45 protein-coding genes and 1 tRNA gene (2 of these 46 running past the window's edge) are annotated in these 57,671 nt (G+C 52.0%); 15 read left to right on the top strand and 31 right to left on the bottom strand.

From position 1 onward, the window contains the following. A protein-coding gene (ppsR, locus tag CWI71_RS08000; RefSeq protein ID WP_126754739.1) for a posphoenolpyruvate synthetase regulatory kinase/phosphorylase PpsR crosses the window boundary here: on the bottom strand, positions 1 to 265 show its start. The gene continues 560 nt to the left of window position 1, outside the view; the window shows 265 of its 825 coding nt (coding positions 1-265); its start codon is at positions 263 to 265; its stop codon lies beyond the left edge, outside the window. Positions 266 to 372: 107 nt separating this feature from the next. Here ppsR and ppsA point away from each other — a divergent pair, with 107 nt between their 5' ends. Beyond that, a complete protein-coding gene (gene ppsA / locus CWI71_RS07995; protein WP_275069839.1) occupies positions 373 to 2,757 on the top strand; it encodes a phosphoenolpyruvate synthase in 2,385 nt (794 codons plus the stop codon). A gap of 38 nt (positions 2,758 to 2,795) precedes the next feature. Further along, positions 2,796 to 5,876: a D-2-hydroxyglutarate dehydrogenase YdiJ gene (gene ydiJ / locus CWI71_RS07990; RefSeq protein ID WP_126754775.1), complete on the top strand. Its 3,081-nt coding sequence runs from the start codon at positions 2,796 to 2,798 to the stop codon at positions 5,874 to 5,876. A gap of 8 nt (positions 5,877 to 5,884) precedes the next feature. Here the strand turns inward: ydiJ and CWI71_RS07985 are convergent, their stop codons facing one another. After that, positions 5,885 to 6,937: a Glu/Leu/Phe/Val dehydrogenase dimerization domain-containing protein gene (locus tag CWI71_RS07985; protein ID WP_126754738.1), complete on the bottom strand. Its 1,053-nt coding sequence runs from the start codon at positions 6,935 to 6,937 to the stop codon at positions 5,885 to 5,887. 208 nt (positions 6,938 to 7,145) lie between these two features. On the opposite strand from CWI71_RS07985, the gene CWI71_RS07980 reads away from it, so the two are divergent. Continuing rightward, a complete protein-coding gene (locus tag CWI71_RS07980; RefSeq protein WP_126754737.1) occupies positions 7,146 to 7,601 on the top strand; it encodes a DUF4826 family protein in 456 nt (151 codons plus the stop codon). Positions 7,602 to 7,615: 14 nt separating this feature from the next. Here CWI71_RS07980 and CWI71_RS07975 read toward each other — a convergent pair whose 3' ends face one another. From CWI71_RS07975 to CWI71_RS07955, 5 genes are read right to left on the bottom strand one after another with little or no spacing between them, the layout of a single operon-like run. Continuing rightward, positions 7,616 to 8,770, bottom strand: a complete 1,155-nt coding sequence (locus CWI71_RS07975) for a cupin domain-containing protein (RefSeq protein WP_126754736.1) — start codon at positions 8,768 to 8,770, stop codon at positions 7,616 to 7,618. Positions 8,771 to 8,773: 3 nt separating this feature from the next. After that, positions 8,774 to 10,147: an adenylosuccinate lyase gene (gene purB / locus CWI71_RS07970; protein WP_126754735.1), complete on the bottom strand. Its 1,374-nt coding sequence runs from the start codon at positions 10,145 to 10,147 to the stop codon at positions 8,774 to 8,776. Beyond that, a complete protein-coding gene (hflD, locus tag CWI71_RS07965) occupies positions 10,144 to 10,797 on the bottom strand; it encodes a high frequency lysogenization protein HflD (RefSeq protein ID WP_157981080.1) in 654 nt (217 codons plus the stop codon). Before hflD ends, purB begins: the two co-directional genes overlap by 4 nt. After that, positions 10,794 to 11,927 (bottom strand): tRNA 2-thiouridine(34) synthase MnmA, encoded by a 1,134-nt coding sequence (gene mnmA / locus CWI71_RS07960; RefSeq protein WP_275069843.1) that lies wholly within the window; start codon positions 11,925 to 11,927, stop codon positions 10,794 to 10,796. Before mnmA ends, hflD begins: the two co-directional genes overlap by 4 nt. A gap of 16 nt (positions 11,928 to 11,943) precedes the next feature. Further along, complete coding sequence (locus CWI71_RS07955; protein ID WP_126754732.1) at positions 11,944 to 12,576, bottom strand: pseudouridine synthase; 633 nt, start codon at positions 12,574 to 12,576, stop codon at positions 11,944 to 11,946. A 92-nt stretch (positions 12,577 to 12,668) separates the two neighbouring features. Here CWI71_RS07955 and CWI71_RS07950 point away from each other — a divergent pair, with 92 nt between their 5' ends. Further along, entirely contained in the window at positions 12,669 to 13,460 is a 792-nt protein-coding gene (locus CWI71_RS07950) for a DUF2189 domain-containing protein (RefSeq protein WP_126754731.1), read from the top strand. An 8-nt stretch (positions 13,461 to 13,468) separates the two neighbouring features. After that, a complete protein-coding gene (locus tag CWI71_RS07945; RefSeq protein ID WP_126754730.1) occupies positions 13,469 to 14,383 on the top strand; it encodes a glucosaminidase domain-containing protein in 915 nt (304 codons plus the stop codon). On the opposite strand, the gene ttcA is transcribed toward CWI71_RS07945, so the two are convergent. The 10 genes from ttcA to ccoN all read right to left on the bottom strand — a co-directional run bounded on the left by ttcA (position 14,355) and on the right by ccoN (position 23,508). Beyond that, complete coding sequence (gene ttcA / locus CWI71_RS07940) at positions 14,355 to 15,314, bottom strand: tRNA 2-thiocytidine(32) synthetase TtcA (RefSeq protein WP_126754729.1); 960 nt, start codon at positions 15,312 to 15,314, stop codon at positions 14,355 to 14,357. The genes CWI71_RS07945 and ttcA overlap by 29 nt on opposite strands. A 60-nt stretch (positions 15,315 to 15,374) precedes the next feature. After that, on the bottom strand, positions 15,375 to 16,304 hold the full coding sequence (gene uspE / locus CWI71_RS07935; protein WP_126754728.1) for a universal stress protein UspE: 930 nt from the start codon (positions 16,302 to 16,304) through the stop codon (positions 15,375 to 15,377). 64 nt (positions 16,305 to 16,368) lie between these two features. Beyond that, entirely contained in the window at positions 16,369 to 17,040 is a 672-nt protein-coding gene (locus CWI71_RS07930) for a sulfite exporter TauE/SafE family protein (RefSeq protein WP_126754727.1), read from the bottom strand. Further along, positions 17,030 to 17,242, bottom strand: coding sequence for a cbb3-type cytochrome oxidase assembly protein CcoS (gene ccoS, locus CWI71_RS07925; protein WP_420849287.1), 213 nt, complete (start codon positions 17,240 to 17,242; stop codon positions 17,030 to 17,032). The genes CWI71_RS07930 and ccoS overlap by 11 nt, the downstream gene beginning before the upstream one ends. A gap of 11 nt (positions 17,243 to 17,253) precedes the next feature. Beyond that, a complete protein-coding gene (locus tag CWI71_RS07920) occupies positions 17,254 to 19,710 on the bottom strand; it encodes a heavy metal translocating P-type ATPase (protein WP_126754725.1) in 2,457 nt (818 codons plus the stop codon). A 1-nt stretch (position 19,711) separates the two neighbouring features. Continuing rightward, positions 19,712 to 20,218, bottom strand: a complete 507-nt coding sequence (locus CWI71_RS07915; RefSeq protein ID WP_126754724.1) for a FixH family protein — start codon at positions 20,216 to 20,218, stop codon at positions 19,712 to 19,714. A gap of 63 nt (positions 20,219 to 20,281) precedes the next feature. After that, positions 20,282 to 21,232 carry a cytochrome-c oxidase, cbb3-type subunit III gene (gene ccoP / locus CWI71_RS07910; RefSeq protein ID WP_126754723.1) on the bottom strand — a complete coding sequence of 317 codons (951 nt, stop codon included), beginning with the start codon at positions 21,230 to 21,232 and terminating at the stop codon, positions 20,282 to 20,284. Further along, entirely contained in the window at positions 21,225 to 21,416 is a 192-nt protein-coding gene (locus CWI71_RS07905) for a cbb3-type cytochrome oxidase subunit 3 (protein ID WP_126754722.1), read from the bottom strand. The genes ccoP and CWI71_RS07905 overlap by 8 nt, the downstream gene beginning before the upstream one ends. A gap of 1 nt (position 21,417) precedes the next feature. Then, complete coding sequence (gene ccoO / locus CWI71_RS07900; RefSeq protein WP_126754721.1) at positions 21,418 to 22,041, bottom strand: cytochrome-c oxidase, cbb3-type subunit II; 624 nt, start codon at positions 22,039 to 22,041, stop codon at positions 21,418 to 21,420. Positions 22,042 to 22,053: 12 nt separating this feature from the next. Next, entirely contained in the window at positions 22,054 to 23,508 is a 1,455-nt protein-coding gene (ccoN, locus tag CWI71_RS07895; RefSeq protein ID WP_126754720.1) for a cytochrome-c oxidase, cbb3-type subunit I, read from the bottom strand. 175 nt (positions 23,509 to 23,683) lie between these two features. On the opposite strand from ccoN, the gene CWI71_RS07890 reads away from it, so the two are divergent. The 9 genes from CWI71_RS07890 to fabA all read left to right on the top strand — a co-directional run bounded on the left by CWI71_RS07890 (position 23,684) and on the right by fabA (position 34,137). Further along, complete coding sequence (locus tag CWI71_RS07890) at positions 23,684 to 24,130, top strand: hypothetical protein (protein ID WP_126754719.1); 447 nt, start codon at positions 23,684 to 23,686, stop codon at positions 24,128 to 24,130. Positions 24,131 to 24,207: 77 nt separating this feature from the next. Continuing rightward, on the top strand, positions 24,208 to 24,675 hold the full coding sequence (locus CWI71_RS07885; RefSeq protein ID WP_126754718.1) for an NfeD family protein: 468 nt from the start codon (positions 24,208 to 24,210) through the stop codon (positions 24,673 to 24,675). Positions 24,676 to 24,678: 3 nt separating this feature from the next. After that, positions 24,679 to 25,611: an SPFH domain-containing protein gene (locus tag CWI71_RS07880; protein ID WP_126754717.1), complete on the top strand. Its 933-nt coding sequence runs from the start codon at positions 24,679 to 24,681 to the stop codon at positions 25,609 to 25,611. A gap of 122 nt (positions 25,612 to 25,733) precedes the next feature. Next, the gene (locus CWI71_RS07875) at positions 25,734 to 26,795 is read left to right on the top strand and encodes an efflux RND transporter periplasmic adaptor subunit (RefSeq protein ID WP_126754716.1); all 1,062 of its coding nucleotides are present in this window, start codon (positions 25,734 to 25,736) and stop codon (positions 26,793 to 26,795) included. Continuing rightward, a complete protein-coding gene (locus tag CWI71_RS07870) occupies positions 26,795 to 29,881 on the top strand; it encodes an efflux RND transporter permease subunit (RefSeq protein ID WP_126754715.1) in 3,087 nt (1,028 codons plus the stop codon). The genes CWI71_RS07875 and CWI71_RS07870 overlap by 1 nt, the downstream gene beginning before the upstream one ends. Continuing rightward, positions 29,878 to 30,426 carry an SRPBCC family protein gene (locus CWI71_RS07865; protein ID WP_126754714.1) on the top strand — a complete coding sequence of 183 codons (549 nt, stop codon included), beginning with the start codon at positions 29,878 to 29,880 and terminating at the stop codon, positions 30,424 to 30,426. Before CWI71_RS07870 ends, CWI71_RS07865 begins: the two co-directional genes overlap by 4 nt. Before the next feature lie 326 nt (positions 30,427 to 30,752). After that, a complete protein-coding gene (locus tag CWI71_RS07860) occupies positions 30,753 to 31,625 on the top strand; it encodes a TraB/GumN family protein (protein ID WP_126754713.1) in 873 nt (290 codons plus the stop codon). A 9-nt stretch (positions 31,626 to 31,634) separates the two neighbouring features. Next, complete coding sequence (locus CWI71_RS07855; RefSeq protein WP_126754712.1) at positions 31,635 to 33,548, top strand: Lon protease family protein; 1,914 nt, start codon at positions 31,635 to 31,637, stop codon at positions 33,546 to 33,548. Between the two features lie 76 nt (positions 33,549 to 33,624). Continuing rightward, positions 33,625 to 34,137: a 3-hydroxyacyl-[acyl-carrier-protein] dehydratase FabA gene (fabA, locus tag CWI71_RS07850; protein ID WP_126754711.1), complete on the top strand. Its 513-nt coding sequence runs from the start codon at positions 33,625 to 33,627 to the stop codon at positions 34,135 to 34,137. Between the two features lie 107 nt (positions 34,138 to 34,244). Here fabA and rmf read toward each other — a convergent pair whose 3' ends face one another. The 5 genes from rmf to rlmKL form a co-directional block, all read right to left on the bottom strand. Then, positions 34,245 to 34,418, bottom strand: a complete 174-nt coding sequence (rmf, locus tag CWI71_RS07845) for a ribosome modulation factor (RefSeq protein ID WP_026862194.1) — start codon at positions 34,416 to 34,418, stop codon at positions 34,245 to 34,247. Between the two features lie 191 nt (positions 34,419 to 34,609). Beyond that, positions 34,610 to 36,358, bottom strand: coding sequence for a DUF3466 family protein (locus tag CWI71_RS07840; protein ID WP_126754710.1), 1,749 nt, complete (start codon positions 36,356 to 36,358; stop codon positions 34,610 to 34,612). A gap of 7 nt (positions 36,359 to 36,365) precedes the next feature. Continuing rightward, complete coding sequence (uup, locus tag CWI71_RS07835) at positions 36,366 to 38,273, bottom strand: ATP-binding cassette ATPase Uup (RefSeq protein ID WP_126754709.1); 1,908 nt, start codon at positions 38,271 to 38,273, stop codon at positions 36,366 to 36,368. Beyond that, positions 38,270 to 38,506 carry a glutaredoxin family protein gene (locus tag CWI71_RS07830; RefSeq protein WP_126754708.1) on the bottom strand — a complete coding sequence of 79 codons (237 nt, stop codon included), beginning with the start codon at positions 38,504 to 38,506 and terminating at the stop codon, positions 38,270 to 38,272. The genes uup and CWI71_RS07830 overlap by 4 nt, the downstream gene beginning before the upstream one ends. Further along, positions 38,499 to 40,631 carry a bifunctional 23S rRNA (guanine(2069)-N(7))-methyltransferase RlmK/23S rRNA (guanine(2445)-N(2))-methyltransferase RlmL gene (gene rlmKL, locus CWI71_RS07825; RefSeq protein ID WP_126754707.1) on the bottom strand — a complete coding sequence of 711 codons (2,133 nt, stop codon included), beginning with the start codon at positions 40,629 to 40,631 and terminating at the stop codon, positions 38,499 to 38,501. The genes CWI71_RS07830 and rlmKL overlap by 8 nt, the downstream gene beginning before the upstream one ends. A gap of 175 nt (positions 40,632 to 40,806) precedes the next feature. Between rlmKL and CWI71_RS07820 the strand changes: the two genes are divergently transcribed. Next, a tRNA-Met gene (locus CWI71_RS07820) sits at positions 40,807 to 40,883 on the top strand. Here the strand turns inward: CWI71_RS07820 and CWI71_RS07815 are convergent. The 9 genes from CWI71_RS07815 to proQ all read right to left on the bottom strand — a co-directional run. Then, positions 40,862 to 42,586 (bottom strand): bifunctional 2',3'-cyclic-nucleotide 2'-phosphodiesterase/3'-nucleotidase, encoded by a 1,725-nt coding sequence (locus CWI71_RS07815; protein WP_157981079.1) that lies wholly within the window; start codon positions 42,584 to 42,586, stop codon positions 40,862 to 40,864. The two genes, CWI71_RS07820 and CWI71_RS07815, sit on opposite strands and share 22 nt — an antisense overlap. Before the next feature lie 75 nt (positions 42,587 to 42,661). Further along, entirely contained in the window at positions 42,662 to 43,213 is a 552-nt protein-coding gene (locus CWI71_RS07810) for a cell division protein ZapC domain-containing protein (protein WP_157981078.1), read from the bottom strand. A 77-nt stretch (positions 43,214 to 43,290) separates the two neighbouring features. Then, positions 43,291 to 44,304 (bottom strand): quinone-dependent dihydroorotate dehydrogenase, encoded by a 1,014-nt coding sequence (gene pyrD / locus CWI71_RS07805; RefSeq protein ID WP_275069833.1) that lies wholly within the window; start codon positions 44,302 to 44,304, stop codon positions 43,291 to 43,293. After that, the gene (locus CWI71_RS07800) at positions 44,301 to 49,142 is read right to left on the bottom strand and encodes an NAD-glutamate dehydrogenase (protein WP_126754704.1); all 4,842 of its coding nucleotides are present in this window, start codon (positions 49,140 to 49,142) and stop codon (positions 44,301 to 44,303) included. The genes pyrD and CWI71_RS07800 overlap by 4 nt, the downstream gene beginning before the upstream one ends. A gap of 196 nt (positions 49,143 to 49,338) precedes the next feature. Further along, on the bottom strand, positions 49,339 to 51,951 hold the full coding sequence (gene pepN / locus CWI71_RS07795) for an aminopeptidase N (protein WP_126754703.1): 2,613 nt from the start codon (positions 51,949 to 51,951) through the stop codon (positions 49,339 to 49,341). A gap of 17 nt (positions 51,952 to 51,968) precedes the next feature. Further along, positions 51,969 to 53,453, bottom strand: coding sequence for a Na+/H+ antiporter NhaC (gene nhaC / locus CWI71_RS07790; RefSeq protein ID WP_126754702.1), 1,485 nt, complete (start codon positions 53,451 to 53,453; stop codon positions 51,969 to 51,971). A 46-nt stretch (positions 53,454 to 53,499) separates the two neighbouring features. Continuing rightward, positions 53,500 to 54,882, bottom strand: coding sequence for a sodium-dependent transporter (locus CWI71_RS07785; protein ID WP_126754701.1), 1,383 nt, complete (start codon positions 54,880 to 54,882; stop codon positions 53,500 to 53,502). A gap of 91 nt (positions 54,883 to 54,973) precedes the next feature. Continuing rightward, positions 54,974 to 57,037 carry a carboxy terminal-processing peptidase gene (gene prc / locus CWI71_RS07780; protein WP_126754700.1) on the bottom strand — a complete coding sequence of 688 codons (2,064 nt, stop codon included), beginning with the start codon at positions 57,035 to 57,037 and terminating at the stop codon, positions 54,974 to 54,976. 4 nt (positions 57,038 to 57,041) lie between these two features. Beyond that, positions 57,042 to 57,671, bottom strand: the 3' portion of a protein-coding gene (gene proQ / locus CWI71_RS07775) for an RNA chaperone ProQ (protein ID WP_126754699.1). The gene runs 24 nt beyond the window's last position; only the last 630 of its 654 coding nucleotides appear in the window; its start codon lies off the right edge, out of view; it ends in the stop codon at positions 57,042 to 57,044.

Below are 57,671 nucleotides of genomic sequence, written 5' to 3'. Positions count from 1 at the left end.
CGAGAAAGTCGTAGCAACTGCCGGTACACGAGGTAATCACGCGTTTCAGCTCCAGACTGACAAAGGTATGAAAAATGACCGGCCGCTCGCCGGTCGCTTCGTGGGCGGCGTTGATTTTCGCCACTGCCTGCTGGGCTTTGCTCTCGGTATCAATAAAGGCAAGGGTTTTGTGCTCAACCTTAAGTGGAAACATTGACAACATGGCGCGGCCAAATGCCTCAGCCGTCAGTGCCGTGCCGTCGGATATATAGAAAATAGTTCGCATGAATGGGTTCTCTGGCTAGAAATGCTTGATGAATCTTAACCTTTTCGTCGCTAATGTGTAAAATGATGAGCCATGCTTAAGCCCCCCAAAACGACGAGGAACTTGACGTGCAACAAAACGTAACCGATTACGTACTTTGGTATGATCAATTAGGGATGAATGATGTAGGGCGCGTGGGAGGAAAAAACGCGTCGCTCGGTGAAATGATTAGCAATCTGGCCGGCGCTGGCGTTGAGGTGCCCAATGGCTTTGCCACAACGGCCGAAGCTTTCAACGAGTTTCTTGAGCAGTCGGGGGTGAATGACCGTATTTACGCACTTCTCGATGACCTTGATACCAATGACGTTAAAGCGCTGGCTGAGGCCGGGCAGCAGATCCGTCAGTGGATTATCGATACACCTTTCCAGGATGCGTTAGACCAGTCGATTCGTGCAGCCTACCAGGAATTAGGCGGCGGCAACAACGAAGTCAGTTTCGCGGTGCGTAGCTCGGCGACCGCTGAAGATATGCCTGACGCTTCCTTTGCCGGACAACAGGAAACCTTCCTGAACGTCCGTGGTATTGACCAGATTATGGAAGCGATCAAGCACGTTTTTGCGTCACTATTTAATGATCGTGCCATTTCTTACCGGGTACACCAGGGCTATGACCATCGCGGTGTAGCGCTGTCGGCAGGTATTCAGCGCATGGTGCGCAGTGATATTGCCTCGTCAGGTGTTATGTTCACCATCGATACTGAGTCGGGTTTCAACGACGTGGTATTTATTACCTCAAGCTTTGGCCTGGGTGAGATGGTCGTACAGGGCGCGGTGAATCCGGACGAGTTCTACGTCCATAAGCCGACGCTGAAAGCTGAGCGACCCGCAGTATTGCGTCGCAATCTGGGCAGTAAAAAGATCCAGATGGTGTACTCAACAAGCGCTGAGCATGGAAAGCAAACCGACATTGTTGATATTCCTGCAGCGCAATCCGCCACCTTCTCAATTAGTGATGCCGAAGTTGAAGCACTGGCGCGTCAGGCGGTGATTATTGAACAGCATTACGGTCGCCCGATGGATATTGAGTGGGCCAAAGACGGTATTGACGGCAAACTGTATATTGTTCAGGCCCGTCCTGAGACGGTGCAGTCGAATAAAAATAGTCAGTCGGTGGAACGTTTCAGTTTGTCGCAGAAAAGCTCGGTGGTTGCCACCGGACGGGCGATTGGCCAGCGCATTGGTAGTGGTGTAGCGCGGGTATTGAACGATATTTCAGAGATGGATCAGGTACAAGCGGGCGACGTTCTGGTGACCGACATGACGGACCCGGATTGGGAGCCGATTATGAAACGTGCCGCAGCGATTGTGACCAATCGTGGTGGCCGTACCTGCCACGCGGCGATTATTGCCCGTGAACTGGGTATCCCGGCAGTGGTTGGCTGTGGTGACGCCACTGATCGCATCAGTGCCGGGCAGGCGGTGACGGTTTCCTGCGCCGAGGGTGATACCGGTTATATCTATGAAGGCGAGCTGGACTATGAAGTGAATCGCTCTGATATCGGTGACATGCCCAATCTGCCGTTAAAGATTATGATGAATGTGGGCAACCCTGATCGCGCTTTTGATTTTGCCGGCTTACCCCATGCCGGTGTCGGTCTGGCACGGCTCGAGTTTATTATCAATCGCATGATTGGCGTACACCCGAAAGCGTTGCTGAATTTTGACAAACAAAGCAGTGACCTGCAGGCACAAATTAATGAGTTTATTGCTGGTTATGAGTCACCGCGCGAGTATTATGTGGCGAAATTAACCGAAGGTATCGCGACCCTGGGTGCGGCCTTTGCGCCGGAACGCGTGATCGTGCGGATGTCGGATTTTAAATCGAACGAATACGCCAATCTGCTTGGTGGCCGCCAGTATGAGCCACACGAGGAAAACCCGATGCTTGGGTTCCGTGGTGCCTCACGCTATATCTCGGAAGATTTCCGCGATTGTTTTGCCCTGGAGTGCGAAGCGATTAAGCGCGTGCGCAATGACATGGGCCTGGCCAACGTCGAGATCATGATTCCTTTTGTTCGTACCCTTGAAGAAGGGCGCAAGGTGATTGAGCTGTTGGCTGAACAGGGCCTGGTACAGGGCGAAAATGGGTTACGCGTGATCATGATGTGTGAATTGCCGTCCAACGCCTTACTGGCAGAGCAGTTCCTCGACATTTTTGATGGCTTCTCAATCGGCTCTAACGACCTGACCCAGCTGACACTGGGACTGGATCGTGACTCCGGGGTGATCGCCCACCTGTTTGACGAACGTAATGAAGCAGTGAAAGCCATGCTGGCCATGGCAATTTCGGCAGCGAAGAAAAAAGGTAAGTACGTGGGTATCTGCGGCCAGGGACCATCGGACCATGCCGATTTTGCGCAGTGGCTGGTGGAGCAGGGAATTGACTCCGTATCATTAAACCCTGACACCGTTGTTGATACCTGGCTTTATCTGGCAAAACAGACACAGGCTTAACGACAAAGGAGTATTACTTGGCAAACTCAGCTGTCCAGGTGCTTGGCGCACTTGATAACTATTCTGCTTCCGAGCCAGTGTATGGCCGTTATATACATGCGCTCGGGCAGGCTGGGTTTGCCGGTGATGTTGATCTTAGTTACAGCGGTCGGTTAATCGCCGCAACGGACAATAGCGTCTATCAACAGTTACCGCAGGCGGTCATCTATCCACGTCATGTCACAGATCTGCAGTTAGCCTTACGGCTGGGCCAGCAGGCCGAATACCGCGCGCTGCGTTTTAGTCCCCGTGGCGGTGGCACCGGCACCAACGGCCAGAGTTTAAGTCATGGCATCATTGTCGATCTGAGCCGTTATTTTAAAGACATCGAAGCCGGGCCGCCGGCGCAGGACTGGGTGCGCTGTCAGACCGGGGTCGTAAAAGATGCCCTCAACGACGCGGTACGCAGCGCGGGTTGGTTTTTCTCGCCCGATCTATCTACCAGCAACCGTGCCACCATTGGTGGCATGATTAACACCGACGCCTCGGGCCAGGGCTCGCTGGTGTATGGCAAAACCAGTGACCATATTCTTGGGTTGCAGGCAGTACTGATTAATGGTGATCTGATTGAAACCGGGCCACTGCCACTGGCTGAAGCGCAGGCGCGGGCCGAGGGCTCAAGTCTGGAAGCCAGTTTGTACCGGCAGGTCATTGCCAGTTGCGTGGCAAAGCGTGACGCAATTGAAGCGCGCTTTCCGCCCCTGAATCGCTTTCTCACCGGCTATGATCTGAAACATTGTTATGATCCGCAAAGCGAAACTTTGGATCTTTCCCGGTTGCTTGCCGGCTCTGAGGGAACGCTGGCATTTATCACCGCCGCCAAACTGAATTTGACTGCGATTCCGAAACATAAGGTGCTGGTCAATATTTCCTACCGTAATTTTGACGCGGCACTGCGTCATGCGCCGATATTGGTGCGCGCGCAGGCAACCTCGGTGGAAACCGTTGACAGTACGGTACTTGATCTGGCCCGTAACGACATCATCTGGCACAGTGTGCGCGATGATGTGGCAGAAGGGAAAAGCGGCCAATCTATGGCTGGCATTAACATGGTGGAATACACCGCGGTCGATGCCGACGCGCTGGAAGCCAAACTCGACAAACTGGTAACAACACTCGATGACGAGCTGACGCAGGAGCAGGGCGGGCATGGTGTGATTGGATATAAGATCTGCCGTGAGGCACAGAGTATCCAAACCATTTATGCCATGCGGAAAAAGTCAGTCGGCCTGCTTGGCGCGGTGAAAGGCGAACGTAAACCTATCGCCTTTGCCGAAGATACGGCCGTACCGCCGGAGTCACTGGCTGATTTTATCGCCGAGTTTCGCCAACTGCTCGATAAGCATGAGTTGCAGTACGGTATGTTTGGTCACGTCGACGCCGGCGTCTTACATGTGCGGCCGGCGTTGGATATGAAAGACCCTGCCGACGAGAAATTATTGCGCACCATTAGTGATAAAGTTGCAGCATTAACTGCGAAATATGGCGGCTTGATGTGGGGCGAACACGGCAAAGGCTATCGCTCCGAATATGCGCCTGACTTTTTTGGGCCTGAGCTTTATACCGAGCTGCAAAAAATCAAAGCAGCGTTCGATCCTGATAACCGCCTGAATCCGGGCAAACTGGCAACCCCCTACGGCCTGCAAAACGCCGAACTGGTGTCGGTAGATGCGCGCAAGCGCGGTTACTATGACCGCCAGATTCCGGTGGCGGTACGCGATACCTACGCCGCGGCGATGAACTGTAACGGCAATGGCCTGTGCTTTAACTATGCTGAAGACTCGCCCATGTGTCCGTCGTTTAAGGTCAGCGGTGATCGGCGCATGTCACCGAAAGGCCGCGCGACCCTTATTCGGGAATGGTTACGTCTGACCAGCGCCGATGGTCTGAATGTTGCCGCTGCCCCGCACGCCCGCAACTACTTCACGAAAGAGAAAAAAAACCGTTTTTCGCGTGATTTTAACCATCAGGTGAAAGCATCGATGGATAACTGTCTTGCCTGTAAAGCCTGTGCCAGCCAGTGTCCAGTCAAGGTCGATGTGCCCAGCTTCCGGGCGCGATTTTTGCAGTGGTACTATCAGCTTTACCGTCGTCCGTTAAGAGACTATCTGGTCGCCGGTATTGAGCGCACCGCACCGCTGATGGCCAGATTGCCGCGGCTTAGCAATCTAATGACGCATAACCTGGCCAGTCAGTGGTTGCTGAAAAAAACGCTGGGTTATGTTGATACCCCGCGCTTATCCGTGCCCACGCTGGCGCACCGCTGGCGTCATCAGAATTGGCGGCAGCTTACGGTCGATCAGCTTACCGCCCTGAGCGAACAGGAGCGGGCACAGACCGTAGTGATTGTGCAAGATCCTTTCACCAGCTTTTATCAGGCCGAGGTAGTAGAAGCTATGGGCCAGGTCATTACCGGGCTTGGCTATCAACCGGTCTTACTTGCGTTTATTGGTAATGGTAAAGCGCAACATGTGAAAGGTTTTCTGGAGCAGTTTCGCGTCACGGCGACCCGCGTCACCGGCCAACTCAATCAACTGGCAGACGCGCAGTTAACCATGGTTGGCGTGGATGCGTCGACGGTACTCTGTCTGCGCGATGAATACCTTGAGTACGCCGGGCAGGAGGTACGGTTTAAGGTGCTGTTGGCACAGGAATGGCTGGCCGATCAAACCGGACAATTGCAGCAACAGTTGCCTGCAACGACCGACAATTCAGCAGCGGACGCGGACCAGGCCGATTTGTTTTTGCATTGTACGGAACAGACCGCAGTCCCGGCCAGTGCCCGTATGTGGGAACAGATTTTAGCTGCGGTGGGGGTCAATGCTACGACCGTGGCGACCGGATGTTGCGGTATGGCTGGCACCTATGGTCATGAAGCAGAACAGCAACGAAAAAGTGCCGCATTATTTGATATGAGCTGGCGGGAGCCACTGGCGCGCAGCGACAATGCACTGATCACGGGTTTTTCCTGTCGCTGTCAGACAAAACGCTTCGCTAGCAACACTGATGAGCCACAAAAAGAAAAGCTGCAACAGGTGCAACACCCGTTACAGCTCCTTGCGCAACGCCTGCAGGCCTGAGCTGTCGCTTAGGCTTGCTGCTTCGCTGCTTTGGCTTTAGCGATCACTTCACGAGCCAGCTCGTCAGCGATTTCGCCCGTCGGGCGCTGCTCTGCGGCTGAGCGGGTGAAAATGGTATCCAGCGTACCGTAGATATCACGCACACGCTTGTCAGTCTCTTCGCGGCTCATGTGTGCCGCTTCACTGCATACGTGAATTACGCCACCGGCATTAATGACATAATCCGGAGCATACAGAATGCCCATCTCCATGACTTTTTTGTCATGCGCCGGCGTCGCTAGCTGGTTATTGGCACTGCCAGCAATGATTTGGGCTTTCATTTGCGCCAGGGTATCATCGTTGACGGTCGCACCCAGTGCACATGGCGCATAAACGTCTACGTCCAGCCCGTAAATATCATCCAGACCGACCACTGTCGCGTTCAGCTCCTGAGCAGCACGTTGGCAGGCGGCTTCATTGATATCAGTCACCCACAGCTGCGCACCTTCTTTGGCACAATAAGCAGCAAAGTCATAACCCACTGCACCAAGCCCCTGAATCGCAATTTTAACGCCATTCAGGTCTTCTGAGCCAAGCTTGTGTTTGGCCGCGGCTTTCAGGCCCAGATAAGTGCCTAATGCGGTATGTGGAGACGGGTCACCCGCTTTGCCCTCTGTACCGGCAACGAAAGAGGTTTCTTCGGCAACCAGCGCGATATCACTGGTGCGAATATTGACGTCTTCAGCGGTAATATAACGACCGCTCAATGACTCAACAAAGCGACCGTAAGCGCGGAACAGTTCCGGTGACTTAATCGTTTTTGCATCACCAATAATAACCGCCTTACCACCGCCAAGTGGCAGACCGGCAAGGGCGCTTTTATAAGTCATACCACGCGACAAGCGTAATACGTCGGTTAATGCGTCAGCAGAGGTTGCATAATTCCATAAACGGGTACCGCCTAAGGATGGCCCAAGGGTGGTGTCATGGATAGCAATGATTGCTTTTAAACCGGTTTCTTTATCGTGACAGAACACGACCTGTTCGTGTTGGTCGAACTCTTTATGCTCAAATAGAGACATGTGCGTGGTTTCCTCGTTCATCCCAAAATTGCGCGCACATTACCATTTTACTTTTGCCTGCGCTAGTGAATGACGGAAAATAATACGTTTACGTTAACGTAAACTATTGAAAGCTAAGTTTACAGCAAATCCGACTTTGCCGGACTCGTCTTTCGCGGTACTATGAAGGCATCCAGTTGATTAGGTTTATATAGGAAGTTGTAAAATTATGGCGCAAGAACAGGCACAAAACGCCCAGCCACAAATGACTGAAGAACAAGCTTCAGCATGGGTTCGTGAGCAATTTCAGGCTGCGAATAAGTACTTAGCGGAGCAGGGGATTATTACTGATCGGGTATTAACCAAAGAATCGCGCTATTTAGTGCCTTATGTCGCCATCTGGAAATTCACCACGCAGGATCGCAAAGAGCTCTGGCTGGTGAATGGTGATGTCCCTACCGACGTTGTCGGCGCGAAGGCGGCAAAGGATGCGCGTGAGGCAATGCGCCATATTTCAATGCAATGGCAATTGAAAGCGCAGGCGATCATTGATGATCCCAAAGCAAGTCAGGATCCGGAGCAACAAAAGTATGCGAATTATCTGATCAGTCGTGCTGAGGGTATCTATGAAGCGGTTGCCAATGACGCACTGTGGCAATCGCCAGAAGAAAAAGGCAACAGCTAAGCTGTTGCCCTGACTCAGTCATCGTCTTGCTCTGGCTCCACTTCCTGTACCAGGTAAAATACGCCCTGATTCAGCAGTTCACAGAGCACGCGACTGCCAGCTTCGCTGGCGAAAGTTGCTGCGTAGTTAGCTAACGGTTGTTCCTGTACCAGATTCAGTAGTTCCAGTGCCGCATCATCGTCGCGGCACAAACCCTCGACTAACTCACCATTGGCGAACAGCTGACCGGCTTCATTCGTTAAAACCCGTGCGCCCGGCGTGCGACCAATCATCATGTCGGTCGCGGCAAAACTTAATAGCTGCGCTGGCGTGATCGGATCTTCCGCTTGGGGCAGGGGCCGCTTCGACTGCGACATCACTTGCGCAATAGCCTGCGCGCCAGCCGTTGATGCCAGCTGTTGTAGCAGCAGATCGCGTACTTGCTGAACTTCTGCGTTGCTGATTTGAAACGGTCGCGTGGCAAGCCCATCATCGGGGTCGGTATAGCGGGGGAAATTCTGTTCGCTGGCCAGTAGCTGGTCGGCTAATTGTGCTAACCACTCCGCGCTATTGGGCGCCCGAAATCCCACCGAATAATTCAGACTGGGTTCAATTGCCACGCCGTGATGCGGACAACCTGCGGGTATGTAAAGCACGTCTCCCGGCGCCAGTACTGCGTCGATAACAGCGGCAAAATTGCTATTTTGAAGCTGCTTCAAATCAGGGTGTGGGCAATATTCAGCGGCATTATGAAGGCGCTCACCAACGCGCCAGTGACGGCTGCCGGCGCCCTGAATAATAAATACGTCGTACTGATCAAGATGCGCACCGACACCGCCGTTTTCAGTGGCGAAACTGACCATCACATCGTCGACCCGCCAGTCCGGCAAAAAGCGGAATGCCGAGAGCAGGCTCTGTACTTCGGGAAACCACTCGTTGACGGCCTGTACCAGCAAGGTCCAGTCCTGCTCACCAAAAGCTTCGTAGTCGCTAAAGGGGCCATGTTCAACGTGCCAGCCAGACGCGGTCTGCTGAATGATCCGGGCATCGACACCATCCTCCATGGCCAGGCCAGCCAGCAGCTCGGGTTCAATGAGATCAACGAAGTCAGCCAAGCCGTTACGGATAAGTAACGGCTGCTTTTGCCAGTAGTCGCGTAGAAACGCTGCGGTGTCGAGGTTAAGTTGCATCAGTTAAGCCAGATCATCGACAAATTGAACCGCACGGCCAATGTAAGAGGCCGGCGTCAGTCGTTTTAGTTCGGCTTTAACGGTTTCCGGTAATTCCAGGCTATCAATAAAATCTGCCATTGCAGTTTGATTGACACGTTTACCGCGGGTCAGCTCCTTAAGCTTCTCGTAGGGTTTTTCAATATTGTAGCGGCGCATCACGGTTTGAATCGGTTCGGCCAACAGTTCCCAGTTCTGATCCAGTTCGCGCAGCAGGTTATCGGCGTTGACTTCAAGCTTGCTGATACCTTTTAAGGTTGCCTGATAGGCGATCAGCGCGTAGGCAAAACCAACGCCAAGGTTACGTAATACCGTAGAGTCAGTAAGATCACGCTGCCAGCGGCTGACGGGCAACTTGCTCGCCAGGTGCTGCATCAGCGCATTAGCGATACCCAGGTTACCTTCGGAGTTTTCAAAATCAATCGGGTTTACCTTGTGCGGCATAGTCGATGAGCCGACCTCACCGGCAATGGTACGCTGCTTGAAATGGTTCAGCGCTATGTAGCCCCATACATCCCGGTTAAAGTCGATAACGATGGTATTGAAACGGGCCACCGCATCGTACAGTTCAGCGATGTAATCATGGGGTTCGATTTGCGTGGTGTAGGCATTCCAGGTGAGTCCTAAAGAGGTCACGAACTCCTCTGAAACCTGATGCCAGTTGACGTCAGGGTAGGCCACCATATGCGCATTATAGTTGCCCACCGCGCCGTTAATTTTACCTAGTAATGGCACCGCAGAAATTTGTTCCAACTGCCGTTGCAGACGCACATAGACGTTGGCCATTTCTTTGCCGAGGGTCGTCGGCGTGGCCGGTTGGCCATGGGTCCGCGCCATCATCGGTACAGTCTTATTCGCCACAGCGAGCTGCTTCACGGCGCTGGTTAAATCCTGCATGACCGGCAGCATGACCTCGCTTAACGCTTCGCGTAACATCAGCGCGTGCGACAGGTTGTTGATGTCCTCAGAAGTACAGGCGAAATGAATAAACTCAGTGACCGCGGCCAGCTCGGATAACTCGCTGACGCGTTCTTTGAGAAAGTATTCAACTGCTTTCACGTCATGGTTGGTGGTGGCTTCAATTTGTTTGACCCGCTCTGCATCAGTTTCGCTGAAGTTATCCAGCAAAGCATCTAAGAATTGGTTAGCTTCGTCCGAAAAAGCCGGTACTTCACTGATTTCATTAATTTTGGCCAGTTGCTGTAACCAGCGAACTTCAACGATAACGCGCTGACGGATGAGGCCGTATTCACTGAACATCGGGCGTAGTGCAGCGGCTTTACTGCCGTAGCGGCCATCAACGGGTGAAAGTGCGGTAAGAGCTGATAACTGGGTCATACTGAAGACTCCGAATCTGGACTTGAAGGGTGAGCATTACGTAACAGTTCGAGTGCAGTGGCAACCATACGCCGCCGCGAGAAAAGAAAATGGCGGCGCTTTCCACCGACCTGGCGCCATAAAATAGCGCTGCGAATAGCAACGAGCAGTAGCGCCCGAATTTGGTTCTGAATGGTTTGTTGCTGTAGCAACGCAGGCTTGCCGTGGATCTGTAACGGCCGGCCGAGCGGCGAGATAAAATCGCTATAGGCACCGGCCATGCCACTGATGACAGTGCCTTGTTCAAACATAAACTGGCTCTGCTGACGTTCAAGCTGGGTAATGCGTTCGCCGAGCTTTTGCAGTGCCTGCGGTTTACGTTCAAGACGACGTGCCAGCGCCAGAGCGCCGACCATGTAACGGGTGATCTCGACATCTTTTTCACGGGTTGCGCCGATTTGCGCCAATAGCACTTTGAGCCCGAACTGCAGGTTGGCGGTGCCGCCGTAAATAGCTGTAAACGATTCCGGTTGTTGCTGCAGCACGCTGTTTAACAGCGCGTCGCGGTTGAACTCTTCGCTTAACTGACCGTGACGGGCAAGCTGTTTGACCGCAGCGCAGGCTTGGGCAAGCGCTGCCAGGGCAAGTACCGGTTGTTGCCAATTGCTCACAATAAAACCTCGTGATCAGCAATACGCGATTCGATAATGCCGCCACCCAGGCAGACTTCATCGGCGTAGAAAACCGCCGATTGTCCCGGCGTCACGGCGGCAACAGGGGAGGCGAACTCAACCTGAACTTTGCCGTGAGGCAGCGGTTTGAGCTGGCAGGGAATGTCCTGCTGGCGATACCGGGTTTTCACCACGCAGTTAAACGCCTGGTCCGGTCCACTACGATCGACCCAATGCAGCTGTCCTGCAATCAGCCCTTTCGAGAACAGACGCGGGTGATCTTTGCCCTGCGCGACAATCAGCACATTACGCGCTACGTCTTTATCGACGACATACCAGGGTTCATCTGAGGCATTCGCCAGGCCGCCAATATGCAAGCCTTTACGCTGGCCGAGTGTGTGGTACATCAAGCCTTCGTGTTGACCGAGTTCTTCGCCGTCTACGCTTTCGATAACACCGGGCCGTGCCGGTAAATAAGTTTGCAGGAAGTCCTTGAACTTGCGCTCACCAATAAAACAAATGCCGGTGGAGTCTTTCTTGTCTGCCGTGACCAGTCCTTGCTCTTCGGCAATGCGGCGCACTTCTGGTTTCTCCAGTTCGCCCACCGGAAACAAGGTTTGCGCAACGTGTTCGTGCGATAAGGTATACAAAAAGTAGCTTTGGTCTTTGTTGTTATCAAGACCACGCAGTAACTGGAATTTGCCATCTTTTTCACGCCGGCGCACATAGTGTCCGGTGGCGATATAGTCTGCATTTAAAGCCTCGGCCGCAAACTCCAGGAATGCTTTAAATTTAATCTCTTTATTGCACATGATATCGGGGTTGGGGGTGCGGCCGGCACGATATTCCTCGAGGAAATACTCAAACACGTTATCCCAGTATTCGGCAGCAAAGTTGACCGTGTGCAGTTCAATTCCCAGCTTTGCACAGACCGCTTGGGCGTCGGCAAGATCAGTTGCTGCGGCACAGTATTCGTCAGTGTCGTCTTCTTCCCAGTTCTTCATGAACAGGCCTTCAACCTGGTAACCCTGCTGTAACAACAGGTAAGCCGACACCGAAGAATCGACGCCGCCTGACATTCCGACAATGACTTTTTTATCTGCGTTTGCCATAACAACCTTTAGCTCCAGAAATTTCGCGCGGATTCTACCACACCGGAGGCACTTCGCGCCACTGACCAGGCTGCAAACCAGCCAGCCGCCAGGGGCCGATAGCTGCGCGGATGAGTCGCAGGGTAGGGTAGCCGACGGCTGCTGTCATACGCCGCACCTGACGGTTGCGACCTTCGTGAATAATTAAACATAACCATTGGTCGGGCACTGACTGGCGCTCGCGTATGGGCGGCTGACGCGGCCACAGGTCGGTAGGCGGCTCCATCAACATCGCCTGCGCCGGCAAGGTCAGGCCGTCGTTTAGCTCCACCCCGCTGCGCAATTTCGCTAAGGATGCCGCGTCAGGTACTCCTTCTACCTGCACCCAATAGGTTTTTGGCAGCTTATGTTTCGGGTGGCTTATTTTGTGCTGCAGGCCGCCATCATTGGTCAGTAGCAACAGCCCTTCGCTGTCTTTGTCGAGCCGTCCGGCTGGATAAACATCATTAAACGGGATGTAGGGCTTTAGGGTGGCTTCATCGGCACCACCGGAAAACTGCGTCAGCACGCCGTAGGGCTTATTGAAAACAACCAGTTTAGGATTCGCAGGTCGGCTTGCCGCACCATGCGCTGATGGCTTCCCGCGGGGGCGAAAAGGCCGCTTTGAAGTTGAGGTTTTGCTAGGCATAAAGGTGTCAGTATCGCTGTTACGAATAAAAATGGTAGAATGGCAAATGTATCTGCCGACACAATAAGTTAAGTATAAAGGAAAAAGTACTCATGCAGGACTCAAAACCGAACCCACCGCAAAAAGAAGCCACGCAAACGGATCAGTTTGCGGCCGCATTGCGGGGCGAAGCGTCATTATCAGTAGGTGATGTGATTCAACGCAGCTGGGACATTACCTTACGTGCATTGCCAATGATGCTGTTCGCATTTGTCGTCGTAATGGTTGTGAATGGTTTTGTTTCGGTGCTTGCGGCGCAGTTATTTCCAGTCTCGGAGGAACAACCAAGCCTGACCAATACTGCTGCTCAGTCTTTTTTGAGCATGCTGCTGGTGGCTCCGTTTAGCGCGGTAGTGACGCTGATGGGTCTGAAGAATGCGCGTGATGCTAAGCCCGGTTTGAGTACTTTTGCCGAGGCGCTCCGGCACGCACCACAAGTTCTAGCCATTACCTTTATTTTAAGTTTTATCGTGATGGCACTGAGCGGTCTTTATTTTGCTATTTTGGGTGAAAGCGCTGTAGCCTTTGCGCTGATGCTGGCCACCGCGCTTTATTTCCAATTTGCGTTTCTGCTGGCGATTCCTCTGGTCCTTGAGCGTGGGTTGAGCGTCAGTCGGGCGATTATTGCTTCATTTATTGTAGTGAATAAGAAAATGTTCGTGGTGTTAGGCATCTACATCATTCTTTTTATTATTGTTTTTATTAGTGCGTTGCCCTTGTTCTTAGGTTTGTTGTTTACCTTCCCCATGACATTTAATGTGATTGGAGTCATCTATAATCGCCTCATTGGCGTACCAGAGTCTGAATCCAAAACTACCGATGTTACCGAAGGTGATCATTCATAGGAGAGTCAATGTTACGAGCATTAACCATCATGTTAGCTATTTTGGCTGTCGCTGCGGCGATAGTTGCGCCCAATGTTTTGCACCTGGCCAATCCCCACCGACTGTACGACAATGAGGTCACGCTAGGCGAGATGGCCGCGGCTGCGCCACGGGTTACAACTTTGCCGGACTTTTCACAGTACCAGCAGACAGCGGATAAGAAGCAGGCTTTTTTTGGTTTTCTGGCCCCCCTGGTTGAGGCTGAAAACGCGCATATCGCTGAGCAGCGGCACGGTCTGGAGGCTTTGTATTACAAGTGGCAGTTTCGACCTGAGTCATTGACCCATGAACAGAAGAGCTGGCTTGCTTATCTGGCCAAACAGTACCGGGTGGAATTCACCTTAGACGGTACCTCTGAAGCAGCACAGGAAATGTTCGACTTACTGTTCCGTCGCGTTGATCAGGTGCCGGAAACCCTGGTATTGGTGCAGGCCGCAAATGAATCAGCCTGGGGCACCTCACGTTTTGCGGTGCAGGCACTGAACCTGTTCGGGCAGTGGTGTTTTAGCGAAGGCTGCGGTCTGGTGCCCGAAGCGCGGGGCGCTGACGCCAGACATGAAGTACGAAGTTTTGATTCGGTAAACGCCTCTATTGCCAGCTATATGCGTAACCTGAATACCCATCCGGCGTATTTTGAGCTGCGCACCTTGCGCGCAGAGCAGCGCGAGCGGGGGCGTGATATTCGCGCGCTTGATTTAACCCCGGGTCTGCTGAGTTATTCGGAGCGTGGTGAAGATTACGTTGAAGAGCTAAATGCGATGATTCGCGTTAATCGCCCGATGATTCTCGATGCGCTTGAGCAACCTATTCCTGAGGAAGGGCCCATTGCTGAGCCCGGCTTCCCTGATCAGGATGCTAGGAGTTCAGATTCCGCACCTGAATAACACCGTTAGCTGAGCGGTCGCCATGCGCGGCCGCTTCTTCATCACTATCGTCCCGGTAATTCAAAAACGTATCCGGCACCGAGTGATCAAAGGCGGTATCGCCATCGACATTTGCCACGCCATCGGCAGCGATGTTTTTGAAGTCAAACAACGAGGTGTCGGCTAAATGTGACGGCACGACATTTTGCATGGCAGTAAACATACTTTCGATACGGCCGGGGAACTGTCGATCCCACTGCCGCAACATATCTTTAATGACTTTGCGCTGTAAATTCTCCTGCGAGCCACAAAGGTTACAGGGGATAATCGGGAATTGCTGATACTGCGCGTATTTCTCAATGTCTTTCTCACGCACGTAGGCCAATGGGCGAATGACCACATGTTCACCGTTGTCACTGACTAGCTTGGCTGGCATGGATTTCATTTTGCCGCCGTAAAACATATTCAGCATTAAGGTTTCGATCATATCATCACGATGGTGGCCCAAAGCGATTTTAGTTGCGCCAAGCTCTTTGGCGACGCGATAGAGAATACCACGGCGCAGACGTGAGCATAGTGAGCAGGTTGTTTTACCGGCGGGGATCTTCTCTTTAACAATACTGTAGGTGTCTTCTTCAATAATGCGATAGTCCACACCTTCGCGCTCGAGATAGGCTGGCAGCACATGCTCAGGGAAGCCGGGTTGTTTTTGATCAAGATTAACGGCGACCAGTGAGAATTTCACCGGGGCGATTTTCTGCAGGAAACGCAAAATAGCCAGCAGGGTATAGCTGTCTTTGCCGCCTGATAAACACACCATAACTTTGTCGCCATCTTCGATCATGTTGAAGTCTTCGATGGCGCGGCCCACATTTCGCCGTAGGCGTTTTTCTAACTTGTTGAAATTATAGCGTTGCTTCTTTTCTTGCTCGACTGAACTCGCTGCACTCATTACCGTTTTTCACCCAAAATTCGATTGCGATTGCTATTAGCAAACAAAATAACGGGCGGATTATACCTTAACCGGCGACTCAAATCCCGCAGGTTTTACTGCCAGTAAGTCACAGTTGATCTGTTCGATCACATGTTCGGCGGTATTACCAAGTAGCGCAGCGCTGAAGCCGGTGCGGCCAATGGTACCCAGTACCACCAGCTCAGCATCAAGCTCCTTCGCAAGCTCAGGAATGACCTGTTCCGGCAGTCCTTCACGAACATGTTGCTGAGCTGCAGAAATACCAAAACGCTCAGCATGTTCAGCGAGAGCTTTTTGATGATTTTCGGCAATGACCTCGCGGTAACTGGCGGTGTCAAATTCAGGAATTTCGGCAGCAATCGTAACCGGGGCGCCGGGATAGGCATTGACGAGGTGAACTTCGCTGTGCAAGCAGTTGGCAAAACGTTGTGCCGCCTCGGTAATCCGAGCGTTCAGGCTATCATGATGCTCACTCTCACCGGTGGTATGAATAGCTGCAAGTATTTTGCCGTGCTCCGGCCATTCGTGTTCTTTGACTAACAGAACCTGACAGGGCGCTTTACGCAGTAAATGCCAGTCGGTGGGAGTAAAAATAAGATGGGCAAGGCCTTCATGGGGATGCGTGGCTTTCACGATAATGTCATGTTTACCCGTGATCGCAGTCTCAATAATGGCTTCATAAGGTCGATTATGCCAGAGCACTTTAATATCGATATTCAGTTCGCGCGTATTGTAATCTTCAAGCAGATCTTCGATCCAGACTTTGCGGTCGTTAATCAGGCTATCGCGCATGGTATTGCGCTCTTCTGCGGCAAGCATGGTGGTCATTTCATAGGAGAAGTCATAAATGGACAGCATGATGGTCACTGCTGCCTGACTGATACGGGCGAGATGCAACGCCCGGTTGAGCGCTTTTTGCTGCTGTTTGTCAGCATCCAGAACCACTAAAATATTGTTCACGCAAGACATGATCTACCTCATTGCCAGCCATTCATTAATCCACAGTTTAGTCAGGATTTTGCAGTGAGGCCAATTAGTTGATAGCAAGTACCTGACGCAGGGCGATGACTGCCACCCAAAGACCATAGATAATCATGAGCACGCCCATGGCCTGACGAAAGCCCCGGCCTTTCAGAATGCTCTGCAGCGCGCCACTGAACCAGCCAAACGCGAGCATCGCCGGCAAGGTGCCAAGACCAAAAAACAGCATGTAAATAGCGCCACTGGTGGCGGAGGCGCTAAGCGCCGCCCAACTGAGGGCACTGTATACCAGACCACAGGGCAACCAGCCCCAGACCATACCAGCAATATAACGCGCCGAAATCGAGTGGTGTTGGCGTAGCCGTGCGGCAAGGGGGGCGAGGTGACGCCAGAGCGGTCGCCCGAGTTGCTCTAAACGTTGCAGCCCCAGCCACCAGCCGCCCAGATAGCAGCCCAAAGCGATGAGAAAAAAGGCAGCGAGAAAGCGCAGGGCCAACAAAGCAGGAGTGACGCCACCGAGCGCGGCCTGACTAATAGCGCCGACCAGGGCACCGGCCAGCATATACGAGCTTATCCGGCCGAGGTTATAACTAATGAGCATTAGCAGGGCCGGGCGTTGACCCTGACCGCCGGGGAGGGCGCCCGCAAGTCCTCCGCACATCATCAGGCAGTGCCCGGCACCGGCCAGGCCCATCAACAGAGCGGCGAACAGGTCAAGATTCATCGCGTGGTTTTACGTCTGCGTTGTCAGCCTGTTTGGCTGCTGGCTGTGAGGTCGACTTGCTGGCCGGAGGATCATCGTCATCAAGCAATACGTTCATGCCTTGCCGTTCAAGATCTTCAAACTGGTCACTACGTACCGCCCAAAAAAAGATGGCGACGGCAATGATGACAAAAAAGATCGCGATGGGAATTAAAATATACAAGCTTTCCAAAATCACCTCGTCGTTGCTGAAGTTTCTTTAGGTTGCCGATAAAGTCTAAGCGAGTTGGCCAAAACTAACAACGAGCTGAGCGACATGCCAATAGCGGCAATATAAGGTGTGACCCAGCCCAGCACAGCGATTGGAATAATGCCCAGGTTGTAGAGCAGGGCCCAACTGATATTTTGTTTTAAAATACGACGGCTTTTGGCGGTAGCACTCAGTAAATGCCCGACCGCGGCGAAGTCATTACGCATGGCGACAACATCGGCGGCCTGGCGTGCTAAATCCGCAGCCTGACCAAAAGTCATAGAGACATCAGCCTGCGCCAGTACCGGTCCGTCATTAATGCCGTCACCAATCATCAACACCGGGCCCTGGCGTTGTTGCTGCTGTACGAATGCAAGTTTATCGCTGGGCAGACATTCAGCCACCACACGGGTGATGCCAAGTTCAGTAGCAATGGCATCGGCATTACTTTGTTTGTCGCCGGTGAGCATAATGATATCGAAATTTTGTGCCCGTAAAGCGGCCAGGGTACTGGCGGCATCTGCGCGGATGCTGTCCCGCACTACATAATAGGCCAATATTTGTGTTTCAGTGGCTAACACCACATTGGCGTCGGCTTCTGCATAAGCGAGCTGCGGGTGCCAGTCAGCAATAAACCTCGGCGCACCGATACGCACTTGCTGGTTCCCCTCAGGACCATGCCAAAGCGCGCTGATGCCAGCTCCGGTATGTACCTGTACCGCAGAAAGCTGAGCCGGATGTAGCACATTCATGCTTTTAAAGGGCACTGCCAGCGGATGCTCGGAATGTCGTTCGAGCGCCACCGCGAGCGCGTCGGCCTGCGTCGCGTCGTCGTCAGGATAGCTGCTGTGCGCAATACTGAACTGGCCGCTGGTGAGAGTGCCGGTTTTATCAACCACAATGGTTTTTACGTCACGCAACGTTTCGATACTGTCAGTAGTGCGCAACACCACACCGTAGCGGTTTAGCCGATGAATCACGCCGGTCACAGCGGTCGGTGCTGCCAGCGCAAGTGCGCAGGGGCAGGTTGCGACTAACACTGCCAGAGTGACCCAAAAAGCCTCACTCGGGTCAATAAATGACCAGACCAGAAAAGTACCCGCGGCAAGTATCAGCAGCTGCTGAACAAACTGGTTTGCCAGATGCTCGGCGCGCTCGGCCAGCTTGGGTTTGTTGGCCAGTGCCTGATCCTGTAACGCGGCAATCTGAGCCATTACCGTACCTTGCTGAATGGCGGCAACCCGCACCCGAATCGGTTGACTCTGGTTCAGCGTGCCCGCGAGGACGCGATCCCCTTGCTGATGCAGCACCGGCAGGCTTTCACCAGTGAGCATACTTTCGTTAATTTCCGCCTCATTAGTCAGTAACTCACCATCGGCGGGTAACGTCTGCCCGGCAAGTACCTGGACCACATCATTGACCAGTAGTTGATTGACGGCGACCGACTCATACTCGCCATTGGCGATCTCGCGTTGTGCAGTTGCCGGAAGTAATTTCACCAGGTTGGCCGCGGTCGCCACCGCGCGCTGTTTCGCCAGTAACTCGAGGTAGCGGCCAACTAACAGCAAAAAGGTGAACATACTCACCGACTCAAAATAAACCTCTCCATGATTGATCACCGTAGCATAGGCGCTGGCCCCGTAGGCACTGAGTAGAGCGAGACTGACTGGCACGTCCATGTTAAGTTGGCGGGCCTGAATACTGCGCAGCGCGGACAGGTAAAAGGGCTGCGCGCTGTAAAGTAAAACCGGTGTGGCAAACAGCAGGCTGATCCACCAGAAAAACTGGCGTAAATTATCGTCCAGCTCATCGACCATACCGAAATAAAGCGCGATGGCGATCATCATCACTTGCATGGTTGCCAGACCAGCTATACCGATGCGCCGGACGAAATAGCGACGGCGACGTTTAAAATCCTGCTCCTGCGTGGCCGCCTGGAACGGCAATGCGCGGTAACCCAGTCCCGCAATTTCCTGCAGCAAGGTGCTTAATTTCACCTTGTCGGGCTCCCAACTGATACTGACACGTTCGGTGGTGGCGTTGACGCGGGCACCACTGACGCCGGCGAGACGTTGTAATTGCTGTTCAATCAGCCAGGCGCACGCGGCGCAGGTCATGCCCTCGACGGATAAAGTGGTGCTGCGCTGACCGTCAGCTTCGGTCTGGGTAAATTGTTGTTGCAGCTCGTGCTGATCATAGGCTTCGAGTTGCTGGAGTTCTTCGGGTAATAAGGGAATTTGCAAGGGATTGCTGGTATCACGGAACTGATAAAAATGCCGTAGCCCTTGTTGTTCAATGGTCTGGGCAACCGCCTGGCAGCCGTAGCAGCAGACCTGTCGTGGTGCGTCGCCCACTGTCACCGTATAGCCGCCATTGGCAGGAAGCGGCTGTAAACAGTGAAAACAATGACCCGCGGGCGGCTGCGGCAGCTCCTTAGCCATGTTATACGCCGTAAGTTAACGGCTCTAAAATGAGCTTGCGATAACTGGGTAACTGAATTTGTTGACTGAGACGCCAACTGCCGTCGAAAGGCGTAATGGTCACCGTCCATTTGCCTTCATGGGCAAGCGCGTCAGCAGGCAAGGTACCACGGAAGACGCCATTGGCGTCCGCCGTCAGCACCAGCGAAAAGTCTTTCTCGGCAAGCGTGGTATGGTAAAAATGCATATTTAGCGCGGTCAGCTCAGCGGGCGCGCCACTTTCGTATGCCAATAGAATATTTGTGTCCTGTTGCCGGAAACTAAAACTTATTCCACGTTTTTGCGCTTCCTGAACTTTTTCAACCTGAGCATTAATACCGCGGCCTTTCTTATAATAGTCATCGACGACCATCGGATTATCACCGTAACGTGAGGCAATGCTTAGCGTGATGATCATGGCAATGATCACGGAAAACGGAATACACATCAAAAACCAAGGCCAGAACTGCTTATACCAGGGTTTCTCCATCACTTATTACCTCACAATTACATTTGTACTTATAAAAAACCCCGCGAGCGCGGGGTTTTCATTCTACTCGTTTGAAAGCCCGTAAACATAGGCGCTAATGACGTGTATTTTGTCCTCACCCAAGATATTTTCCCAGGCAGGCATCACACCCTGGCGTCCGTTTTGAAGGGTTTCTTCAATTGCCGCCTGCGAGCCACCATATAACCAGATGTTATCAGTCAGATTAGGCGCTCCAAGTTGCTGATTACCTTTACCGTCCGCACCGTGACAGGCTGAACAGACGGCAAACTTCTGTTTACCAGCTGAAGCCAGCTCAGGGTCGACTTTACGGCCACTTAAGCTCAGTACATAAGTTGCAAGTTCAGTGATCTCCTGATCATTGAACTGGCCGCTAAAGGCTGGCATTTGGCCGCGACGACCTTCGAGCAAGGTGGTCTTGATGGCCTCCGGAGAGCCACCATATAACCAGGCGTCATCGGTCAGGTTAGGGAAGCCTTTGCCACCCATAGCATTTGAGCCGTGGCACTGCGCGCAGTTTTGCAGGAACAAACGCTGACCGATCTCGACCGCTTCTTCGTCTTTGGCAAGTTCCGGAATAGGGCGTTGCGACAAAGCTTCGAAAACCGGACCGTACTCGGCTTCTGCCGCACGCATCTCCCTGTCGTACTGCACGATGAGGCCGGCATCAAGTCGCTCTTGCGTGGCTTCGCGGGATTGCTCCAGCGAGCGCACGTTCTGGTTCGAACTGCTCCAGCCTAACAGGCCCTGGAAACTGCCCAGGCCCGGGAATAAGGCAAGGTAGAAAAAGCCCCAGACAATGGTGACCCAAAACAGAATCATCCACCAGCGCGGTAACGGGTTGTTGATTTCGACGATGTTGTCGAAATCGTGATCCATGAGCTCACCTTCTTTAATTCCGGTGTAGTTACTCATGTTCCAGCGTAATAGCCAAATGATAAAGACTAAAAACGCAAGGGTCAGGACGATAATCCATGCACTCCAGAAGCTACTCATTATTCTTCGACTCCTGTTTAGTATTGTCTTGCTTTGTGCTGCTCAGTTCGTCTTCTTCAAAGATCGACTTCGCGGCCTCATCGAATTGCTTTTTACGCTTTCTGCTAAAAGCCCACAGCGCAATGCCAATGAACAATACAAAAACGATAACTGTGTAAATACTTCGCCAGGTGATGTAATCCATCTTAGTTGGCCTGTTGTTGCAAAGCGGTTCCCAATGATTGTAGGTAAGCAATCAAGGCATCGACTTCTCGCTTGCCTGCTACTGCCTCTTTTGCTCCAGCGATATCTTCATCAGTGTAGGGCACGCCGTACTGACGATAGACTTCCATTTTCTTCGCTGTATACTCACCATCAAGGGTGTTTTCCGCTAACCATGGATAACCGGGCATGTTGGATTCAGGCACTACATCACGTGGATTCATCAAGTGAACGTAATGCCACTCATCGCTGTAGCGACCACCGACCCGCGCAAGATCAGGGCCGGTACGCTTTGACCCCCACAGGAATGGGCGTTCCCACACATGTTCACCGGCCAGTGAGTAATGCCCGTAGCGCTCGGTTTCAGCACGGAATGGGCGTATCATCTGACTGTGACAGACATTGCAGCCTTCCCGGATATAGATATCACGGCCTTCGAGTTCGAGCGCAGTGTAGGGCTCAAGACCAACGACCGGTGCGTTGGTCTGCTTCTGGAATAATAACGGCGTAATCTCTACCAAACCACCAATTGAGATGGTGAGGACCGTAAAGATCGCCAGCCACCCCACGCGTTTTTCAACGAAATCATGCTTAATGTTTTTGAACATGCTTACGACTCCTTAAGCTGATTGCGTGGCCGCTTCACGAGGAGCAGCATCAATAGTTTCACGGGTAGGTTTACCTGCGCTGATAGTGCGGTACATGTTCCAAATCATCAGTAACATACCGGCGACAATGAACAGACCACCGACAAAGCGAATGAACCAGAACGGATACGACGCCTGTACACTCTCTACAAAGCTGTAGGTGAGGGTACCGTCTTCAGCGTTCACCGCACGCCACATCAGACCTTGCATGACACCTGAAATCCACAGCGCAACGATGTAGAGCACTACACCGATGGTATGCAACCAGAAGTGAATGTTAATCCAGCGTACATTGTGCATCTGGGTCTGGCCCCACAGACGTGGAATCAGATAGTACATCGCACCGATGGTAATCATCGCAACCCAACCCAGCGCACCGGAGTGAACGTGACCGATGGTCCAGTCAGTGTAATGCGAAATTGCATTCACTGATTTGATTGACATCATTGGGCCTTCGAACGTCGACATGCCGTAGAAGGACAATGACACGATCAGGAAGCGCAGAATAGGGTCGGTTTTCAGCTTATACCAGGCACCGGATAAGGTCATGATACCGTTGATCATACCGCCCCATGAAGGCACGAACAGAATCACTGACATCACCATACCTAATGACTGTGTCCAGTCCGGCAGCGCCGTGTAATGCAGGTGGTGCGGGCCCGCCCAGATATAAAGACCAATCAGCGCCCAGAAATGAACGACTGACAGGCGATAAGAGTAGACCGGACGTTCAGCCTGCTTGGGTACGAAGTAGTACATCATACCAAGGAAACCAGCGGTTAACAGGAAGCCTACTGCATTATGTCCATACCACCATTGCACCATGGCATCGATAGCGCCGGCGTAAATACTGTACGACTTGGTGAAGGAAACCGGCACTGACATGCTGTTCACGATATGCAATATGGCGACCACAATGATAAAGCTGCCGTAGAACCAGTTAGCGACATAAATATGAGAAGTGCGACGTTTAACCAGAGTTCCGAAGAACACAATAAGGTACGCTATCCACGACAACGCGATCAAAATATCAATGGGCCATTCCAGCTCAGCATACTCTTTAGAGCTGGTAAAACCTAAGGGTAAGGTGATCACTGCGAGCACAATGACGGTTTGCCATGACCAGAACACAAAAGCCGCTAACTTGTCGGAGAACAACTTAGTACGGCAGGTTTTCTGCACGATATAAAAGGAGGTTCCCATTAGCGCCGATGTACCAAAGGCAAAAATTACCGAGTTGGTATGTAAAGGACGCAAGCGGGAGTAGGTTAGCCATGGTATATCGAAATTGAGCTCAGGCCATACCAGCTGAGCGGCAATCCAGGTACCAAGAGCCATACCGATGAGACCCCAGATAACCGTGGCAATCGTAAACTGGCGCACGACTTTGAGGTTGTATTCGATTTGTTGTGGACTTATTTGACTCATTTTTTATTTCCGCGTTGATGCTCTGACTTCTGAAAACAGAGTAACGTGACAATGATGATCGCTTGTCGGATACTAGACAAACACCGGTATTTTATGACGAATAGCCAGAAAAATACAGGAACATTCCAGGAAAAAGACAAGCGTAACGCCAACTTGAGGAAAATTTGGGCAAGGCATGAAAATTTCTTATCCGTTTTTACCGTATCTTACCTTTATCCACAAAAAAAGCAGGGTCTTTTCCCTACTTTTGCTGGCATCGCTAAGTATCTCTTGCCGCCCTGATACAGCGCAACATTTTGCGACGGAAAAAATTGATCTGCATCAAGAAAAGGTAGTTTTATGGCTACCGCCGCAACCGTTGCCAGTCGAGAAGCAAATTCCTTTGCGCTTGCAGCTGCCGGCAGGGGTCACACCAGAACTTAGCGAGCTCGGGGGCGAGTCCATGTACATGGGCGTGTCACCGGTGCAATGGCAGCAGGGCGATGAAGGGGAATGGCATGCTCAGCTCTATCTGGGCGCCTGTACCGAACACCAGATGACCTGGCGCCTGACCATTCCGTTAGCAACACAGGGGGATTTGCCCGCGAGTGTTAGTGCGACCTTTAGTAGCGAAGCAAATTGAAACAAATTCAGCAGTGGGGATGTCAGCAACGCATGCTATAGTCCTGAAATGTCGCTTTAAACCACCAAGGAGTTGCCATGTCCGTTGCGCTGATCTGGATTATCATAGGGATTGCACTGATTCTCTCAGAGTTGCTGTTAACCAGCGTTATCGCTGTATTTCTGGGCATTGGAGCGATAACCACCGGATTATTGCTGCACTGGGATCTTATTGAGCAAAGCGCAACACAGTTTGCAGTTTTTGGTGCGGTCAGTCTGGCGTTATTAGTGCTGGCACGCGGCCATTTCAAACGCTGGTTCATGGGCTACACCGCCGATGAAGATGAAGCCAAACCGAATTTTCAGCGAGACATCGGTGCCCGCGTGAAAGTGATTCGTGATTTCAAACATGGTGCCGGCCGGGTGCTGCTCAATGGCGTGCAATGGGATGCATTTTCTGACGATGAACTCAAAGCCGGTGATACCGCCTGGGTCGTTGCTAACGAAGGCATACAATTGACCGTCGCAAAACAAAAACCAATAAAAGTAGAACAACAGGAGCGCTAACAAATGTTGCCCTTTGATGTAGGTACAGTCCTGGCATTCGGTTTTGCCCTTGCCGCGATTATTATTATTTTAAAAACCGCGCGCATTGTGCCGCAACGAACCAACTATGTAATTGAGCGGTTAGGGCGCTACAACCGCACGCTCGACTCAGGCTTCCACTTATTAATCCCTTTCATTGATAAAGTTGCTTATCAGCACACTTTAAAAGAGGAAGTGATTGATGTTGAGCGCCAGGCCTGTGTGACCAAAGACAATATCCAGGTCGGCATTAATGGCGTGTTATATATTCAGGTGGTCGACGCGCACAAAGCCAGTTACGGCATTAATGATTATCGGTATGCGGCGTCACAACTGGCGCAAACTACGATGCGCTCGGTCATTGGTCAGACCGATTTGGATAAAACCTTCGAAGAGCGTGCGCGCATTAATGAAATAGTGGTGCAGGCGCTGGATGAAGCGGCATCGCCCTGGGGCATAAAGGTATTGCGCTACGAAATTTCAGATATTGAGTTGCCGATGAGCATTAAAGACGCTTTGGAGCAGCAGATGCGCGCTGAGCGCGAACGCCGCGCGGCGATTGCCAAGTCAGAAGGGGAACGGCAGTCGATGATCAATGTCTCTGAAGGTCATAAACAAGAAGTCATCAACCTTTCTGAAGCGGAAAAGTTGAAACAGATTAATGAAGCCGAAGGGCGCGCGCGTGAGATTGAACTGGTTGCCGCCGCGACCGCAGAAGGTCTGCGAAAAATTGCCGCAGCCATTCAGGAACCCGGTGGACAGGATGCAGTTAGTTTGCGCGTTGCCGAGCAATACGTGAAAGAATTCGGAAATTTGGCAAAAGAGACCAATACACTCATTTTGCCGGCGCAGCTTGCTGATATCGGCGGCGCCGTTGCCGGTCTTACCGAAGTACTGAAAGCCAGACCGCAGCAGTAAGACTGCAACTGGCGTATCTAAAAGGCCGTTCATCGAAGATGTACGGCCTTTTTTGATCATATTTGCTGAAATAGCACTATAGATAAGCAGTCACATCGAATTGATACAAGGAATAGATCTACATGAAGTGGTCTTTTGGTAGCTCAGCCGCATTATTGGCAGTTAGTTTTATAGTCCCCAGTCTGGTGCTGTCTGATGCGGTAGTTGCGCAACAATGGGGTAACCGCGAGCAGGCGGCTCTGGTGGTTACCCAACAACTCGGCTTTGAGCGTAAGCAGGAACAGGTAGAAGCGGTTGCCTACGCCGAAGCCTTGCAATCAGTCGACATTTATCCGGCAGTAGGCGACGTCGTCACCGCGGTGAACTTCGCGCCGGGAGATGAGGTGAACACCGGCGATATTCTCGTGCAACTTGATGATCGCCGCCAGCAGATAGCGCTACAACGTGCCAAGCTGCAGTTGGCTGATGCCGAACGTACCGTGGAGCGCTTACAAAAAAGTCGTGCCCAGGGCGCTATCCCGCAAAGTCAGTTAGATGAGGCCATTATTGCCCGTGACTTACTCGAAGTTGCAGTCGCTGAAGCGCAGACAGAAGTCGATGACCGCCAGGTTGATGCGCCGTTCAGCGGCGTGGTTGGAATTACCGATGTGGAAGTGGGTGATCGTATTACCCCGCAAACGCTGATCACGACGTTAGATAAGCGCGAACAGCTGTTTCTTGATTTTCAGGCACCGGAGCAGTCAGCCGCAATGCTTAACGAAGGCGCCGAGCTAAAGGTGTATTCGTGGTTACGTGCCGAGGAAAGCCTCGCAGCGGAAGTGGCGGAAGTCGGTTCGCGCATCGATCCGCAGAACCGAACTATTCGCATTCGCGCGAAAATTGACAACAGCGAAGACCGTTATCGTCCCGGCATGAGCTTTCGGGTGGCCTTGACCTTATCAGGTGACAGCTATCCGGTAGTGCCCGAGGCTGGCTTGATGTGGGGTCCCGAAGGTGCCTACGTGTGGATTGTCGAAGACAATAAAGCGAAACGTGTTGATGTTAGCATTAAGCAGCGTTTGCCCGGCCGGGTATTGGTCGATGGCAACCTGCAACTGGGCGATGAGCTGATTGTTGAAGGCGTACAGACCTTGCGGCGCGGACAGGCCATTGAGCGTCTTGGCCAGGATGGAGGCGCAATCTGATGAAATGGGCGCCGCAACTGAACGATCTGCCATCGCTGTCGATTCGTCGACCGGTTCTTATTGTTGTACTTAATTTATTGATTATCATTGCCGGTTTTGCGGCAATTCAGGGCGTTGAAGTACGCGAGCTGCCGGATGTTGACCGCCCGGTCATCTCGGTAACCGCCAGCTATCCGGGCGCTGCTCCTGAAACGGTAGATACCGAAGTTACCAGTCAGTTAGAGGGTGCGGCCGCGCGAGTCAGCGGGGTAAGGTCAATCCGTGCCTCAAGCGAAGAGGGCAGTTCGCGCATTGTTATTGAGTTCCGCCCGGGAATTGACTTAGACAATGCCGCCAATGAGACCAGAGAATCTGTCAGCCGCGTACAGCGCCGGCTGCCTGAACAGGTTGAGAATGTCTCGGTTATTAAAGCCGACAATGATGCCGAATCCGTTGTTGCGTTGGCGATATCGAGTGACACCCTCGACTTGCCGGCCTTAACTGAACGGGTTGAGACGGATCTGGCGCCAAATTTTCTAAATATTCCCGGAGTTGCCGATGTACGTTTAACCGGTGATCGGCGCCGGGTGATGCGTGTCGTCATCGAGCCATTGCGTCTGGCCAGCTACAACCTGACCGTTAGCGACGTGGCCAGTGCACTGCGCCAGGCGCCATTTGATGTTCCGGCTGGCAGCCTGAAGTCGACCGATCAGCAGTTAATTGTGCGTGCCGATGCCAGCTCTGCCACCACCGAAGACGTGGAAAATATGATTGTTGCCGGGACCACCCGCGTCGGTGATATCGCCACCGTTTATTTCGGGCCGGCCGACGCCAGCAGCATTACCCGTCTGGATGGCAAACAAGTTTTAGGCTTAGGCGTGATTCGCCAGGCGCGTTCGAATACCATTGAGATTTCCGACGAAGTCTTGCGCCTGGTAGAGAATCTGCGCAAACAATATCCTGAGCTAACCATTCAGGTGACTGATGACGACGCCGAATTTATCCGCAGTTCGGTAGAAGAGGTGGTGACTTCACTGGGACTGACAATCTTGCTGGTGGTCGCCACCTTGTGGATTTTTATCGGCTCGGGGCGCGCGACCATTATTCCTGCGGCCTCTATTCCGGTGGCGTTGATCGGTGCTATTGCGGTCATCTGGTTACTCGGCTTTTCGATTAACATTTTAACCCTGCTGGCACTGGTCCTGGCCACCGGCCTTATCGTCGACGATGCTATTGTGGTCTCAGAAAATATCCAACGCCGCCGCACCATGGGCCTCGGTGCACGCGCCGCAGCCGTTGTAGGTACACGCGAGGTATTCTTTGCGGTGGTTGCTACCACAGCCGTGCTGGTTGCAGTGTTTGTGCCCATTGCATTTTTACCATCGACCGCAGGGCGCTTGTTCCGTGAATTTGGCGGTGTCCTGGCAGCTGCAGTGATCATTTCATCCTTTGTCGCGCTGTCACTGGTACCTGCGCTGACCGCACGCTTGCCGTTAAAAGAGCATAAAGAAACCATGCTTACCCGGCTTGGCAGTAAGTTTTCGACGCTGTACCAGAAAACGCTGCATTGGGTGCTTGATCATGCCTTATTAGTATTTGCCGCCTGTACTTTGATTGCCGGTAGCGCCGTGTGGTTTTATCTGCAAGTGGACAACGAGTTAATGCCCACCGAAGATCGTGGGCAGATCAGGATCTTTGCCCGCGGCCCGGACGGTGTAGGTTTGAACTTCATGGACCGCCAGGCCCAGCGTATGGAAGAAATACTGTTGCCTTATGCGAATCGCGGCGCGGTAGAAAGCATCAATACCAGGGTCGGGCAGTGGGACCCTAATCTGGTATTTATCACCGTGCGATTGACTGACTGGGAAGAGCGTGACCGTTCACAGCAGGAGATCATCGAAGAAATTAATGAGCCGTTAAGTCGTATTCCCGGTGCGCCGGCACGGGCAATGGGCTCTAACAGTCTGAATCTGCGGGGTCAGGGCGGTGGCCTGGAAGTAGCGCTGACCGGCGATGAATATCTCGATATTTACAATGCAGCGCTGAAATTCGGCGAGGCAGTGCAAGCCGAAATGCCGGAAGTGGGTTTCCCGCGGATTGGCTACCAGCCAACGCAGCCGCAACTGCGCGTCAACATTGATCGGCGTCGCGCATCCGACCTCGGAGTTTCACTTAATGATATTTCCACAACTTTACGGGTTGCGATCAACGGTGATGATTTGGTCGATCTCAATATCGGCGACCAGGCGGTGCCGATTATGTTGCAGGCCAACCGTAATCTAATCAAATCACCTACGGACCTGTCGAATCTCTATGTTGGCACTGCCGATGGTGGGCTGGTGCCGCTGTCGACGGTCGCCTCAATTAGTGAGGAAGGGGTCGCGGCTGAACTTGAACGACGCGCGCAACGCCGTGCGATAGAGGTCGACATGCAGATGCCAACCTCCATTCCGATTGAGCAGGTAGTGGAAAACCTGCGCGCCATCGCCAATGAAACCTTACCGGAGAATATAGGCATGGTATTACTTGGTGAAGCGGAGGCCTATGAAGAGACTGAGCGTGAGGTAATGATGACCTATGTTCTGGCATTTCTCATTGTCCTGCTGGTTCTGGCTGCACAATTCGAGAGCGTGAATAGCGCGGTGGTGGTCATGGCGACGGTGCCTTTTGGCATAGCTGCCGCCTTCTTTGCGCTGTTTATTACCGGTACCTCGATCAATATTTTCTCGCAGATAGGGCTTGTCATGCTGATTGGATTGATTGCGAAAAACTCAATCTTACTTGTTGAATTTGCCGATCAACTCCGTGACAAGGGGCAGTCTGTAAGGGATGCCGTAGAACATGCCGCCAGTATACGTCTGCGACCCATTATGATGACACTGGTTTCGACCTTGCTAGGTGCATTGCCACTTATTCTGTCAGTAGGTGCCGGTGCCGAGGCGCGTAACTCCATTGGTTGGGTGGTTTTTGGGGGCCTTGCATTTGCAGTAGTCTTTACCTTGTACTTAACTCCTGTGATCTACTTAGCATTAGCGCGCTTTAGCAAACCTCGCGCTGATGAGACGCAACGCCTTGAGCGCGAAATGGAACAGGCAGAACAGCAATGAAAGCCAAAACCCTGAATGGCGGAACCGCATTAGCGGTTCTCGCCATCGCTTTAGCCGCACCTTATCAGGCGACTCAGGCAGACGTACTTGATAGTTCAGCAACGGGGTTCACGTTGCAGTTCGAACGGACAATGAAAGGTGACCGTGCAGAGGTTTACCGTGCCATGACCGCTGAGATTGGTAACTGGTGGCTGGCGGCGCATACCTGGTATGGTGTCAGCTCAAATATGTATATTCTTGCGGAACCCGAGGGATGTCTGTGCGAGCGTGATGGCAACCGCTTTACTGAGCATCTGCGCGTGGTAAAAGTAGAACCCGGCGAACTTATTCGCTTTACCGGCGGCTTGGGCCCGTTACAGGGTGAGGGTGTGCACGGTGTGATGGACTGGCAGCTGCTTGCCGGTGAAGATGACCAAACCAGTACGCTGAGGCTCAGTTATCGGGTCGGCGGCTACACGCCAAATGATTTATCCAAATGGGCGCCCGCGGTCGACAATGTATTACAGCAACAAATGGATGCGTTGCAATCCTACCTGAGTAACTAATTTTTACATATTTCCTCAAATCGTGCGCTACGTGAAATTCTTTTAAGAAGCAGGGGTATTACTGCGAAAATTTCGCGTAGCAGCACAAATATGTGAATACCTACTTAAGCGCCATCTCCATTCGTATATCGTATTTAACATAATATACATTATGCGCAATCCTAGGATGGGTGATAAAGGGCCCGAACGAAGCCCGCTTTCCTGGTTGCTTCTTTGTTGGTTTTTGCGTGCTGCGGTTATTTTGCTTGTAGCTATTTCGTTATGCTGACGATAGGCTTAGGACGATTGGGATAACTGCTGTGTTCATACAAAAAAGGAAAAAGAAAATGCTTAAGAAATTATCCGTATTGGCTGCTGCCTCGGTACTCTCGCTAAGTGTCGTTGGCACCGCGCAGGCATCATTGCTTTATAAAATCACTGGTAAAAACATGGAAGAACCTTCGTACCTGTTTGGTACCATCCATCTGATTTGTCAGTCTGACTTCACCATGCATGACAAAACCCGCGCTGCTTTTGAAGAATCCGATCGGCTTATTCTGGAACTTGATATGGATGACCCTGCATTGATGCAGAGTATGCAGGCAAAGATTATGCATCCGGAAGGATTGCGTTTGTCATCGCATCTGAATGATGCCGAAAAAGCTTTATTAGATGAGTTCTTCAAGAATAATATGGGCGTGGGTCTGGCCACTTTTGATTCAATGCGCCCTTTTGTTGTCAGCGGTATGTTGATGACAGCGCAACTGGGTTGTACGCAACAGATGTCCTTTGAGGGATACTTTACCCAACAGGCAATGATGCAGCAGAAACCTGTTGAAGGACTCGAAACGATTGACTTCCAGTTTGGTGTGTTCGAGCAGATTCCGCATGACGAACAGGTTCAGTGGCTGGTCGATGCCCTTGAAGACGAGGCTGCGGCAAAAGCTGAGCTGCAACGTATGATTAGCCTATATAAAGCTGAGGATATGGACGGCTTATACAATATGTTCGCAGAAATGGAAGAATATGCGGCGTATAAAGAGCTTATTCTGGACCAGCGCAACTACAACTGGCAGCAGACCCTCGATGAGGAACTACAGGCTGAAGGCAGTGAATTTATTGCTGTTGGTGCAGGCCATTTGGGCGGCAAAGCTGGTATGATCGAGCTTTTACGTGAACGCGGTTATACTGTCGAACCGGTTCCAACTGCAGGCCAATAAGGACACTTCATGCGCGTCGCAGCAAATCATTTGCAACCTCCAATTCATGAATGGGCGCAGCAGCGCCCTGCTTCGGTCAATCCAAACCCGTTAATTGGACAACGGCGCGCATTAGCGGCGATTGAACAAACCATGCGTATTGGTGGCCGTTATGCCCATGGGTATATGGTCACCACGCCTGGTTTACGTGTTATCGATGTACTTGAGGAGCTGCAGCAACGGCATCAGTGGGTGCACTTTGAGCGCTTCGACTGGCTTTATCTTGCCAATCCTGCGACCGCCAGTGAGCCTTTATGCGTGAACGTGCCAGCGGGAACTGCACGGAATGTGCTGGACGGCATGATGAAGCTGTTTGAAACCAAGCCAGAAGAGCGCACTGAGCTATTGGAGAAACTGCAAAGCGACTATCCTACCGAGCGCTTTCAGCGCTATCTGCAGTTGGTAAAGGACAAGACGTTTGAAGACTTGCCCGGTAGCGAGTTAGCGACCGTTATTGTTCAGTCAGATGCGGAAAAAAATGACTTTGTCCTTTGCGATCGCGTGACCGACGCCAGCTTATTTGGCAGCATCCGCTTGCAGTCGGTAGGTGGCACAATCAGCTCTGAGCTTCACCTGATTCAGCCCGGCGCAATCTTAAAAGCAAACGGCGGTGTACTGGCGATTGATGCCGAAGAGTTATTGAGTCAGCCTGGACTGTGGCGCAAGCTCAAGTACATTTTGCGTACCAGCTTTTTCCATTGGCCACAGCCCGGCGAAGCAAACATTGCCGCATACTATCAGCCCGAACCGGTACCCATCCATCTGAAAGTATTATTACTTGGGGACCGCTCTATTTACGGGCAATTGCGTGAACTTGATCGCGATTTTGATAACTTATTCCCATACCTTGCAGATTTTTCTGCATATTACTCTCTAACGCAGGACAACCTTGTTCCTTATTTCGACTATCTTGCTTATGTTGAGCGTGAAGCAGCAACCCTGCCGTTAGCAGCCGGTGCCCTGCCCCTGATCCTGAAAGAATCCTCCCGGTTAAGCGATTATCAGACCGAGCTGTCGCTGGATACTATTGCGCTAATGCAGTTATTACGCGAAGCGGCAGCTATAGCGCGGCAACAGCAGCAAGAGGTGATTAGCGAAGATGCGGTACTTGCGGTACTGCAACAGCGGCAGCAGCGCGAGGGCTATATTGCCGAGCTGAGTCGCCGCCAGATTCTTGAAGGTCAGGTATACATTGCTACCGATGGCGAGGTCGTCGGCCAGGTCAACGGCTTAACCGTGGTGACCATTGGGGGCAGCGAGTTTGGTGAGCCGACCCGTATTACGGCCACCGTCCATTATGGCGACGGCGATATTATTGATATTGATCGTAAGTCGGAACTCAGCGGCAGTATTCATACCAAAGGCGTGATGATCCTGTCCGCTTATATCGCCAATGTTTTCGCCCGCAGTGAAGAAATGCGACTGTCAGCAACCATTGTATTTGAGCAGTCCTATTATGAAGTCGATGGTGACAGTGCGTCGTTAGCTGAACTTTGCTGCTTACTCTCGGCGCTTGCCGAAGCACCGATTGCGCAGGGACTGGCAATTACCGGTGCGGTTGATCAGTTCGGCGCGGTACAGGCTATTGGCGCCGTTAATGAGAAAATTACCGGGCATTTCGAACTGTGTCAGGCGCGCGACCTTGACGGTAAACAGGGCGTGATAATTCCCAAAGCAAACATGGGGCAACTGAACCTTGAGCCACATGTTATCGCAGCGGTAGAAGCCGGAAAATATGCGATTTATGCGATTGACGACGTTGCTGACGCGCTGGCACTGCTGACCGGTGAAAAACAGGAACAGTTGTACGCTCGTATTGAAAAGCGTTTAGCTGAATTGCAGCACTGTGAGCCAGAACAACCATGGTACCGCCGGATCTGGTAAAGATCACTAGTCGGACTTGTCTAGCGTACAAGTGTTCGCTAAGCTAGCGGGCACTTGAAGCAAAGGCAAGATAGATATGACCCAATCCAGTTTAACCCGTGAAGACCTTCTCGACTGTGCTGAAGGCAAAATGTTCGGTCCTGGCAATAGCCAGCTCCCCGCTCCTAACATGTTAATGATGGATCGTATCGTCACCATCAGTGACGAAGGCGGCGAATACGGTAAAGGCTTTATCCACGCTGAACTCGACATTCATCCAGACCTGTGGTTTTTTGATTGCCACTTTAAAGGCGACCCGGTCATGCCTGGCTGTCTTGGACTCGATGCGATGTGGCAGCTGACGGGCTTTTTTCTGGCCTGGAGTGGCGGCCCGGGTCGCGGCCGCGCCTTAGGTGTTGGCGAAGTGAAGTTTACCGGACAGATTTTGCCAACCGCTAAAAAAGTCAGTTATTACATCGATATGAAACGCGTGATTAAACGCAAGTTGTTCATGGGTATGGCTGATGGCCGCGTGGAAGTCGACGGTAAAACCATTTACACCGCGAAGGACCTGAAAGTCGGACTGTTTACCGATACTTCAAACTTCTAATAGTTTTCCTGGGCCTTACAGGGTGCTATAAGTACGAAAAAGCCCGCCAATTCGGCGGGCTTATCATTTTCAAATCTTTAATTTTTAAAATTGCTGCGCTGGACAGATTAACGATATAACCCTACACTTCGCGCCTCTTGCGCGTCGCGCCAACCGCCTAACCACTGGGAACGAATTTCCTGATTCTGATACGGACATAGCTCTTTTGAACGACCTGATACACCAGCTTTAAACCCTTGTGCATGTGCCCGCTCCAGGCGATCGCGTTTCTGTCTTTTCATCATTCACTTCCTCGTCCGGTTATTCTTGTAAAGTTTGATAAGAGCAAAAACTTTTATTTCACTCTTGTAATAATAGATAGCAACTGCGACGTGGAGTTCAACCGACAAAAAAAGCGCCTTTTCAGTAAAGCAGCTAAGCTACTGAAAAGGCGCCAGATCCGTTTTTTACTTTTTTAGATTAACTTGTACCGTTAAATGCGTAACTTGCGTCGAACTGTAATAAGACCGCCAATCAATAACATAGAGATGAATCCCCAGATACCTGTGGCTGCGCCCTGACGTTCAATGCGTTCTTCTTCACCGGTACAGTTGTTCAACTCACCCGCTACAGGATCGAAAATCAATGTTTTCGCTACCTGACGCGTCACCGTCTCACCGTTGTCATCCGTGCTTTGCTCGGCAACGATCCCGGTTGCGACCACTTCACCATTGGCATTGATGCCTTCGGCGCTGGCAATAAAGTAACCAGAGTCACAGGCGATGGCATCGTTCAGGTTGATAAAGGCCGCACCCGCAACCTGGCTCTCGTACATGAAACCAACACGGCGACGCTGTGCCGATAAGTCTGCATCAATTTCTGCGGTACCTACAATCACCCCCTGGTTGTTTACTGCTGTGGGGATGGTGCTTGAGCCATTAAAGAAACTGGGCAGCTCAGTCAGCGTATCGCTGTCAATATCGTAGCTGAAGCCAACATAGCGGTTGATGCCCTGAACGCGCTTAATGAAGAAGCCAACCACGAGATTTTCATCATTAATATCTGTTGCTGCGCCCCAAAGGTAATCGGTACTTTCAGTAACCGGCAGCGTTTCACCGTCAATAAACAACGCGGGCATCTTAATACGACGGGCTTCCTCTTGAACGCCCTCGAAGTAGGTCCAGCTTTGCCCCACGGCGATACCATTATTGTTAACGGCAAACGCATAACTGGAAAAATCACCGTCGTCTTCTTCACCACGTTCCATTAACGGCGGGTATTGTTGACTTGAAATGACATTACCATTGGCATCTAGCTGCCAGATCACTGCATTGATATCGTAAATGGAGCGATCTGCCGGCACGGTTGCACGGCTGTAAAAGCTTTGCAGGTTGGTTGCCGTTGAGGTGCTTAAGTTAAACCAACGCTGCCACATGCAGCTGTACAGTGAACGCGTCGCGGTTCCGTCAGCGATCCGCTCCTCGCAGGTATCGGCAAAGGCTTGCGAGGCAGGGCTAAGCGCCACGCTGGCAAAGCCGACTGCCAGATTCTGGTCGTTAATATCCATCATCGCAGTTTCACCACCTAAGTAGGCCTGCTCAGGTGCGGCATAGGTCTGCGTTGTCAGACCGTCAGACCAGATAGCCTGACGAATAAATGCGCGTTCGGTGTATCTTTGCGTGACTTGCTCGGCACTGTCACCCTCACCTACGGTATAGGTAAATTCTTTAAACTCATAAGGTGCTGTGCCCCAACCGACACGGACATTGTTGTTATTCAGGCCATTAAATAAATGATCGCTGGAGTCAGCCATTTCCGGGGTGTCAGGATCGGTGTCATTAAACACCTCGTTAAAGATGACATCCTGACCGTTAAAGTAGCCAGCGTAGTAATAGGTTACGCGCTGGTTTTCGATTTGCGTGTTATTTTTATCACGCAACCGGTTAATCAGCGCGTCGTACTGCGCCTGACTCAGTTCGTAATTTTCCAGATCGTCTTCTTCGCTGTTAATACCGACACTGGCAAGCGTGCCCGATGTTAACTTGGTCAGGTCAATTTCGATATCCAACGGAAACTGTCCCAGCACGATGCTGTGGCGGTTGTCATTAATACCGTATGGGAAAAGATGGCGAACGTTTTCTGGTGTTTCAATTTCCTGAACGGTGAAAATGTCAGCCTGTGCTGATGGTATCAGCGTGGCCGCAATTGCGATACCAAGCGCCCCTAAAGTAAACTTTTTCATAGGTCTGTTAACTGCTCTCTTTTTGTAAATTTTCGAGTTCGTCCCAACGTTCAAGTGCCTGCATCAGCTCTTCTTCTAATACAGAGAGGCGTTCTAACACACGTCCGGTTTCTTCATGCGGACGGTTATAGAACGCCGGGTCATTCACTTGCGTCTGAAGTTCCTGTTGTTCGTTTTCTAAAGCTTCAATGCGTTCCGGTAGCATATCAAGTTCACGCTGAAGCTTATAGGATAACTTTTTCCTGGGTTGTGCTGAACCCTTGATCACCGGCTTTTCTGACTGCCGTGCCAGTGGTTTAGTTCCCGAGGTTTTTTGCTGCGTCAAATAATGCTCAACATCGTTAAAGTCGCCGACGATCTCAGTGACCTTGCCCTCGCCCTCAAACAATAAAATGCTGGTGGCGGTGTTATTGACGAACTCACGATCGTGGCTGACTAAAATGACGGTGCCCTGGTAATCGGCAATAATCTGTTCCAGTAATTCCAGAGTATCGATATCAAGATCATTGGTGGGCTCATCGAGTACCAGCAGGTTGCTCGGTTGCAGGAATAACTTGGCTAACAGCGCGCGGTTGCGTTCACCACCGGACAACGCATGGACGGGCGTCCGTGCCTGCTGCGGTGCAAACAGGAAGTCCTGCAGGTAGCTGAGAATATGTCGGGTACGACCATTAAAAGTAATGTCCTGTTTGCCATCACCCACATTTTCCGCCACTGATTTTTGCGGATCCAGGGTAGCGCGATGCTGATCAAAATAGGCTACCTCAAGATTCGTACCCAGTTTTACCTTTCCGGCGTCGACCTGTTGCTGTCCTAAAATGACCCGTATTAAGGTGCTTTTACCACAGCCATTGGGTCCTACCAGCGCGATTTTATCACCACGTTGCAAGGTAAGATTAAAGTCGCGCAGAATAGGCTTACCGGCAAAGTCTAACTGAATGCCCTCGCCTTCGAACACTAACTTGCCGGAGCGCTGTGATTCCTGCACCGCCAGGCGCGCTGAACCTTGTTGCTCCCGGCGCTGTTGACGTTGTTTGCGCAGATCCTGCAAAGCTCTGACCCGGCCTTCGTTGCGGGTACGACGCGCCTTAATGCCCTGTCGGATCCAGACTTCTTCCTGCGCCAGTTTCTTGTCGAATTCGGCGTTCTGATTGGCCTCAACTTCCAACAATTCCTGTTTTTTTGCCAGGTAGTGATCGTAATCGCCGGGAAACGAGCTAAGCTGCCCGCGATCTAAATCGATAATGCGGGTTGCTAAACGGCGGATGAACATACGATCGTGACTGATAAAAAGCACCGCACCGCGAAAATCCAGTAACACAGACTCAAGCCACTGCACCATCTCAATATCCAGATGGTTAGTAGGCTCATCAAGTAACAACAAGTCGGGCGCAACGACCAGCGCCCGGGCCAGCGCAACACGACGCAGCCAACCACCTGATAACGCCGCCATCGAAGCGTTCTCATCCAGGCCTAAGCGGGTCAGGGTTTGTTCAATCCGGGTCTGAAGTTGCCAGCCGCTGACAGCCTCAAGCTGCGTCTGCAGTCGTGACAGCTCGGTAAGCAACACCTCGTTTTCGGGCTCGCGGGTCAGTTGCTGCGAGGTCTCATGGTAACGCTTTAATACATCACCGACGTCCGCAAGCGCTTCGGCGACGTAATCGTACACCCGTTGTTCAGAGTTGGCCGGCGGGTCCTGGGGCAAGCGGGCAACCACAGTGTCACCGACTTTCTGGATAACCCCATCGTCTAGCTGAATGTCGCCCGCAATTGCTTTAAGCAGCGTCGATTTTCCCGCGCCATTGCGCCCCACCAGACACAGACGCTCGCCCTCCTCGATGACCAGATCGACATGGTCGAGAATAGGTTCGCGGCCAAAAGCCAGTTGCGCTTGTTGAATACGTAATACGGTCATGCGCTTAAAAATTCCGTTAATTCATTAGTAAATGGCCAGCGCAGCTCGGCGTCGTCCTTACCGCGCACCAGAACCGGAACCAACAGGGCATACTCTTCCAGCAGCTCTGGTTGCTCACTGATATCCACCCAGTGCAAGCGGACCGGTTCCTCGAGCTGTAAGCGGTGAATTTCCGCCAGTGCTTCGTTGCACAGCGGACAGTTCGGTTTCGTCAACAGATAAAAATCATCCATGTTGGTGGCTAACCTTAAATAAATGATGAATGCCTTTATGACGCGCAAAGTCGGCGCTGATGGAGCGCTGGGTCCAGTCTTCGGCTTTCAGAAATGCTTCTGCCAGTCCCTCTTCGTCGAGCTTAAACCGGCGTTTATTATTGGAAAACAAAATCACGCCGTCATCTTTTAATAAGCGCGCCGCCAGTTTCAGCAAATTCACGTGATCGCGCTGGATGTCCAGTACGTCCTGCATACGCTTCGAGTTTGAAAAAGTCGGCGGATCGAGGAAGATAACATCAAAGCGCTGCTGCGGCCGTTGACGTTGCAACCACTGCAAACAATCCGCCTGAATAAAAGAATGTCGCCGCGGCTGTAACTGATTCAGACGAAAGTTGTCCTCGCCCCAGGCCAGGTAAGTCTTGGATAAATCCACCGAAGTGACATCCCGGGCGCCACCTAAAGCGGCATGAACCGAAGCGGTGCAGGTATAGGCAAACAAATTTAGCACCTGTTTGCCGCTGGCCATGCGGCCCAGCTCGCGACGCGCCCAACGGTGGTCGAGAAAGAGCCCGGTGTCCAGGTAGTCACTCAGATTAACCTTGAACTGCGCGTCATATTCATGAACCACGGTAGTGATATCGCGCAGTTGCTGGCGCTGGTACTGTTGTTTACCGGCCTGCTTTTGCCGCACCTTTAAATGCATATTGGCAGCGGCAAAAGGTAACGTTTCGGCCAATGTATCGAGCAGATACCAGAGTCGCTCTTTTGCCACCGCGGGTGGAATGTCTTTTGGCGCCGCGTATTCCTGAATGACCAGATGTTCGTTATAAACGTCGACCGCGGCATTGTACTCAGGGAGATCCGCGTCGTATAAGCGCCACGCACTAACGCCTTCTTTTGCCGCCCATTTTTCCATTTTCTGGTAGTTTTTCCGCAGTCGGTTAGCAAGATCGCTGGATTGCTCCTGGGTAAACTCAGTTTGCTCTTTTTGCAAGTCGTAGAGGGCCAGAATGACCTCCAGCGCACCGTTAAACAGCTTGTATTTCTTATGACTGCGCAATTTCAGGCGTTTCAACAGGCTTTCGTCGCCGGCCAGAATAGCAACCTGCCATGACTGAAATTGCTGGCGCAGTTGCTGCCCGAAGCGACGATAAAGCAACAGTGTTTCGACTTCTTCGCCTAAGCGTTCACCGTAGGGAGGATTACACAGCAGAATTTTTTCCTGAGCGGTGCTCTGCGGCGCACTGACTTTTGTCGCGTCGCCAGATTGCCACTGACAGCGGTCGCTGATTTCCAGGCGTGTGGCATTCTGATCAGCGATGGCAAGCACACGGGCATCATTATCAGAACCATATAACCGTAAGTCAGATCGTTCGCTGGCCTGCTGGAATCGTTGCTGAGCTTCATTCAGCAATTGTTGCCAAAGCTGCGGCTGGTATTGCCGCCAGCGCTGTAAACCCCATTGCTGGCGGCGTAGGCCGGGTGCATGATCAAGCACAATCATTGCCGCTTCGAGCAGTAAGGTACCTGAACCACAAAATGGATCGACCAGCACTTCGGTGTTTTGCGTAACACCGGCGCGCAGCGCAATCGCTGCTGCCAGAGTCTCGCGCAACGGTGCGGCGCCCTGCTCTAAACGATAGCCACGACGGTGCAATGGTTCACCGACTAAGTCCAGATACCAGGTTAGCTGTTGCCGGTGTAAATGGGCATGGATACGCACATCAGGCGTTTCGCGATCCACATTCGGGCGGCCTAATCCCTGCTCGCGAAAATGATCGACAATACCGTCTTTGACCAGTTGTGCACCAAACTGCGTGTGACGAATCTGCTGATTCTGCCCGGTAAAGCTGACCACAAAGGTCTGTTCAACATAAAAGTGTTCGTGCCATGGGGTCTGGCTAATGGCCGCAGTGGCCGCGCCGAGATCGCGACCTACTTCACACTGGCCGAGTTGCAACAAGACACGGCTGGCCAACCGACTCCATAAACATACCTTATAGGCATGCAAAGTGTCGGCCTGAAAACGACAGCCTGCTACCGTTTGCTGGACATCGGTTAACCCTAGTTGTTGTAACTCCTCAAACAGTAAGGGTTCTAAACCTTTCGCACAGGTAGCGAAGTAGTTTGATGTTGCAGTCATGTTAAATGCAGTTCCTTAAGCGAATGTGGCGCTATTATACGGTATGCATAGCACGCTGTATTGGGGCAATTGCCTGAAAAAACACCATTCAGAGTGGATTTGATGAAATAACCGGCAGTTAAGTGAAAAGCCTCTTGCGTTATTCTAAAACCTTGGTAACATGCGCAGCATCGGACGCGGGGTGGAGCAGTCTGGTAGCTCGTCGGGCTCATAACCCGAAGGTCGTAGGTTCAAATCCTGCCCCCGCAACCAATTACTTGCCAATGTTTATTCACTGCCTTGTCATAATGCCGTCCCGGCAAATCCCTTAAGTAACTCAGTAGCACATCTGCCAGCATATCAGCGCCGCGCAGCACGACATTATCGCCGTCCAGATGTGGGAAATCGCCGCCACCGTTGGCGCGATAATTATTGGTTGCCACATAAAAACGCTGCTGCTCGCTGACTGGCTGATCGTTGTAGGTAAGACTAACCACACGTTTACCGACAGGTTTACGAATATCGATGACGTAACTCACCCCTAAGATACTGTCGAAGTTATAGTGCGGCACATCTTGATCCAAAGCGGCCCAGCAGTTTTCCGCACTGGCACTGACTTCATTAAAGCCGCGTGCGCTGTATTCCAGCCAGTCACGTAATTGCGCGCCATTAATGGCAACCACGTCAAGGGTATTGGGGTAGCGATATAAGTCACCGATGGCGCCACGCTGTAATTCGCCAGCCGCAATTTTGGTCGCCGCTTCATCAGGGCTAAACGCAGCTGCAAAAGGCGCCGCGGCACTAAGTAGCGGAAGCGGCTCTAAACCACTGGCCTCCAGCAACTGCCGTGCCCGCCAACCTTGCGCGCGTTGCACAAACTGCACCGCCGAGCTTGGCTCCCAGCGCGCGGTACGATAACTCAGTGGTTGCGCGATCGAGCCCACTGGCTGTTGCATAAACTTCAGGGTCGCCGCGTGCGCCTCATTGAGCAAGGGCTTTAATTCGTGCGCTACCGGAGTGTCTGCAGTTACTGCGCGTACACTCACCAGCGGATTAAGTACCTGCCATCCGGTATCGGGCTGATAGCTTAGCGGCAAATCAATAATGCCCAGATGACTCCCGTACGCTCCCGGTTGCACGGCCGGCACGCCACGTACCCGTCCCTGCTCGCTATCGACTTCCGGCAGCCGGTTGTAGGCATCAGTGCCGGGAAACACCTCATGCTGATGACCTAACAGCAAAGCATCAATGCCAGCGACGCCCGCCAGCAACCAACCGGTTTGTTCTTTATCTTCCGGGTCGGGTGTTTGTTTGGGCATACCGGTATGTGCAGCCAATACCACCACATCAGCGCCCTGCTCGCGCGCCTGCTTAGCGTAAAACTGAGTTGTGCTGAGCATTCCGTCGGCACTGACCCGGCCCTGCAGATGGTGTTGATCCCATTGCATGATCTGTGGCGGCGTGACGCCAATCACGGCAATGCTCAATGGCACGCGGGCCCCGCTGGTCGGATCGACCACTTCACGTTCAATCCAGACCAGCCGTTGTAGCTGATTCTGCAACTGCTCCGGAGCGCTGGCACTGACAACTAAATTACTGGCGACCACCGGAAATTGAGCGTCACTATAACTTGCTGCAAGAAAGTCCAGGCCAAAATTAAATTCATGATTACCGAGGTTGGCAACATCGTATTCCAGGGCATTCAGCATCGCGATAATCGGGTGAGTTTGCTGCTGTATAGGAAAGTCTTCAGCAACGTAATCGGCCAGCGCTGAGCCCTGAATTAAATCACCGTTCTCGACCAGCAGATTTAACGGCTGTTCCCGCCGCGCCTGTTCAATCAGCGTGGCGGTCGCAATGAGTCCCTGCCCGGTAATGTCATGTCCGGCAAAATAGTCATAGTTCAGCATTTGTCCATGGACATCGCTGGTCGACATAATTCGCAAGGTGGTGGTGAATTCAGAAGGTTCCGACATAAATGGCTGGCAACCTGTTAATGAAATAGTACAACAGAGAACGCAAACGAAAGAACGCAACATGCTAGCCTCGGATCAGGCGTGCCGCAGATGCTCATCGTCGAGATTGAGTTGCAGGTAATGGCTTGGCTGCAGGCGATTCAGCAGCACTTTAACCGAATCAAACTGCTGCATCACTTTCACTTCTGATAGCGTCATTGAACTACCGAGCAACATGCATTCGGCAAACTCTTCATCAATGGCCGTCAGGACAAAAATAGCCGTTTCAATTCCTGAATTCAGCTCAACAAGCGCACCCACTTCAAGTGGATAGTTAGGTACTTCAGAACAGTTCTGGAAATACCAGCTTTGGGGCATTTGCGGACGGCCAAAGCGCTCTAAGATGGTGCGATTGATCGCGGCCTGGGTTAGCAACATGGGATCCCAGAGCTCATAAGCGCTTAACGCGTCGTAAAATTCCTGAAAACAGCTGGCATCTTCTGTGGTAAATGCCGCGTGTATGGGATTCATGGGGATCAAGCGCGAGGCTTTGTAAGGACACTTGTGCACTAACCCGTGATCGAGCTCTACTGTTAGCTGTTGCGTTTCCGGGTCATAAACCCACCGCCAATGCTGAGATGCGTGCACGATAGCTCCCTTAACCTAAGTAATTTTTCTTATTATAGTTGTTAGCTGCGTCTTAACATAGCTAACAACCTGGCAAATTACAAGCGATTCACGATATCAGAAATCAGTTTCGGTCCATGGTAAATAAAGCCCGTATAAACCTGCACCAGACTGGCTCCGGCAGCGAGCTTAGCCCGGGCAGCGGCGTAAGAATCGACCCCGCCAGCGGCAATAATCGGGATCTTATTTTCCAGATAACCGGCAAGATCGCGTACCACGCGCGTACTGGCATCGAACAGTACAGCGCCGCTGAGACCGCCCGCCTCTTCAGCATGGGGCAGCCCTTTCACTGCATCGCGACTTAAAGTGGTATTGGTCGCGATAACTGCGTCAATTTCGTGCTTGAGGAATGATGTTGCCATCAACCGCAACTCTTCGTTGCTCAAATCAGGCGCTATTTTCACCGCTATAGGTACGTAGCGCCCATGTTTGGTGGTCAGCGCCGCTTGTTCTTTCTTTAAGCTGGAGAGTAATTTATCGAGGGCTTCGCCGTGCTGAAAGGACCGTAGTCCGGGCGTATTCGGCGATGAAATATTTACCGTGATGTAACTGGCATGGGCATAGACTTTGCGCATACAGGTAACGTAATCATTGACGGCCTGCTCTTCCGGCGTGTCCTTATTTTTGCCGATATTAATTCCCAGCACGCCCTGATAGTTCGCTTGCTTTACCTGTTCAACCAGATAATCAACGCCCTGATTGTTAAAGCCCATGCGATTGATAATGGCCTCTTTTTCGGCAATCCGGAACAACCGTGGCTTCGGGTTACCCGGTTGCGGGCGCGGGGTTACCGTGCCAACCTCAATAAAACCAAAACCCATTTGCGCAAACGCGTCGATGCACTCGGCATTTTTATCAAGACCTGCCGCCAGTCCCACCGGATTGGGAAACTGAATGCCCATCACTTCCACCGGGTTAGCTTTCACCTTTTGCCGCCACATAGCGGCTACCGGCGTATGCGCGTAGTTACGCAACATGCGAAGGGAGTAATCGTGGGCCTGTTCCGCATCCATGCGAAACAGCGCCCAGCGTGCAAGGCCGTAGAAACTCACACTCGCACCGCCGTACAGTTATGGTTCAGTAACATCAGTTCACGTAACGCCACCGAGAACTTCGCGAACTCATGCGTTTTGGTGGTGCGGAAGTCGGCCAGCATATGCAGCCAGCGATCAACATAGACGCGGTTCTCGTCCAACCAGGCTGCCAGGACTTCCAGTCCGTCCGTTTTGCTGTCGGTGCCTTTGAGCATACTCAACGTCAGTGAACGCTGCTGCCAATCCAGCTCTTCACGGAAGGCTGCACGCGCCAGTGCCTGCCAGTGATTATCGACCGGCTGCGAGTTGATCTGGTCAAGGAACCAGTGCAACGACATTTTCGCGCCCAGGTGGAAGTACGCGTTGGCAACACTACCCACTTTGCGATCGGTCTCATGCACAATATCGGCAATATCAAGCGCAGAGAAGAGTGTCGACAAGATGGCAATCTGCTCAGCCAACTTCGCCGGTACGCCATTATTGGTGTAACGCTCGATATTTTTTTCAATACCAACACGTTCCTCTGGTACCAGGTAGTTGAGCACGTTTTTCCGTAAGTCAACAAAGGAACTCTGGTAAAAGTCCAGTTGTTCCTGAATTGTGGTCAGCTCCTGACGGCGATGACGCAGGAACCAACGGGTTGAGCGGCGCACGATACGGCGCAACTGGAACAGCATCTGGTTCTGGATGTCAGCCGGTATTTTGTTATTGCACGATTCAATTTCTTCCATCAGGCTGCGCACGTTAAAGCACTCACGTGCTACCACGTAGGCCGAAGCAACTTCGGCCGGTGTCGCACCGGTGGCATCCATCTTACGGAACACAAAATTAGGTCCCATATCGTTCACAATATTATTGGCTAAGCGCGTCGCAATAATCTGTGCCCGCAGCGGGTGCGCCTGCATGGCGTCCGCATAAGGTTCTTGCAAGGGTTTCGGGAAGGCGTTAATAAGCGAGCGCGCATGGAACGGGTCGGACATGACCGCTTCGTCTAACAAATCTTCTTTCAGCACCATTTTGCCGTACGCGGTGATCACCGCCAGCTCAGGACGGGTAAAGCCCTGGTTGTTGGCCTGACGTTCCGCCAGCTCGTCGTCATCAGGCAAGAATTCTAATGCCCGGTTCAGTTGCCCTTCGCGTTCCAGATGATGAATAAAGCGTTGCAGCTCTTTCACCTGATCAGCACCGCGCAGTGCGGTAACCGAAATCGACTGCGACTGACGGTGACAGTCTTTAATCACGATCTGTGCCACTTCATCGGTCATGTCATAAAGTAGCTGATCGCGTTGCTTGCGGGTCAGTTCACCCTGCGCCACCAGGCCGTTTAACAGGATCTTGATATTGACTTCGTTATCCGAGCAGTCAACGCCGCCTACGTTGTCAATGGCGTCGGTATTAATACGACCGCCATTGCGGGCATACTCAATACGGCCTAACTGAGTCAGACCCAGGTTACCGCCCTCACCGACAATTTTGGTGCGCAGTTCTTTACCATTTACACGTAACGCATCGTTGGCGCGGTCACCCACGTCACTGTCGCTCTCTTTGCTGGACTTAACGTAGGTACCGATACCGCCGTTCCAGAGTAAATCGACCGGTAAGGTTAAAATGGTGCGAATCATATCTGTCGGCGTCATAGATTTTTTCTGAGTACCGAACAGTTTCTTCATTTCCGGTGACAGCTCAATGGCTTTCGCGCTGCGTGAGAATACGCCGCCACCAGAGGAGATCAGCGACTTGTCGTAGTCTTCCCAGGAAGAACGTGGCAACTCAAACAAGCGCTCGCGTTCCGCGTAACTGGTTTTTGCATCCGGCTCCGGGTCAATAAAAATATGCAAGTGGTTAAAAGCAGCCACCAAACGGGTGTGTTTTGACAACAACATACCATTACCGAAGACGTCGCCGGCCATGTCACCAATGCCTACGGCGGTGAAGTCAGTGTTCTGACAGTCGATACCGATTTCACGGAAGTGGCGTTTCACCGATTCCCAGGCACCACGGGCAGTGATACCCATTTTCTTGTGGTCATAGCCAACCGAACCGCCAGAGGCGAACGCGTCGCCCAGCCAGAAGTTGTAGTCTTGTGAGATACCATTGGCGATATCGGAGAAGGTTGCAGTACCTTTATCCGCAGCGACCACCAGATAGGTATCGTCTTCGTCATGACGAACCACATCGACAGGCGGCACGACTTCACCGTCAACGATGTTATCGGTGATATCCAATAAGGCGCGAATGAAGGTGCGGTAACACTCTTTACCTTCGGCAAAGAACGCTTCGCGCTCTTCCGGCAACTGTTTACAGAAAAAGCCACCTTTGGCGCCTACGGGTACAATCACCGTGTTCTTCACCTGCTGCGCTTTCACCAGACCCAGTACTTCGGTACGGAAGTCTTCACGGCGGTCCGACCAACGCAAACCACCACGTGCAACTTTACCACCACGCAGGTGGACACCTTCTACCCGCGGTGAATAGACGAAGATTTCATACTTAGGCAGCGGCAACGGCATTTCCGGAACTTTTTCCGGCATAAACTTGATCGAGATATAAGGCTTCTCTTCGCCGTGCTCGTCATTTTGGAAGAAGTTAGTGCGTAACGCCGCCAGAATCAGTTCTACGTAACGGCGGACAATACGGTCGTCATCGAGGTTGGCGACATTGTCGAGCTCACCGGTAATGCGTGTTTCCAGCGCTTCAATTTTCTTGTTACGGCTCTTGGTTGACGGCTCAAATTTGCTATAGAAGAGCTTGACGATGAGCGTTGCAATAACCGGATACTTACTGAAGGTACTCTCGATATAGCTTTGGCTGAAGGTCGTGCCGATCTGACGCATGTATTTCGCGAACATACGCAGAATAATGACCTGGCGACCGGTCAGGCCGGCGCTCAGCACCAGACGGTTGAAGCCATCGTCTTCATAGTGTCCTGACCAGACTTTGGCAAAAGCGTCCTGGAACACATCGCGGCTGGCTTCAAGGTCAAGTTTGACGTTGCTGTGTAACATCTGGAAGTCGAGGATCCAGAAAATGTCGCCGTTCGTTGCTTTAATCTGATACGGGCTCTCACCGATAATGCGCAGACCAAAGTTTTCCAGCATCGGCAGCACGTCTGACAGATGGATAGGCTCGTCTTTGTGGAACAGCTTTAAGCGAATGCGTTTGCTCTGTTCGTTCTCTTCACGCGAGCGGTAAAACAGCATGCCCAGCTTGTGATCTTTGTCCAACGCTTCCAGTTGCTGGATATCGGCAATGGCCACCGAAGGCAGAATCTCTTCTTTGTACGCACGTGGAAAACCGTTTGCGTACTTCTTGTTCATGGCGTTTGCTTTTGACTCGCCAAAAGTGCTGCGCAAGATACGTTCAAAGTTATCTTCCCAGGTGCGCGCAGCTTCAATTAAATTCTGTTCGAGTTCTTTCACGTCGATGTCCTGTACGTTCTCGCCAATACGCACTGTGTAATGAGTGCGGGCAAGTGCGGATTCTGAGAAATACGTGGTGAATTCCACGTCGTATTTGCTGTTTAGCGTATTTGCCAGAATAGTTTGTGTTTTCTGGCGCAATAATGTGTTGTAACGCTCTTTCGGTACGTACACCATGCAGGACGCGAATCGACCAAAAATATCGCGACGCACGAAGACCCGCGTCATATCGCGCTCTTGCATCTGCAAGACGCCGACCCCTACCTCCAGCAGATCTTCTTCAGTGGCCTGTACCACTTCGTCGCGCGGGTAGGTTTCGAGAATATTGAGCAATGCCTTGGCAGCATGGGAATTCGGTGCAAAGCCCGAAGCATCCATCACGCGTTTTATTTTCTCACTGACCAATGGCACGTCACGGGCACTGTTATTGTAGAAGGTGCTGGAATAAAGTCCGATAAAGCGATCTTCACCGATCACCTTGCCGTTCTTGTCAAAACGCTTGACGCCAATATAGTCACAGTGCGCAGGACGGTGCACCCGTGATTTGGAGTTGGTTTTGGTGACCAGCAGCAAAGTATTGTCAAAGGTCAGCTCACGGGCAACCTCAGGCAACGATGACACCAGCCGCTCTTTATTGGTCGCTGACTTACGCATTAAGCCTAAACTCGAGTCGGCTTGCTGCCGGATGACGTAATCACCTTCGACCGCCTTCAGGTCATAACGACGGTAGCCCATCAGGGTAAAGTTATCTTTTGCCAGCCATTTCAGGAAGCGTTGCGCTTCTTTAAGATCTTTTTGTTCGCCCGGATAATTAATATCGCTCAGCTCGCCGGCAATTTGTTCCAGCCGCTCGCGCATGGCCTGCCAATCAGTCACCGAGTAAGTAACATCATCCATGACCGACGCCAGCTCGCGCTTCAGTTGGGCAATGGCATCTTTGCTGGTCTGGCGATCAATTTCGATAAGGAACACAGTGTCAACTTCGTTATCACCACGGGTTCCGGCTTTCAGCAGCTTGGTAATGCGCTGCTGGTCATCGCGTTCATGGCTTAACGGCAGATGCAGCAACAGGTGTGAATTGATACCCAGACGTGACAATGCCATGCGGATCGAATCGACCATGAAGGGCATGTCGCTTTGGATAATTTCGATAATGGTGTGGGCTGATTCCCAACCGTGCCGGGCTACTTCAGGGTTATAAACCTTGATCAGGGCTTTCTCACCCGGCGTATATTCGTTAAAGCTATGCCACAATCCCATTATTGCGCCATAAAGATCACTGTCGTTACGCTGCGCAAGCTCGTCTGAGGCAACGTTGCGGAACATACGGAGGGCAAAATCCTGGATAATATCGGCGCGGTCAGTTGCGCGTTGCTGAATGAGCGCGGCCACTTTTTGCAATATAACGGGAGTCTGGCTGTCGCCAACGGAGTTCATGCTAAGTATCCTTGTAACCTATTGAGGTAGAACAATACTGTGAACTGTCACAGATTTTTCCGATAGCCTTTATTGTCGGACATTTAGTCGCGCTATTCAATGATAATAAACAGGAAAAATCAGTGTTCAGACCACGGTTTACGTGGCCTGAACATCTTTATGACAGCTTTGTGCATGAATATTAGTTAAAAGCGCCCTAACTTTCCAAAGCGCTGGCGATCTTCTCGGCCAAATCCGGTGCCAAATCATCCAGTTGCTGCAGTTCGGACAGGCAGGATTTTAGTTGTTCCTGCCGCTTAGCATCATAGCGACGCCACTGTAAAAATGGCGTGATAAGCCGGGCAGCGACCTGCGGATTGAGGTTGTTAAGCTGTTTAATGACGTCCAGCACCAGGCGATAACCGGCACCATCAGCCTGATGAAAACGCAGACTGTTGCGACAGAAGGTCGCCAGTAGCGCGTACACCCGGTTTGGATTGCGTAAGGTAAACAGTGAATGGTCAGTCAGTTGCTGCACTTCATTAACAGTGGTTGCAGTCACCGCACTTGCCTGCGCCGCGAACCATTTATCCATTACCAGTGGCGTCGCCTGCCATTGCTCTAAAAAGCTGGCAAGAATATTGTCGCGGTTTGGTAACTCAAGATGCACTGCAATTTCCAATGCCCCTTGCTGGACGGTCATATTACCGCGCCGGGTCGCCCTTTTCGCAATCAGATCGGCGTATTGCTGCGGCGCCGCATAAGCAAGAAAATACAGGCAACGGTTCGCCATCGCGCGCGTGGCCATCGCCGGTCCGCTTAGATCATCATCGCTTGCCTGCAACTGGTCAAACAATGCAGCAAAGTCAGGTTGCAAGGCCAATGCCAGTTGTTGGCGTAGCGCTTTGCCGGCTTTCTCGATAGCTGCTAAAGGTACGTCACTGCTATAGTATTCGCTCAACTCTTCGGCGCTTGGGGGCGTAAAAATGAGCGCCTTCAAGGCATTATCCAGCGGTGCCTGTAAAGCCTGGCGCAAGGCATTAAGCAGTCCCTGCGGCAGGGTCAGTGCACCGCCCTGCTCCACGGCTTGCAATAACACATGCAAATACATTTGTTGTGCAGCTTCCCAGCGCGTCACTTCTTGTTCTGCGTGAGCCAGCAGTAACGCGTAGTCGTCGAGCGCGACCTCACGTTCAAGTTTTACCGGTGCACTGAAGTTTTCCAACCAGGCAATAATCGGTCGTTTGGCAAAACCGCTAAGCGTGAATTCGCACTCAGCCTGGTCTAAAACCAGCAACTCACTGCCAGATTCGTGGCGCTTAATGGCCTCATGTTCGACCGCAAGGCGTTGCCCCCGGGCGTCGAAGACGCTGAACAACAGAGGGATAACTACTGGCGCTTTATCGGTTTGCCCGGGCGTTGCTGGCGTCTGCTGCTGACAACGAATCGTAAGTTCACCGGTCGACGCGTCGTAGCGCTCGGTGATGTTCACCACTGGTGTGCCGGCCTGACTGTACCAGCGTCGGAACTGACTCAGATCGACATCATTAGCTGCTTCCATCGCGGCTACGAAGTCTTCGCAGGTGACCGCCTGACCATCGTGGCGTTGACGGTAGCGCTGCATGCCCCGCTGAAAACCTTCCTCGCCGAGTATCGTGTGTAACATACGAATTACTTCTGCACCTTTGTTATAAACAGTCACGGTGTAAAAGTTATTCATTTCGACCACTTTATCCGGACGAATCGGGTGCGCCATGGGGCTGGCGTCTTCATTAAACTGATGACTACGCATCACCCGAATCGCGTCAATACGGTGCACTGCACGTGAGCCAAGATCAGAACTGAATTCCTGATCTCGGAAAACCGTAAGTCCCTCTTTCAGGCTGAGCTGGAACCAGTCGCGACAGGTAATACGATTACCAGTCCAGTTGTGAAAATATTCATGTCCAATCACCGATTCAACATGAATAAAATCCCAGTCGGTGGCAGTATTCTGATCGGCGAGAACATACTTTGAGTTGAAGATGTTCAGACCTTTATTTTCCATCGCACCCATGTTGAAAAAATCAACTGCGACAATCATATAGCGGTCTAAGTCATAGGCCAGCCCGAAGCGCTCTTCGTCCCATTGCATGGCCTTTTTCAACGAAACCATGGCGTATTCAGCGCGACTCAGATTCCCCTTATCCACGAAGACTTCAAGACAGACGTCACGCCCTTCAGTGGTCGTATAGGTGTCCTGTAACCGATCAAAATCACCGGCTACCAGAGCGAACAGGTACGCCGGTTTCGGATGTGGGTCATGCCAGATGGCAAAGTGGCGGCCATTTTCACACTCTCCTTGCTGCTGCAGGTTGCCGTTACTTAACAGGTAAGGAAACTGGCGCGCATCGGCGGTGATGCGCGTGGTAAATACCGCCAGTACATCGGGACGATCAACGTAATAGGTAATACGGCGAAAGCCTTCCGCTTCGCACTGGGTGCAGAATGCGCCACCTGACTTGTACAGTCCTTCCAGCGCACTATTGGCACTGGGGTTAATCTCGGTAACCAGCGTCAGTGTGCACTCATCAGGCAGATCGCTAATAATGAGTTGATGTTCATTCAGGATGTACGCGTCCGCGTCCAGTTCGACGTCATCTACCGCAACACTGATGAGTTTTAGTTGTTCGCCATCAAGTTCAAGCGCTCCCGGCCCCAGCCGACGAACACCTAGCACGGAAGTAACGCGCGTCGCGTTGTCGTGCAGATCAAAATCAAGTTCAACAGTATCAATAGTGAAAGCCGGAGCGCGGTAATCGCTCCGGTATTTTGCTTGCTTATGTGCCATAAACCTCTCGTAACTACTTAATTCGCGTTGGCGGTGGCGGTCGGGGTTGCGTCAGTTGCTGTTGGACGGCGCAAAATACGCATGCCGGTATAACCATAGACCATGGCAATCAACGGCGTGAGCCAGTTGAAGAAGGCAAAAGGTGCATACTCGAGCGGGCTGACAGCTAACGTGCCCATCATAAAGGCGCCACAGGTGTTCCATGGGATCAATGCCGAAGTTAAGGTACCACTGTCTTCCAGCGTGCGCGACAGGACGCGGGCGTCCAGATCGCGTTTCATATATTCTTCACGATACATGCGGCCCGGAATCACAATTGCCATGTATTGATCGGCGGTCAGCAGGTTGGCGCCAAAACAGGTTAACAAGGTACTTGCAATCAGGTTGCCCGTCGTTTTTACAAACCCGAGCAGACCGGCAATTAAACGCTGCAACAAGCCAATTTTCTCGACCACTGCGCCAAAGGTCATGGCGCTTAAAATCAGCCAGACCGTATTGAGCATGCTTGACATGCCGCCACCACTTAGCAGCGAGTCAAGTTCAGCATTACCGGTCTCAACCACAATTCCGTCGGTCAAGGCCATCCAGACCATTTTTAAACTGGCAACGGCGGAGTCGTCGCCGGCCAGACGGGTAATCACCTCCCCCTGAAAAATCACCGCCCAGACGCCGCCTAACAGCGCACCAAAAAATACGGTCGGGAGTGCCGGTTTACGGGTTGCGGCCAAATACAGCAAGATCAGTAGCGGTACCAGCATCTCCCAGCCAATGTTATAAGCATTGGTGAGTTCAAGCTGCATCCGTTCCAGCTGCAAAGCACTGGCGTTGGCGTCAGTGTTTAAACCTAAAATAGCGAAAATGATCAGAGCCAGTAAATAAGCCGGCCCTGCGGTATAAAACATGTAGCGAATATGGGCGAACAGCTCGGTACCGGCCACGGCCGGTGCCAGATTGGTGGTATCCGATAAAGGTGACATTTTATCACCGAAGTAAGCTCCGGAAACAACGGCACCTGCGGTGATCGCTGGCGACAGTCCCATACCTGCAGCCACGCCCATCAAGGCGACACCAATGGTCGCTGCAGTGGTCCAGGAGCTCCCAATAGCAAGTGCGATAATGCCGCAAATCAACGCGCTGGCGGCGTAAAACCAGTTTGGACTCAGTAGCTCAAGGCCAAAATAGATCATTGTCGGCACAGTGCCTGATAACAGCCAGGTACCAATCAGTGAGCCAACTGCGAGAATTATCAGCAACGCGCCCAATGCAACGGAGATACCTTCTTTAATTCCCTCTTCAATATCTTCCCAGCGATAATTATTAATAAAGCCAATAATCATGGCTACGCCGGCAGCAACCCATAGGGCAATCTGGTTAGGACCGTACGAGGAGTCTTCACCAAACAGATAAACTGATGTGGCCAGCGCAATAATCAGCACTACCAGTGGCACCAATGCCTGCAACAGTGTGGGCTCTTTAAAAGCAGAGTAAGATTGGTTTCGCATAATTAAATTCTCAAGCTTAGTAATTCTGAATACTTAACCGGCCCGATTAGAACTGCAGCACACCGATCAGTTGCAAAAAGATAATGACGATTATCAGTGGCGCGACCCAACGCACCATAGTTAACCAGAGCCGGTAAACGCCGGGGCGCGTATCGAGCTCGTCCTGACTTGCTGAACGCGCCATCACCCAACCGCTAAATATCGCCAGCAACAAGCCACCTAATGGCAACAAAATCGAACCTGTGGCGTAGTCAATCACATCAAACCAACTGGCCAGGGTTTTACCTGGTACCGCAAGATTAATCTGGGTCCAGCTGGCACCGGTAAATGAGTAAATAGTGACCTGTCCCAACAACCACAAAATCAACACTGCGATGATAGTAGCACGCCAGCGGCCCCACTCGAATTTTTCCTGTAAAAACGCCACTGCAGATTCGATCATTGCAATGGCCGACGTAAAGGCAGCAATGACCAGCATGACAAAGAAAGCAGTACCGATGAATACGCCGCCGGGCATCGTACTAAAGGCGACCGGCAAGGTCTGGAAAATGAGTCCGGGACCGGCTTCCGGCGTTAAATGACTACCGAAGACGATGGGGAAAATGGCAAAGCCGGCAAGTAAAGCGACCAGCGTGTCAGCCAGCGCCACCCAAAGAGTGGTCTGCACAATAGAGGTTTCACGTGGCAGGTAGGCGCCGTACATAATGACCACACCCGAGGCCAGACCTAATGAGAAAAACGCATGGCCTAATGCCAGTAAGACACCGTTGATGGTCAGATCAGAAAAGTTCGGTGCGAACATAAAGCTCACGGCCGCGCCAAAGTCGCCGATCATTGCTGCGTAGATTGCGATCAGGAGGAGTAATACGACCATGGCTGGCAACATCCAGCGTACCGCGCGTTCCAGACCATCTTTCAGGCCCCGGCCGACGACCAGAATCACCGCCATCAATACCACTGCATGCCAAAAGGACAGACGCTCAGGCGAGCTTACCAGATCGCCGAACAATGCCCCGATAGAAGCAACGCTCTGACCAGCAAAATGTCCGCTGGCGGACTCAAACACATAAGCGGTGGCCCAGCCGGCAATGACCGCATAAAAGCTTAGTACCAAGAAACCGGTGGCCATGCCAACCCAGCCGGTAATCTGCCATACGGAACTGCGTCCGGATTCTTTTGCCACTTCGCGCGCAGCGATACCCGGGCTATGCCGCCCGCGGCGGCCAATGACGATTTCCGCCATCATAATAGGCACGCCAATAATCGCAATACAAAGCAAATAGACCAGAACGAAGGCGCCACCGCCGTTTTCGCCGGTGATATAAGGGAATTTCCAGATATTACCAAGCCCTACTGCGGCCGCGGTGGAGGCAAGAATAAAAGCCATTCGGCTGGACCAGCGACTGGCGATTGCTTTTTGAACTTTCATAACCAAGTGTTCCGTTGTTTATTATTATTATGTACGGGGCGTACCCCACAAAAAAGCCGCCTGGGGCGGCTTTCTTGGTTACCGCGATGCGTTACTGCATCGCAATCTTCATGGTATCGATAAGCTCGAAACTAAGTACCAGTGTTTCATTCAGGTAAGGATCTGGCTGTTCAAAGGCTTCCGGTACATCTTCTAGTTTCTCCACCGGGTCAAACCCGGCACGTACCAGGCGCTCATTAGTTCGTGCCAGACGCTGCGCTTCGTCCGCCTGCTGTTCAGTTTCACGTTCAGCCAACACCAGACTGACCCATGACTTCGCTTTTTCTTTCTGATACTCAGCGGCATCTTCCAGAACATAAGTGAACTCAGGGTTTTCGGCGACATTTTTCTCGCTAAGCTCACGTAGTTTTTGTAGCTTGTCGCTGGCAATCAGGTCCACAGGTTTGAAATCAGCGGTATCAAGCTTGTCCCAGGGTAAGGCATTTTCCAGGCTGCTCTCACCAAATTCTTCATTGTCGGTGACCGTAGGAAATGTGATATCAGGCGCGACGCCCCGTAACTGAGTGCTGCCGCCATTAATACGGTAGAACTTAGCGATGGTATATTGCACACTGCCCAGGGCTTCATCAAAGAAGTCAAAACGCCGCTCCAGGCCACGGTGCTGCTGTACCGTACCTTTGCCGTAGGTATTCTCACCGACGATCAACGCACGTTCATAATCCTGCAGTGCTGCCGCAAATATCTCAGAAGCCGAAGCGCTGTAGCGATCGACCATGACAACTAGCGGCCCGTTGTAGAAGGTTTCATTATCGCGATCGCCGTTGACCTCATGGCGCCCACTACCATCGGCGACCTGCACCACCGGGCCGGAATCGATGAATAAACCGGTCAGGCGGATTGCTTCCTGCAGACTGCCACCACCGTTGGTGCGCAAGTCCATCACAATACCCTCAGCGTTCGCAACTTGTGCCTCGGCAATCAGATTTTTTACATCTTCGCTGACGTTATGATAGAAGCTTGGCACGGTAATCACGCCCAGGGTGCGGCCTTTGTATGGCCCTTCTTCCATGGTTTTGATATCAATTTTGGCGGCGCGATCTTCGAGTTTCACTTCGTCACGCACAATGCGCACAATACTCGGCTTGGCGCTGGCCGGCTGGTCAGCTTTAAGTACCTGTAATTGTACGGTGGAGCCTTTCGGCCCTTTAATCAGCTCAACGACTTCGTCAAGGCGCCAACCGATAATATCAACAAAGTCGACAAGCTCGCCCTCACCTTGCGCAACCCCGACAATGCGATCATCCGGTGCTATCTCACCGCTTTTATCGGCTGGACCACCGGGAACCAGACTGCGGATCACTGTGTAATCGTATTCCGATTGCAACACGGCACCGATGCCTTCAAGCGACAGGTTCATGTTCTGCTCAAAGCGCTCAGAGTTACTTGGTGATAAATAACTGGTATGGGCTTCAACGCTTCTGGCAAAGGCATTCATTACGGTTTGGAAAACATCTTCGCTATTCGTCTGCGTCAGGCGTTTCAAAGCATTATTGTAACGCTTGGATAGCGTCTCAACGACTTCCGGCCACTCTTTGCCGGTCATGGTCAGGTTCAGCGCGTCATATTTCACCCGTTGGCGCCATAGCTCATCAAGCTCAGCGGTTGAGCTGGCCCACTTGGCATCTTCACGGTCGTAATGGTAGCGATCGCCGGCAACGGTAAAATCAAAGGGTTGTTCTTCATCAAGCAGGCTCAGGGCATACTCGTAACGTTGAAAATTGCGTTGTAATGCGGTTTCGAACAGTGCGTACGCTGGCGTCAGCTTGCCGGAATGAATCATGTCGTCGAACAGGTGCTTATATTCGGCAGCCTGCTCGACGTCACTTTGCAACAAAAACATCTTGTTGAAATCGATCATTTCCAGATAACGGTCAAGAATGCGCTCAGAAAGATCGTTATCAAGTTCCATATTCTTAAAATGATAACGGGTAAAATACGTGGTCACGCGTTGGCTGACAACACTATGCTGATCTTCCTGTTTCAGCTCTGGCAGCTCGCTCAGATCGTGCGCTGGCGGTACTGCGTAACTTGCCGCCGTGACACTAAAACTGAGGGTAACCGCAAGGGCAAGCTTCTTGAACGTTAATGTCGTCATGCCTCTACTCCTGCTTAGCAATAAAAATGGCATCAGTAGCCACTTTGACCGTCAAACCGTTGTGAAGTTGCACCACCACATCGTTGCGGTCGCGCTCAACGATCTCGCCCGGAACCGGCTGCTTGCCGGCTTTTACCTGTACTTTCTGGCCGACTGCCAGTTGCGCGTCGCTTGCTGCCTGTAACTGTGGGCGCGCGCGCTTGCTAGTCGGACGGTCGCTTTTCGTTTTCGCTTTCACCTTGCCCGTTGGAGCTTTTTTGCCGCTAGGCCGCGCACTTTTCGCGGTCTCTTTACGTTGCGCGGCCTGAGCTTTTTTCTTGCGTTCGGCGGCAACCGCCTGTGATGCAGATAAGGCTTCAGCAGCATGCGTCTGGTGCTCTTCTTCAACTGGCGCAACTTCGTTACCGTCCAGATCGACGCGCTGCCCGCCGGCCTTCATTGCCCGCAGATATCGCCATGAATTTGTATAATGACGCAGCGCGGTACGCAAGCGTGTCTTACTTACCGCTTCGTCATCATCCAGACGTTGTGCAAGTTCTTCGAAGATGCCAATCTTTAATGGCTTAGCATCGCCCTCGAGTGAAAAACAAGCAGGAAACTTCTCTGCCAGGTAAGCTAAAACTTCTTTATTATT

The sequence above is a fragment of the Pseudidiomarina insulisalsae genome (assembly GCF_003987065.1).
Taxonomy (GTDB): Bacteria; Pseudomonadota; Gammaproteobacteria; order Enterobacterales; family Alteromonadaceae; genus Pseudidiomarina; species Pseudidiomarina insulisalsae.
The sequence above is the reverse complement of the archived record's forward strand: the minus strand, read 5'-3'. Positions and strand labels throughout refer to the sequence as shown.

Excerpts from the sequence above, each read along its gene's own strand:
- ccoP (WP_126754723.1), bottom strand. The coding sequence starts at position 21,232 with ATGAGTAGCTTCTGGAGTGCATGGATTATCGTCCTGACCCTTGCGTTT.
- CWI71_RS07930 (WP_126754727.1), bottom strand. The coding sequence starts at position 17,040 with ATGAATCTTGACCTGTTCGCCGCTCTGTTGATGGGCCTGGCCGGTGCC.
- CWI71_RS07830 (WP_126754708.1), bottom strand. The coding sequence starts at position 38,506 with ATGGATGATTTTTATCTGTTGACGAAACCGAACTGTCCGCTGTGCAAC.
- uup (WP_126754709.1), bottom strand. The coding sequence starts at position 38,273 with ATGACCGTATTACGTATTCAACAAGCGCAACTGGCTTTTGGCCGCGAA.
- purB (WP_126754735.1), bottom strand. The coding sequence starts at position 10,147 with ATGACCCAGTTATCAGCTCTTACCGCACTTTCACCCGTTGATGGCCGC.
- rlmKL (WP_126754707.1), bottom strand. The coding sequence starts at position 40,631 with ATGACTGCAACATCAAACTACTTCGCTACCTGTGCGAAAGGTTTAGAA.
- CWI71_RS07865 (WP_126754714.1), top strand. The coding sequence starts at position 29,878 with ATGAAAGCCAAAACCCTGAATGGCGGAACCGCATTAGCGGTTCTCGCC.
- ccoN (WP_126754720.1), bottom strand. The coding sequence starts at position 23,508 with ATGAGTCAAATAAGTCCACAACAAATCGAATACAACCTCAAAGTCGTG.
- CWI71_RS07870 (WP_126754715.1), top strand. The coding sequence starts at position 26,795 with ATGAAATGGGCGCCGCAACTGAACGATCTGCCATCGCTGTCGATTCGT.
- CWI71_RS07905 (WP_126754722.1), bottom strand. The coding sequence starts at position 21,416 with ATGGATTACATCACCTGGCGAAGTATTTACACAGTTATCGTTTTTGTA.
- CWI71_RS07785 (WP_126754701.1), bottom strand. The coding sequence starts at position 54,882 with ATGAAAGTTCAAAAAGCAATCGCCAGTCGCTGGTCCAGCCGAATGGCT.
- pepN (WP_126754703.1), bottom strand. The coding sequence starts at position 51,951 with ATGGCACATAAGCAAGCAAAATACCGGAGCGATTACCGCGCTCCGGCT.
- CWI71_RS07890 (WP_126754719.1), top strand. The coding sequence starts at position 23,684 with ATGAAAATTTCTTATCCGTTTTTACCGTATCTTACCTTTATCCACAAA.
- CWI71_RS07800 (WP_126754704.1), bottom strand. The coding sequence starts at position 49,142 with ATGAACTCCGTTGGCGACAGCCAGACTCCCGTTATATTGCAAAAAGTG.
- CWI71_RS07875 (WP_126754716.1), top strand. The coding sequence starts at position 25,734 with ATGAAGTGGTCTTTTGGTAGCTCAGCCGCATTATTGGCAGTTAGTTTT.
- CWI71_RS07945 (WP_126754730.1), top strand. The coding sequence starts at position 13,469 with ATGTTACGAGCATTAACCATCATGTTAGCTATTTTGGCTGTCGCTGCG.
- rmf (WP_026862194.1), bottom strand. The coding sequence starts at position 34,418 with ATGAAAAGACAGAAACGCGATCGCCTGGAGCGGGCACATGCACAAGGG.
- fabA (WP_126754711.1), top strand. The coding sequence starts at position 33,625 with ATGACCCAATCCAGTTTAACCCGTGAAGACCTTCTCGACTGTGCTGAA.
- prc (WP_126754700.1), bottom strand. The coding sequence starts at position 57,037 with ATGACGACATTAACGTTCAAGAAGCTTGCCCTTGCGGTTACCCTCAGT.
- CWI71_RS07815 (WP_157981079.1), bottom strand. The coding sequence starts at position 42,586 with ATGTCGGAACCTTCTGAATTCACCACCACCTTGCGAATTATGTCGACC.
- CWI71_RS07860 (WP_126754713.1), top strand. The coding sequence starts at position 30,753 with ATGCTTAAGAAATTATCCGTATTGGCTGCTGCCTCGGTACTCTCGCTA.
- uspE (WP_126754728.1), bottom strand. The coding sequence starts at position 16,304 with ATGTCTTGCGTGAACAATATTTTAGTGGTTCTGGATGCTGACAAACAG.
- ccoO (WP_126754721.1), bottom strand. The coding sequence starts at position 22,041 with ATGTTCAAAAACATTAAGCATGATTTCGTTGAAAAACGCGTGGGGTGG.
- CWI71_RS07880 (WP_126754717.1), top strand. The coding sequence starts at position 24,679 with ATGTTGCCCTTTGATGTAGGTACAGTCCTGGCATTCGGTTTTGCCCTT.
- CWI71_RS07920 (WP_126754725.1), bottom strand. The coding sequence starts at position 19,710 with ATGGCTAAGGAGCTGCCGCAGCCGCCCGCGGGTCATTGTTTTCACTGT.
- ttcA (WP_126754729.1), bottom strand. The coding sequence starts at position 15,314 with ATGAGTGCAGCGAGTTCAGTCGAGCAAGAAAAGAAGCAACGCTATAAT.
- CWI71_RS07985 (WP_126754738.1), bottom strand. The coding sequence starts at position 6,937 with ATGTCTCTATTTGAGCATAAAGAGTTCGACCAACACGAACAGGTCGTG.
- CWI71_RS07950 (WP_126754731.1), top strand. The coding sequence starts at position 12,669 with ATGCAGGACTCAAAACCGAACCCACCGCAAAAAGAAGCCACGCAAACG.
- CWI71_RS07915 (WP_126754724.1), bottom strand. The coding sequence starts at position 20,218 with ATGGAGAAACCCTGGTATAAGCAGTTCTGGCCTTGGTTTTTGATGTGT.
- nhaC (WP_126754702.1), bottom strand. The coding sequence starts at position 53,453 with ATGCGAAACCAATCTTACTCTGCTTTTAAAGAGCCCACACTGTTGCAG.
- CWI71_RS07885 (WP_126754718.1), top strand. The coding sequence starts at position 24,208 with ATGTCCGTTGCGCTGATCTGGATTATCATAGGGATTGCACTGATTCTC.
- CWI71_RS07980 (WP_126754737.1), top strand. The coding sequence starts at position 7,146 with ATGGCGCAAGAACAGGCACAAAACGCCCAGCCACAAATGACTGAAGAA.
- CWI71_RS07840 (WP_126754710.1), bottom strand. The coding sequence starts at position 36,358 with ATGAAAAAGTTTACTTTAGGGGCGCTTGGTATCGCAATTGCGGCCACG.
- CWI71_RS07855 (WP_126754712.1), top strand. The coding sequence starts at position 31,635 with ATGCGCGTCGCAGCAAATCATTTGCAACCTCCAATTCATGAATGGGCG.
- CWI71_RS07955 (WP_126754732.1), bottom strand. The coding sequence starts at position 12,576 with ATGCCTAGCAAAACCTCAACTTCAAAGCGGCCTTTTCGCCCCCGCGGG.
- CWI71_RS07975 (WP_126754736.1), bottom strand. The coding sequence starts at position 8,770 with ATGCAACTTAACCTCGACACCGCAGCGTTTCTACGCGACTACTGGCAA.